The organism is Demequina muriae (assembly GCF_030418295.1).
In the GTDB taxonomy this organism is placed as follows: Bacteria; Actinomycetota; Actinomycetes; order Actinomycetales; family Demequinaceae; genus Demequina; species Demequina muriae.
The window spans coordinates 115,343-171,120 of record NZ_JAUHQA010000001.1 but is presented as its reverse complement, the minus strand read 5'-3'; the positions used below and the strand labels follow the sequence as shown (position 1 = coordinate 171,120).

At 70.3% G+C, this 55,778-nt stretch carries 54 protein-coding genes and 1 pseudogene (2 of these 55 running past the window's edge); 28 read left to right on the top strand and 27 right to left on the bottom strand.

Translation table 11 applies throughout. The features are described 5' to 3' along the window. From QQX02_RS00805 to QQX02_RS00795, 3 genes are all read right to left on the bottom strand, one after another. Positions 1–1,131, bottom strand: the 5' portion of a protein-coding gene (locus QQX02_RS00805; RefSeq protein WP_301140604.1) for a purple acid phosphatase family protein. Its footprint begins 369 nt before the window's first position; 1,131 of the gene's 1,500 nt are visible here — the first part of the coding sequence; it begins with the start codon at positions 1,129–1,131; the stop codon falls past the left edge of the window. An 85-nt stretch (positions 1,132–1,216) separates the two neighbouring features. After that, a complete protein-coding gene (locus QQX02_RS00800) occupies positions 1,217–3,100 on the bottom strand; it encodes an FtsX-like permease family protein (RefSeq protein ID WP_301140603.1) in 1,884 nt (627 codons plus the stop codon). A 5-nt stretch (positions 3,101–3,105) separates the two neighbouring features. Continuing rightward, the gene (locus tag QQX02_RS00795; RefSeq protein WP_301140601.1) at positions 3,106–3,876 is read right to left on the bottom strand and encodes an ABC transporter ATP-binding protein; all 771 of its coding nucleotides are present in this window, start codon (positions 3,874–3,876) and stop codon (positions 3,106–3,108) included. A 162-nt stretch (positions 3,877–4,038) separates the two neighbouring features. Between QQX02_RS00795 and QQX02_RS00790 the strand changes: the two genes are divergently transcribed. Next, positions 4,039–4,557, top strand: coding sequence for a hypothetical protein (locus QQX02_RS00790; protein ID WP_301140599.1), 519 nt, complete (start codon positions 4,039–4,041; stop codon positions 4,555–4,557). A 307-nt stretch (positions 4,558–4,864) separates the two neighbouring features. Beyond that, positions 4,865–5,020, top strand: coding sequence for a DUF6131 family protein (locus QQX02_RS00785; protein WP_301140598.1), 156 nt, complete (start codon positions 4,865–4,867; stop codon positions 5,018–5,020). A 114-nt stretch (positions 5,021–5,134) separates the two neighbouring features. On the opposite strand, the gene QQX02_RS00780 is transcribed toward QQX02_RS00785, so the two are convergent. Together QQX02_RS00780 and QQX02_RS00775 are read right to left on the bottom strand one after the other, a co-directional pair. Further along, positions 5,135–5,671, bottom strand: coding sequence for a gluconokinase (locus QQX02_RS00780; RefSeq protein ID WP_301140596.1), 537 nt, complete (start codon positions 5,669–5,671; stop codon positions 5,135–5,137). Next, positions 5,668–7,047, bottom strand: coding sequence for a GntP family permease (locus QQX02_RS00775; RefSeq protein ID WP_301140595.1), 1,380 nt, complete (start codon positions 7,045–7,047; stop codon positions 5,668–5,670). Before QQX02_RS00775 ends, QQX02_RS00780 begins: the two co-directional genes overlap by 4 nt. A 164-nt stretch (positions 7,048–7,211) precedes the next feature. Here QQX02_RS00775 and QQX02_RS00770 point away from each other — a divergent pair, with 164 nt between their 5' ends. The 3 genes from QQX02_RS00770 to QQX02_RS00760 all read left to right on the top strand — a co-directional run bounded on the left by QQX02_RS00770 (position 7,212) and on the right by QQX02_RS00760 (position 11,145). Further along, positions 7,212–8,822, top strand: a complete 1,611-nt coding sequence (locus QQX02_RS00770) for an HNH endonuclease (protein WP_301140592.1) — start codon at positions 7,212–7,214, stop codon at positions 8,820–8,822. A 152-nt stretch (positions 8,823–8,974) separates the two neighbouring features. Next, positions 8,975–9,433 carry an ArsR/SmtB family transcription factor gene (locus tag QQX02_RS00765; RefSeq protein WP_301143616.1) on the top strand — a complete coding sequence of 153 codons (459 nt, stop codon included), beginning with the start codon at positions 8,975–8,977 and terminating at the stop codon, positions 9,431–9,433. Further along, positions 9,430–11,145, top strand: coding sequence for a SulP family inorganic anion transporter (locus QQX02_RS00760; RefSeq protein ID WP_301140591.1), 1,716 nt, complete (start codon positions 9,430–9,432; stop codon positions 11,143–11,145). Before QQX02_RS00765 ends, QQX02_RS00760 begins: the two co-directional genes overlap by 4 nt. Before the next feature lie 162 nt (positions 11,146–11,307). Here the strand turns inward: QQX02_RS00760 and QQX02_RS00755 are convergent, their stop codons facing one another. The 7 genes and pseudogenes from QQX02_RS00755 to QQX02_RS13395 form a co-directional block, all read right to left on the bottom strand. After that, a complete protein-coding gene (locus tag QQX02_RS00755) occupies positions 11,308–12,624 on the bottom strand; it encodes a maltokinase N-terminal cap-like domain-containing protein (protein WP_301140590.1) in 1,317 nt (438 codons plus the stop codon). After that, positions 12,621–14,315, bottom strand: coding sequence for a maltose alpha-D-glucosyltransferase (treS, locus tag QQX02_RS00750; protein ID WP_301140589.1), 1,695 nt, complete (start codon positions 14,313–14,315; stop codon positions 12,621–12,623). Before treS ends, QQX02_RS00755 begins: the two co-directional genes overlap by 4 nt. 64 nt (positions 14,316–14,379) lie before the next feature. Further along, positions 14,380–15,045, bottom strand: coding sequence for a response regulator (locus QQX02_RS00745; protein ID WP_301140588.1), 666 nt, complete (start codon positions 15,043–15,045; stop codon positions 14,380–14,382). Beyond that, positions 15,042–16,394 (bottom strand): sensor histidine kinase, encoded by a 1,353-nt coding sequence (locus QQX02_RS00740; protein ID WP_301140587.1) that lies wholly within the window; start codon positions 16,392–16,394, stop codon positions 15,042–15,044. Before QQX02_RS00740 ends, QQX02_RS00745 begins: the two co-directional genes overlap by 4 nt. A gap of 136 nt (positions 16,395–16,530) precedes the next feature. Beyond that, positions 16,531–16,905, bottom strand: a complete 375-nt coding sequence (locus QQX02_RS00735; protein ID WP_301140585.1) for a cupin domain-containing protein — start codon at positions 16,903–16,905, stop codon at positions 16,531–16,533. Positions 16,906–17,102: 197 nt separating this feature from the next. Next, on the bottom strand, positions 17,103–17,999 hold the full coding sequence (locus QQX02_RS00730) for a transglutaminase domain-containing protein (protein ID WP_301140584.1): 897 nt from the start codon (positions 17,997–17,999) through the stop codon (positions 17,103–17,105). Between the two features lie 129 nt (positions 18,000–18,128). Next, positions 18,129–18,269, bottom strand: a pseudogene (locus QQX02_RS13395) (DUF2510 domain-containing protein); the annotation flags it as partial. 301 nt (positions 18,270–18,570) lie between these two features. Here QQX02_RS13395 and QQX02_RS00725 point away from each other — a divergent pair. The 3 genes from QQX02_RS00725 to QQX02_RS00715 are packed head-to-tail and all read left to right on the top strand — an operon-like array spanning position 18,571 to position 20,608. Continuing rightward, positions 18,571–20,232: a sodium-dependent transporter gene (locus QQX02_RS00725; protein WP_301143614.1), complete on the top strand. Its 1,662-nt coding sequence runs from the start codon at positions 18,571–18,573 to the stop codon at positions 20,230–20,232. Then, entirely contained in the window at positions 20,229–20,360 is a 132-nt protein-coding gene (locus QQX02_RS00720) for a MetS family NSS transporter small subunit (RefSeq protein ID WP_301140583.1), read from the top strand. Before QQX02_RS00725 ends, QQX02_RS00720 begins: the two co-directional genes overlap by 4 nt. After that, on the top strand, positions 20,357–20,608 hold the full coding sequence (locus QQX02_RS00715; RefSeq protein ID WP_301140582.1) for a DUF8108 domain-containing protein: 252 nt from the start codon (positions 20,357–20,359) through the stop codon (positions 20,606–20,608). Before QQX02_RS00720 ends, QQX02_RS00715 begins: the two co-directional genes overlap by 4 nt. A 43-nt stretch (positions 20,609–20,651) precedes the next feature. Here the strand turns inward: QQX02_RS00715 and QQX02_RS00710 are convergent, their stop codons facing one another. The 3 genes from QQX02_RS00710 to QQX02_RS00700 form a co-directional block, all read right to left on the bottom strand. Continuing rightward, positions 20,652–21,365, bottom strand: a complete 714-nt coding sequence (locus tag QQX02_RS00710; RefSeq protein WP_301140581.1) for a hypothetical protein — start codon at positions 21,363–21,365, stop codon at positions 20,652–20,654. A 182-nt stretch (positions 21,366–21,547) separates the two neighbouring features. Then, positions 21,548–22,600, bottom strand: a complete 1,053-nt coding sequence (locus QQX02_RS00705; protein WP_301140580.1) for a hemolysin family protein — start codon at positions 22,598–22,600, stop codon at positions 21,548–21,550. Beyond that, entirely contained in the window at positions 22,593–24,107 is a 1,515-nt protein-coding gene (locus QQX02_RS00700; RefSeq protein ID WP_301140579.1) for a hemolysin family protein, read from the bottom strand. The genes QQX02_RS00705 and QQX02_RS00700 overlap by 8 nt, the downstream gene beginning before the upstream one ends. A 295-nt stretch (positions 24,108–24,402) precedes the next feature. Here QQX02_RS00700 and QQX02_RS00695 point away from each other — a divergent pair, with 295 nt between their 5' ends. Continuing rightward, entirely contained in the window at positions 24,403–25,521 is a 1,119-nt protein-coding gene (locus tag QQX02_RS00695) for a hypothetical protein (RefSeq protein ID WP_301140577.1), read from the top strand. 18 nt (positions 25,522–25,539) lie between these two features. Here QQX02_RS00695 and QQX02_RS00690 read toward each other — a convergent pair whose 3' ends face one another. Further along, the gene (locus tag QQX02_RS00690) at positions 25,540–26,154 is read right to left on the bottom strand and encodes a DapH/DapD/GlmU-related protein (RefSeq protein ID WP_301140576.1); all 615 of its coding nucleotides are present in this window, start codon (positions 26,152–26,154) and stop codon (positions 25,540–25,542) included. Positions 26,155–26,280: 126 nt separating this feature from the next. On the opposite strand from QQX02_RS00690, the gene QQX02_RS00685 reads away from it, so the two are divergent. The 5 genes from QQX02_RS00685 to QQX02_RS00665 all read left to right on the top strand — a co-directional run bounded on the left by QQX02_RS00685 (position 26,281) and on the right by QQX02_RS00665 (position 32,023). Then, positions 26,281–26,709 carry an ACT domain-containing protein gene (locus tag QQX02_RS00685; protein ID WP_301140575.1) on the top strand — a complete coding sequence of 143 codons (429 nt, stop codon included), beginning with the start codon at positions 26,281–26,283 and terminating at the stop codon, positions 26,707–26,709. 200 nt (positions 26,710–26,909) lie between these two features. Continuing rightward, positions 26,910–27,338: a MerR family transcriptional regulator gene (locus tag QQX02_RS00680; protein WP_436968489.1), complete on the top strand. Its 429-nt coding sequence runs from the start codon at positions 26,910–26,912 to the stop codon at positions 27,336–27,338. Then, complete coding sequence (locus tag QQX02_RS00675) at positions 27,335–28,927, top strand: peptide chain release factor 3 (protein WP_301140572.1); 1,593 nt, start codon at positions 27,335–27,337, stop codon at positions 28,925–28,927. The genes QQX02_RS00680 and QQX02_RS00675 overlap by 4 nt, the downstream gene beginning before the upstream one ends. A gap of 4 nt (positions 28,928–28,931) precedes the next feature. Next, a complete protein-coding gene (locus QQX02_RS00670; protein WP_301140571.1) occupies positions 28,932–30,284 on the top strand; it encodes an MFS transporter in 1,353 nt (450 codons plus the stop codon). Between the two features lie 278 nt (positions 30,285–30,562). Further along, positions 30,563–32,023 (top strand): SulP family inorganic anion transporter, encoded by a 1,461-nt coding sequence (locus QQX02_RS00665; protein ID WP_301143612.1) that lies wholly within the window; start codon positions 30,563–30,565, stop codon positions 32,021–32,023. A gap of 20 nt (positions 32,024–32,043) precedes the next feature. Here the strand turns inward: QQX02_RS00665 and QQX02_RS00660 are convergent, their stop codons facing one another. Beyond that, positions 32,044–32,538 carry a GNAT family N-acetyltransferase gene (locus QQX02_RS00660; RefSeq protein ID WP_301140570.1) on the bottom strand — a complete coding sequence of 165 codons (495 nt, stop codon included), beginning with the start codon at positions 32,536–32,538 and terminating at the stop codon, positions 32,044–32,046. A gap of 50 nt (positions 32,539–32,588) precedes the next feature. Further along, entirely contained in the window at positions 32,589–34,502 is a 1,914-nt protein-coding gene (locus tag QQX02_RS00655; RefSeq protein WP_301140567.1) for a DUF4914 family protein, read from the bottom strand. Between the two features lie 334 nt (positions 34,503–34,836). Here QQX02_RS00655 and QQX02_RS00650 point away from each other — a divergent pair, with 334 nt between their 5' ends. The 11 genes from QQX02_RS00650 (at position 34,837) to QQX02_RS00600 (ending at position 44,656) form a co-directional block, all read left to right on the top strand. After that, positions 34,837–35,619 carry a hypothetical protein gene (locus QQX02_RS00650; RefSeq protein ID WP_301140566.1) on the top strand — a complete coding sequence of 261 codons (783 nt, stop codon included), beginning with the start codon at positions 34,837–34,839 and terminating at the stop codon, positions 35,617–35,619. A gap of 95 nt (positions 35,620–35,714) precedes the next feature. Beyond that, a complete protein-coding gene (locus QQX02_RS00645) occupies positions 35,715–36,845 on the top strand; it encodes an Rv2578c family radical SAM protein (protein WP_301140565.1) in 1,131 nt (376 codons plus the stop codon). A gap of 84 nt (positions 36,846–36,929) precedes the next feature. Then, positions 36,930–38,669, top strand: coding sequence for a cation:proton antiporter (locus QQX02_RS00640; RefSeq protein WP_301140564.1), 1,740 nt, complete (start codon positions 36,930–36,932; stop codon positions 38,667–38,669). Next, positions 38,666–39,559 carry a phosphodiester glycosidase family protein gene (locus tag QQX02_RS00635; protein WP_301140563.1) on the top strand — a complete coding sequence of 298 codons (894 nt, stop codon included), beginning with the start codon at positions 38,666–38,668 and terminating at the stop codon, positions 39,557–39,559. The genes QQX02_RS00640 and QQX02_RS00635 overlap by 4 nt, the downstream gene beginning before the upstream one ends. 51 nt (positions 39,560–39,610) lie before the next feature. After that, entirely contained in the window at positions 39,611–40,117 is a 507-nt protein-coding gene (locus QQX02_RS00630; protein ID WP_301140562.1) for an O-acetyl-ADP-ribose deacetylase, read from the top strand. Between the two features lie 21 nt (positions 40,118–40,138). Further along, entirely contained in the window at positions 40,139–40,468 is a 330-nt protein-coding gene (locus tag QQX02_RS00625) for a YnfA family protein (RefSeq protein ID WP_301140561.1), read from the top strand. Positions 40,469–40,596: 128 nt separating this feature from the next. Continuing rightward, on the top strand, positions 40,597–42,072 hold the full coding sequence (locus tag QQX02_RS00620; protein WP_436968488.1) for an Nramp family divalent metal transporter: 1,476 nt from the start codon (positions 40,597–40,599) through the stop codon (positions 42,070–42,072). A 40-nt stretch (positions 42,073–42,112) separates the two neighbouring features. Further along, positions 42,113–42,730, top strand: coding sequence for an ArsR/SmtB family transcription factor (locus QQX02_RS00615; RefSeq protein ID WP_301140560.1), 618 nt, complete (start codon positions 42,113–42,115; stop codon positions 42,728–42,730). Continuing rightward, positions 42,727–44,034 (top strand): MFS transporter, encoded by a 1,308-nt coding sequence (locus QQX02_RS00610; protein WP_301140559.1) that lies wholly within the window; start codon positions 42,727–42,729, stop codon positions 44,032–44,034. Before QQX02_RS00615 ends, QQX02_RS00610 begins: the two co-directional genes overlap by 4 nt. Before the next feature lie 66 nt (positions 44,035–44,100). Continuing rightward, entirely contained in the window at positions 44,101–44,238 is a 138-nt protein-coding gene (locus tag QQX02_RS00605) for a hypothetical protein (RefSeq protein ID WP_301140557.1), read from the top strand. A gap of 223 nt (positions 44,239–44,461) precedes the next feature. Further along, the gene (locus QQX02_RS00600) at positions 44,462–44,656 is read left to right on the top strand and encodes a hypothetical protein (RefSeq protein ID WP_301140556.1); all 195 of its coding nucleotides are present in this window, start codon (positions 44,462–44,464) and stop codon (positions 44,654–44,656) included. Positions 44,657–44,767: 111 nt separating this feature from the next. On the opposite strand, the gene QQX02_RS00595 is transcribed toward QQX02_RS00600, so the two are convergent. After that, positions 44,768–45,664, bottom strand: a complete 897-nt coding sequence (locus QQX02_RS00595) for a glucose 1-dehydrogenase (protein ID WP_301140554.1) — start codon at positions 45,662–45,664, stop codon at positions 44,768–44,770. A gap of 145 nt (positions 45,665–45,809) precedes the next feature. Here QQX02_RS00595 and QQX02_RS00590 point away from each other — a divergent pair, with 145 nt between their 5' ends. Next, positions 45,810–46,292: a hypothetical protein gene (locus QQX02_RS00590; protein WP_301140553.1), complete on the top strand. Its 483-nt coding sequence runs from the start codon at positions 45,810–45,812 to the stop codon at positions 46,290–46,292. 54 nt (positions 46,293–46,346) lie between these two features. On the opposite strand, the gene gnd is transcribed toward QQX02_RS00590, so the two are convergent. Together gnd and zwf are read right to left on the bottom strand one after the other, a co-directional pair. Further along, on the bottom strand, positions 46,347–47,387 hold the full coding sequence (gene gnd, locus QQX02_RS00585) for a phosphogluconate dehydrogenase (NAD(+)-dependent, decarboxylating) (RefSeq protein WP_301140552.1): 1,041 nt from the start codon (positions 47,385–47,387) through the stop codon (positions 46,347–46,349). Between the two features lie 49 nt (positions 47,388–47,436). Continuing rightward, on the bottom strand, positions 47,437–48,852 hold the full coding sequence (gene zwf, locus QQX02_RS00580) for a glucose-6-phosphate dehydrogenase (RefSeq protein WP_301140550.1): 1,416 nt from the start codon (positions 48,850–48,852) through the stop codon (positions 47,437–47,439). A 149-nt stretch (positions 48,853–49,001) separates the two neighbouring features. Between zwf and tal the strand changes: the two genes are divergently transcribed. After that, a complete protein-coding gene (tal, locus tag QQX02_RS00575) occupies positions 49,002–50,120 on the top strand; it encodes a transaldolase (RefSeq protein ID WP_301140549.1) in 1,119 nt (372 codons plus the stop codon). 66 nt (positions 50,121–50,186) lie between these two features. On the opposite strand, the gene QQX02_RS00570 is transcribed toward tal, so the two are convergent. The 6 genes from QQX02_RS00570 to QQX02_RS00545 all read right to left on the bottom strand — a co-directional run bounded on the left by QQX02_RS00570 (position 50,187) and on the right by QQX02_RS00545 (position 55,324). Further along, on the bottom strand, positions 50,187–50,849 hold the full coding sequence (locus QQX02_RS00570) for a hypothetical protein (RefSeq protein ID WP_301140548.1): 663 nt from the start codon (positions 50,847–50,849) through the stop codon (positions 50,187–50,189). Positions 50,850–50,897: 48 nt separating this feature from the next. Next, positions 50,898–51,887, bottom strand: coding sequence for a zinc-binding alcohol dehydrogenase family protein (locus QQX02_RS00565; protein ID WP_301140546.1), 990 nt, complete (start codon positions 51,885–51,887; stop codon positions 50,898–50,900). Positions 51,888–51,945: 58 nt separating this feature from the next. Further along, a complete protein-coding gene (locus QQX02_RS00560) occupies positions 51,946–52,572 on the bottom strand; it encodes a hypothetical protein (protein WP_301140545.1) in 627 nt (208 codons plus the stop codon). 104 nt (positions 52,573–52,676) lie between these two features. Further along, the gene (locus tag QQX02_RS00555; RefSeq protein WP_301140544.1) at positions 52,677–53,714 is read right to left on the bottom strand and encodes an NAD-dependent epimerase/dehydratase family protein; all 1,038 of its coding nucleotides are present in this window, start codon (positions 53,712–53,714) and stop codon (positions 52,677–52,679) included. Between the two features lie 58 nt (positions 53,715–53,772). Beyond that, entirely contained in the window at positions 53,773–54,273 is a 501-nt protein-coding gene (locus QQX02_RS00550) for a GNAT family N-acetyltransferase (protein ID WP_301140543.1), read from the bottom strand. 67 nt (positions 54,274–54,340) lie between these two features. Further along, positions 54,341–55,324, bottom strand: a complete 984-nt coding sequence (locus QQX02_RS00545; RefSeq protein WP_301140542.1) for a quinone oxidoreductase family protein — start codon at positions 55,322–55,324, stop codon at positions 54,341–54,343. Between the two features lie 70 nt (positions 55,325–55,394). Between QQX02_RS00545 and argC the strand changes: the two genes are divergently transcribed. Continuing rightward, a protein-coding gene (argC, locus tag QQX02_RS00540; RefSeq protein WP_301140541.1) for an N-acetyl-gamma-glutamyl-phosphate reductase crosses the window boundary here: on the top strand, positions 55,395–55,778 show its beginning. Its footprint extends 660 nt past the window's final position; the window shows 384 of its 1,044 coding nt (coding positions 1–384); its start codon is at positions 55,395–55,397; its stop codon lies off the right edge, out of view.

The window sequence follows — 55,778 nt, the reverse complement described above, 5'->3', positions numbered from 1 at the left end:
GGCGTCGATGAAATCCTCGGTGGCGAACGGGTAGTACTTGGAGCCGGACGAGGAGTTGACCGTCAGGTACAGCGTCTGGCCCTCCTCGGGGTGGAGGTCGCCGGGGTCTTCGGACTCGACTGGGTCACGGCCCTCCATCAACGGCGAGCGCGCGTAGGTGTGGTCGTGGCCCATCAACGCGAGGTCGATGCCGTGGGCGCTGAGGACCGGCGCGATCGTCTCGCGGAACTCCACCATCTCCTCCGTGTTGGAGTGCTCGGTGAGCCCAAAGGCCGGGTGGTGGAACGTGACGATGTGCCAGGCGGCGTCCTCGCCCTGCTCGGCCAGGACTTTCGCGATAAAGTCGTCGTGCGCCTCGACGTCGAACGAGTTCGAGTCCACCCCGATCACCAGCACCTCGCCGTGGCGGTACCAGTGGTAGCCGTCGGCCTCCTCGCCACCGGGCAGGTTGAAGTGCGTGGCGTATGCGGTGGAGTCCGCATCGTGATTGCCCCGGTTGAAGGCGAACGGCACCGACCGGAGTGCGCCGGGGGCCAGCAGTGCGCGGTACTCGTCCTCGTTGGACGGCTCCTCGACTTGGTCGCCCATGGAGTGAACCCACGCGGCGTCCGGGAACATCTCGAGCGCGGTGTCGAGAGTGGCGTTCCAGCCCTCCTGGTCTGCGGCGACGTCGCCCGAACTGCCCATCTGCGGATCGCCCACCACCAGGAACTCCAGGTCCCGCGAGTCGAAGGCGCCCGTCGAGAACTCATACGTGGGCGACCAGTCGTCGCCGCCGCCCACGCGGTAGACGTAGTCGGTCGACTCCTCGAGGCCCTCCATGGTGGCGTGGTGGTAGTAGCGGCCGTCGTGGGTCTCGCCGTTGCTGGTGGTCTCGGCCTCGTTGGCATCTGCGGCCGGGAACGAGTCGCCCTCTACGGCCGATGCGGGCGCCCACTGCACGCTTCCCGTCACCTCCTGCGGGGTGTACCAGGCGACGTTGCGCTGGGTCTCGTCGGCGCCGACGGTCAGCACAGTGTCGGTGACGGGGGAGTCTTCGTCGGCGCTCGCGGTCGCGGCCGTCGTGAGGGTGAGCGCGCCTAGCAGCGCGGCTCCGATTGCCGCGGCGGGTCGACGGACTGCGATGGCCATGCTGGGGGCAACGCACGCACACCGCTGTCGTATGCCCTCCGTGCTGAAGCCATGCAGTGTCGCGGGGTGCCGCCCTCCATGTGCCTCACGTCCGCACGCGCAGCCTCGCGCCTGCCGCCCCGGCGAACGCGATCACGACGGCGGCCGTGGCGAGGCCCGCCCAGAACACGGGATCGAGCCCCAAGCTGAAGCCCCGGACCATCGCCAGCGAGGCGGCCACCAGACCCGGAAGTGCGGTGAGCGTGCCGAGGGCGACCGCCGCGACGGCCACGAGCGCCGCCTCGATGCCGAGCATCGCGCGCATCTGCCGACCGGTCGCGCCCAGGCGGCCGAGGAGCGCGAACTCGCCCGCGCGCGATCGGGTCGCGATCACGAGAGCGTTGCCGGCTGCGATCCCGATGAATGCCAGCAGCACCATCAGCAGCACATTGGACAGCCGGCTGTCGGAACTGCCCCCCTCGGTCGCGGCATTCACGGAGTCCTCGACGGGGGTGAGCGCGAGCCCGGCCTCGTCGGCCGCGCGAAGCACGGTCGCCTGCGCGTTGGCAGCCGTCTCGACGATCACCGCCGGGGACTCGGCGGCTCCAGATGGCTCGAGACCGTCGGGCCCCACGATCAGCCCGCCCAGGCCGAGCCCGCGGTCGTAGACCGCGACGATGGTCGGCCTCGACTCCGACCCGTCCGGGTGGCGCAGGTCGATCCGGTCGCCGACGCCCTTGCCCGTCAGGGTCAGGCCATCCGAGTCCACGGCGATCGCATCGGGCCCATCAAGCGCACCCAGGTCGCCCTCGGTCACTTTCGGATCCACCAGGCCGGAGGGGTCGTCGAGCATCAGCACCGACCCCGCCTCCCACGACAGCCCGTCCTGGAAGGGCGCGTCCTCGTCGGTGGCCTCGACCTTGACCTGCACCATTGCCGTCTCCATCTCCGCGACCGCAGTGACGCCGGGCAGGCCAGCGAGAGTCGCGCGCGCATCGGCCGCCTGCTCGGGTGAGCCCTGCCACACGAAGTCGCCCGCGATCGCGTCGCCCAGCTGCTGAGCACCGGCCTCAGCGACTGTCCGGTTGACGCCCGTCTGGACCGAGCCGAGCGACACCAGCAGCGCGAGCGGCACCACTGCGGCCGTGAGGCGACGGGAGTAGCCTCGCGCGTTGGCCGTGGCCAAGACGCTGGCCGCCCGCGCGCGCAGCAACCGGCGACCCGCCAGCCACGTCGCGCCGTGCAGCACGAGCGCGGGACCGGCTAGCGCGACGGCGGTGGTGAACAGCAGCGCCGATGCGGCACCCGTGGCACCACCCATCGCTCCCGGCACGAAGATGGGCGTCGTGGTGGCCGCCAGGCCACCTGCCAAGCAGACCCACGCCGCCGTGATGCGTCCCTTGCTGAGCGTGCGCGCATCGGCCGCACTCGTGCTCACTGCGGAGGTGGGGCTGAGGCTCGACATCTCGCGAGCCGCCAAGCGGCCGGCGAGCCATGCGGCGGGGAGCAACAGAGCTGCCGTCCCGAGCATCGGCCAGACGGACACGACGGGCGCGAAGCCCTCCTCGACGATGCCGCTCGAGCGCAGCAGCGGCACCAGCGCCGTGGCGCCGAAGAACCCCGCGACGCTGCCGACCACCAGCGCGGCGAGCGAGATCGCCATGACCTCGGTGGAGATGAGCGAGCGCACCTGGCGGCCCGTGGCGCCGACCGCGCGCAGCAGCGCGAACTCGCGGCGTCGATCGCGCAGGGAGGCGGCGAAGGCCGAGGACACCACGAACACTGCGAGCATGATCGCGACGCCACCAAAGGACCCCATGACTGCGGGGAGCATCGTGGCCGTGGGGGAGAAGGGGTCGCTCTCGCGGAGTCCCGATTCGATGAGGACTCCCGAGGCGAAGATCAGCGCCGAGGCGAGCACCATCGTGAGGAAGACGCCGGCCGCGCTGGGCCAGTGGGCGCGCAGTGCGCGCAGGGAGATTTGCCGCATCTCGTTCACCGCCCCAGTTCGAGCACGCGCTGGGAGATCTGGGCGGCTGATGCGCTTACTGCGCGGTCGACGACGGCACCATCGGCGAGAAACACGACCTCGTCCGCCGCGGCGGCGACCTGGGGGTCGTGCGTCACCATGACGAGCGTCTGTTGGTAGGTGGCGACCGCGTCGCGGAGAGTGGCGAGGATGGTGGCGCCCGTGTGGGAGTCGAGGGCGCCGGTGGGCTCGTCCGCGAAGATCACGTCGGGCTGGGTGGCGAGGGCACGGGCGATCGCGACGCGCTGGGCCTGGCCGCCCGACAACTCCGTGGGGAGGCGGTGGGCCATGTCCTGCAGGCCGACTGCGTGCAGGAGCTCGGCCTCGCGGGAGGGGTCGGGCGTCTGGTTGTCGAGCCACCACGGCAGCCGCAGGTTCTCCGAGACGCTGAGGTGGGGGAGCAGGTTGTAGGACTGGAAGATGAAGCCCACGCGGCGGCGACGGAACGTGGTGAGCTTCTCGGCGCTGAGGTGGCTGATGTCGGTGTCGCCGATGACGATGCGGCCCGAGGACGGTTGGTCGAGGCCAGCGGCGACGTTGAGCAGCGTGGACTTGCCGGAGCCCGAGGGCCCCATGACGGCGGTGAACGAACCCTTGGTGACCGCGAGGCTCACGCCGCGCAGGGCGTGGACCGGTTGCGGGCCGGAGCTGTAGGTCTTGCGGACGTCGGTGAGGCTGACGGCCGTCGTGGTCGGTGCCGTGCTGGTTGGCGCCGTGGTGGGTGCTGGGGTGGGCATGGATCTCTCCCGTGGCTCTGGCGGCGCGGGGTGCGCCGGCTGTGGCCACGGTAGGAACCCGACGGGGTGCGCCTCTAGCGGCGAAAGTGCCCATTCGGGACGTTCCATCTTTGGGTGGAACGCGCATCGGCCGGGCAGGTCGCGGTATGGAACTCTTGGCCCATGACGGACGACGCACTCCAACGGTCGCGTGAGCGCTATTGCGCCTACTCATCCTTCGAGGACGCCTATGCCGTGAGGACCCAGGTTGAGCGGCTCAGAGCGGTCGATGGGCGCGATCCTTGGCAAGGTGCACGCCGCACGGCCGATGCGCCGTTCCTCGTGATCGCGCTGTGGCGCCTCCGGATGGCCGCAGAGATGTGTGAGCAGTTGCGTCCCGGCTCCGTTGCCGGGGCGCTCGAGGCATTCGACTCTGCTCTTCCGGGCCTCCGGGATCTCCGCAACGTCCTGATGCACTACGACAGCTATGTGATGGGCAACGAGCGGCGCCGCACTCGTGCAGCCGAGTCTGAGGAGTTCGTGTCGCTGCGACAACTGCGGGCCTTGTTCTCCTCGCCGGACGGCTTCGCGTGGCTTGACCATGAGTACCGCTACGAAGTCGTCGAGGCGGAGTCGACCGCCCTCTACCGGGCGATCGCCGAGGTTGTGGGGCCGCCCGGCGAAGAACTGTCTCCGACGTGAGCAGTTGAGCACCCGTGCATCGTGACCGAGAACTCGACGTTGTGATCCTCCGACCTCGCGTACGTCGCCACTTCAATCGCCGATCTCGCTCGTGAGCGCGCGGCCTCAGGGATGGAAGCCGGCGTCACCCCGCGCACCTTCTGAGGTGTCCCGCCGCACCGTACCGCAGGTGCTTCGTGGTCCTCTCTGGCGTGCTCAACAGAGGACCGACCTGGAGCACGAGGGACTTTACGTGCCCATTCGCGTGTTGACGCTCACGACCGCAACACCACGGCCCCACTCGGGGCCGCGACAGATTGGAATCACCATGATCATTCTTGGCCTCATTCTCCTCGTGATCGGCCTCGTGGCCTCGATCCCGATCCTCACGACCATCGGCGGCATCCTCTTGGTCGTCGGCCTCATCCTGGCCATCCTCGGTCGCGCTGGCCGGAGCGTCGGTGGCCGCAAGCACTTCTTCTGATCCGAGAGGCGAGTTCTTCTCGCCCGGTCAGTAGTGGCATGGAACTGAAGGCGAGCGCGATGGCAACCACTGCATCGTGCTCGCCTTCAGTGTCTCTCGGGGTGGGACGAGAGTTCAGGACTCCCGCGCATCGGCCGCTGGGCTTGCCTCGAGCCGCAAGGACTCGACGATGGTCCCCGTGATCTCCTCGAGGGTGCCATCGATCGACACCGCCATCCCGTCCTCGTCGTCGTCGAGCTGCTCGAGGGTCGCGAACTGGCTGGCGAGCAGGCTGGGCGGCATGAAGTGATCGGTGCGCTTCTCCATGCGCTCGCTGATCGTGTCCACGTCGCCCGTGAGGTGGGCGAATCTCACGGGTCCGGCCTCGCGCAGCACGTCCCGGTAGGAGCGCTTGAGCGCCGAGCACGTCACGATGGTGGAGACGCCCTCCGCTCCCTTGGCCCTGACCCAGTCGCGGATGGCCTCCAGGAAGGGTTGCCGGTCATCGTCGTCGAGCGGCTGGCCGGCGCTCATCTTGTCGATGTTGGCCTGTGGGTGGAACTCGTCGCCCTCGGCGAGGACCCAGCCCAGCTGCTCAGCGAGCAGAGTGGCGACGGACGACTTCCCGGAGCCGGCCACCCCCATCACGATGACGTGCTGTGCAGTGGTCATGCGATCACGTAGACGGTCGCGACGATGGCGAAGCCGGCGACTGACTGCAGCGCCTGCTGCACGGTCCACGTCTTGAGCGTGGTCTTCACGTCCATGCCCATGAGACGTCCCACGAGCCAGAAGCCGGAGTCGTTGACGTGGCTGCCGAACACGGATCCGGCGGCGGTCGCGAGGACCACGCACGCGACCTGAATCGCGTTGAAGTCGCCCGAGATGACCGCAGGCGCCATGAGGCCGGCGGCCGTGACGAGCGCCACGGTCGCGGAGCCCTGCGCCAAGCGGAGGATGACCGCCACCAGGTACGCCGCGAGGATCACGGGCAGGCCGATGTCAGAGAGCGAGTCGGAGAGCGCGTCGCCGATGCCGGAGGCCTGCAGCACACCGCCGAACATTCCACCGGCGCCGGTGATGAGGATCACGGAGGCGACGGGCCCGAGCGACGAGTCGAGGACCTTCTCCAGAGCGGTCCCGCGCACGCCGCGCCGCGTTCCCAGCACCAGCATCGCGACGATCACCGAGATGAGGAGCGCGACGCCCGAGGTGCCGATCAGCGTCATGGCCTGGGCCCAGGTGGCCTCCTCATCCAGAACGCCTGCGGTGCCGAGCGCGTCGACGCCCGTGTTCATGAAGATGAGCACGATCGGGAGCGCGAGGACGGCGAGCACGGTGCGCGCGCGAGGGGGGTTCTCGGGCTGGTCGTCGTCGACGTCGCCGAAGAGCGTGGGCACGGCGATCGGGAAGCGGCGGCCCACGAATGTGCCCCACAGGTAGCCGGAGAGGTACCAGACCGGGAAGGCGAGGATGAGGCCCACGATGAGCACGATGCCGAGGTTGGCCTCGTAGAGCTCGGTCGCCGCGACGGGCCCGGGGTGGGGCGGCAGGAACACGTGCATGACGGAGAAGGCGGCCGCGGCGGGCAGGCCGTAGCGCAGCACGTCCTTGCCTCCCAGGCGACGGGCGACCGCGAAGATCACCGGGAGCATGACGATCAGGCCCGCGTCGAAGAAGATCGGGAAGCCCATGATGAGCGACGCGACGCCGAGTGCGAATGGCGCGCGCTTCTCTCCGAAGACATCGACGAGCTTCTCGGCGAGCACCCGGGCTCCGCCGCTGTGCTCGACGAGTTTGCCGAGCATGGCGCCGAGTCCGATGAGCAGTGCGACGCCGCCGAGTGTGCTGCCGAAGCCGTCGACAAGGGTGTCGAAGATGCCGCCGACGGGGATGCCCGTGGCCAGCGCGGTCAACAGCGACACCACGATGAGCGTCAGGAACGCGTGAAGCTTGAACTTGATGACCAGGACGAGGATCAGTGCGATGGCACCTGCCGCGATGCCTAGTAGCGGTCCCGCTGACAGGGTCTGAGTCCAGTCGTCCATACAGAGTCTCCATTGATCTCGGGGTGCTGGTTCCTTGTCATTCCACCACGGCTGTCCCACTATCGTCGAATGCTCCCGTGATGTCCGGATGCTCCCCGGTGGGTGCATGTGCCGGGGGGAACCCTCGCGGCGTCGATGTCAGACCCTGGTGCTTGAGTGGAGTCATGGCTGATGAGGCACCTGATCTTGAGGCACCTTTCCTCGAGGCGGCGGACGTGGAGCGAGTGAACGCGGTGGTGCGTGTGCTCGCGTCTCGTGAGGTCTCGGGGCAGTCGAAGGATCAGCTGCTGGAGTTGAACGCCGCGGTCGCGACTTTGGAGCGGCTTGTGGGCGCGATGGGGGCCCGATGCGCGGGGGAGATCGCCCGGCTCTCCGCGCCCGAGCTGCCCGGTGGCGGGCTCGCGCGGCGCGAAGGGCAGGGCAACGCCGCGACGCTGCTGTCGAAGGTGCGGGGCGGCTCCGTCAACGGGGCCAAGCAGGCGATCACTGCCGGGGACGCCTTCGCTCCGCGCCCGCTCGTCGAGGGCGATGGCGAGGCGGCCGATGCGGGGGCGGGGTCTGCGGAGGGTGCTGGGTCGTCGCAAGGTGTTGGACAGGCGAGGGGCCCTAAGTATCCCGAGGTGGCGAAGGCGTCGGCGGCAGGCGAGTTGTCGGTCGACGCGGCGGCGCTGATCGTCGGCGGACTGAACAGGGTGCGGGATCGCGTGGACCCGGAGTCGCTGGCTGCGGTGGAGGAGCGCCTGGTGTCCAAGGCGGTCTCCATGGCGGCGCACGACGTGCGGAAGATGGTCGCGCGTGCCGTGGCGCGGCTCGACCGTGTGGAGCATGAGCGGCGCGAGCGCGAGAACCATGATGCCCGGTACCTGTGGTGGAAGCAGGATCACGAGGGCACCGTGGTCATCCACGGCGTGATGGACGCGGTGACGGCGGCGCCGATCATCAACGTTCTCGAGCAGATGACCACGCGCGACGTGCGGCGCCAGGGGCGTGGAACGGGTGGCAACGGCGAGCCGGAGAGCGAGGACACCCGGACCGTGGGGCAGATGCGCGTCGATGCGCTGCATGAGCTCGCGCGGCACTCGTTGGGGTGCACGCGGACCGACCGTTCCGGGGTGCGCACCACGATCGTGGTGCGGATGAGTCTGTCGGACCTGATGAGCGGCGACGGCCTCGGCAGCGTCGACGGGATCGACCAGCCCGTCTCGGTCGCTGAGCTGCGCCGGCTCTCGGGTGACGCCGGGATCATCCCCGAGGTGCTGGCCCGTGATGGCAAGGTGCTCGACTTGGGTCGCCGGACGCGGGCGTTCACGAGGCGGCAGAGGATCGCGCTGCTCGAGAGGGATGGCGGGTGCGCCAAGTGCCATGCGCCGCCCGAGCACTGCGAGGCCCACCACATCAGGTGGTGGGAGCACGGCGGTCGAACCGATCTGTCGAACGGGGTGATGTTGTGCACGCGGTGCCACCACGACATTCACCGTCAGGGCTGGGAGATCCACGCGACGGGGTCGTCGGTGAGCTTCATTCCACCGCCACACATCGATCGGGGGAGAACTCCGTCCCCGGGCGGCTCGGCGGCCCTCGATATCGACATCCCGCCACCCCCGGAGGACGCCTGGCCTCGCATCACGCCCGAGGATGAGGCGATGGTCCGCGCCTGGGCCGCCGCCGACCGTGCCCGCGAGCCGGGAGCCGAGTTCGATGCCTACGGGCCACATGCTGATGACCTGCACGCCCACGATCCGCGCGCATACGGGTCGCAGGACTTATGGGTGTAGTGCGCCCGGTGGTCGGCGGCCGTGCTCACGGCCATTTCGCGATGTGCGCAGTTGAAGAAGTCTTCAAGTCGTGAGATGATCGGATCGCTGGTCGGCCGCACCGCGGCGCGTACTCCACCGCCAGCACCTGCCGACGAAAGCGCGTGTTGACGATGGCTGTTCCGCTGCATCAGGCCAAGGCCGAGCTGTTCCGCACCTTGGGACACCCCGTGCGCATCCGCGTGCTGGAGCTCCTGCTCGAGGAGCCCAAGCAGGTCCGGGAGCTCTTGGGCGAGATCGAGGTCGAAGCCTCGAACCTCTCGCAGCAGTTGGCCGTGCTGCGCAGGTCCGGCATCGTCAGCTCGTATCGCGAGGGCGCCACCGTGATGTACCGCCTGAGCACTCCAGACGTGGCCGAGCTCATGGGCTCCGCGCGCAGAATTCTTGCCTCGATGCTCACGAGCCAGGAAGACCTCCTCGCCGAGCTTCGCACCGAGATGCCCACGGAGACTCCTGTCGCCATTCCTGACGCCATGCCCGGCGGCACCCCCGGTGGGGAGCCGGCCGAGACGCCTGGCGGAACCCTCGCAGCGACGGCTGGCCAGACGCCCACCGAGCCGAACCGCACGTGAGCGTCGCCTGGCCAGGAGCCGCCCGTCCTGCACACACCGTGTGGGGCAAGGTCGTATCTCTGCTGCCCGGCCGCGAGGACTGGCGCGAGGTGCGCCGCGACCCCCGCCGCAACCTGATCGCCGGCGTGACGGTCGCCATCGTCGCGCTGCCGCTTGCACTGGCGTTCGGTGTCGCATCGGGCCTGGGCGCGCAGGCTGGCCTGGCCACGGCTGTGGTCGCGGGCGCCGTCGCCGCCATCTTCGGAGGCTCCAATCTGCAGGTCTCTGGCCCCACCGGCGCGATGACCGTGGTGCTGGTGCCCGTGGTGGCGCAGTTCGGATCGTCAGGCGTGCTGATGGTGGGCCTGATGGCCGGCGTCGCGCTCATCGTGATGGCCGTCGCGGGCCTGGGCCGCTACGTGCGCTACCTGCCGGCCCCGGTCATCGAGGGCTTCACCGCCGGCATCGCCGTGGTGATCGCTCTTCAGCAGGTGCCCGTCGCGCTGGGAATCGAGGGTCTCGAAGGCGAGAAGGTGTGGGCACTGGCGGCCGAAGCCGTGGGGGACTTCGTGACCTACCCGAACCCCGCCCCGCTCCTGATGTCGATCGCCGTCGCCGCGATGATCCTGGTGGGCGCCCGCTGGAAGCCGGCGCTGCCGTTCTCGCTGGTGGCGGTCGTCATCGCCACGCTCGTGGCGGTGCTGACGCCCCTGGATCTCGCGCCGCTGGGCGACCTCCCGGCGGGGCTGCCCGCGCCATCACTGGCCTTCCTGGACATCGGAGCGATGGGCACCCTCGCGACCGCAGCCGTGGCGGTCGCCGCGCTCGCTGCCCTCGAGAGCCTGCTGAGCGCGACCGTGGCGGACGGCATGAGTGTCAACGAGCGCCACGATCCCGAAAAGGAGCTGTTCGGTCAGGGACTGGCGAACATCGCCGCGCCGCTGTTCGGCGGCATCCCCGCGACGGCTGCCATCGCCCGGACCGCCGTGAATGTGCGCGCCGGCGCCAGCTCCAAGCTCGCCGCGCTGACGCACGCCGTGGTGCTGCTGCTGGTCATCCTCGTGGCCTCGACGCTGGTGAGCCAGATTCCGCTCGCAGCGCTGGCCGGCGTGCTGTTCGCCACGACCGTGCGGATGGTCGAGTTCGCCTCGCTCAGGGCGCTCGCCCGAGCGACCAGGGGCGACGCCGTCATCCTGGTCCTGACCTTCGCGGCGACCGTCGCGATCGACCTGGTGACCGCGGTCATCATCGGCATCGCGGTGGCCGGACTGCTCGCGCTGCGCGCCGTGGCCCGCAGCGCCCGGGTCCAGCAGGTGCCCCTCGAGGTGGGCGACTACACCGAGGAGGAGCACGCGCTGCTCAGCGAGCACATCGTCGCCTACCGGCTGGACGGGCCACTGTTCTTCGCGGCGGCGCACCGGTTCCTGCTGGAACTGTCAGAGATCGCAGACGTCAGGGTGGTCATCCTGCGCATGTCGCGGGTGACGACTCTCGATGCGACCGGCGCCCAGGTGCTCGGGGACGCGATCACGCGGCTCGAGAAGCGGGGGATCGTGGTGATGCTCTCGGGCATCAAGCCCGGACACGATGCGGTGATGGCGAACCTGGGCGTCGCGGCCCACCTCGTGGCAGGAGACCACGTCTTCGCCGACACCCCGAGCGCCATCGAGCGCGCCCGCCGCCTGCTGCACACCGATCACTCACGCGGGGCGGGCGACGCGGTGTCGGCGTAGCCACAGGCAGAGCCAACCCGCTGAGCCACCCGCTGAGCCCGCGAGGCCGCGGGCTTCTCCCGCGCATCGGCCGTTTGAGGACCCGTGTACGTGCCGTCTGAGATGGCAGGTGAGGTGGCTCCCGAACTGCCGGCTGGACTGCTGGCTCGACTGCCGGCTGGACTACAGCAGCCGCTCCAGTGCGCGCAGCGGAATCTGCACCCAGTCCGGCCGGTAGTTCGACTCGTAGACCACCTCGTAGAGCGCCTTGTCGATCTCGTAGGCGTGGAGCAGAGCCGCCGCCGTCTCCGAGTCCTCGTAGCCGTACCCGCGCAGGAACGCGATGCGGTTGCGTCGCACCCAGTCGTCGATGTATTCAGTCTCCTCGACGCCGGTGACGATCGCGACCGAGTGCGCCGCGTAGTCCAGCGAACGCAGCTGGCCGGCCACATCACGGGCGACCGAGTCCAGGCGCACCCGGTCAGCCAGCGGCTGTGCGGGCTCGCCCTCGAAGTCGATGATCTTCCACCCGGACGTGGTGCGGAGCGTCTGTCCCAGGTGGAAGTCGCCGTGCACGCGCTGCACCTCGACGGGTTCACCCGAGGCGACTGCGGCGTAGGCCGCCCGCGCCCGGTCGGCGTAGGCGCCCACGGACTCGTGCATCGCCACCGCCTCGTCCAGGCGGGAGGTGAGGCGGCCGACGAGCGCGGCGACCTCCTCGGACCCCCACGTCGCCGTGGGAAGGGTCTGACGCATCTGCTCGTGCACAACCGCGAGAGTGCGCCCCAGCCGCTCGGACTCGCCGGCGAAGTCTCCGCCGGCCTCGCGGGCACGCACGGCATCGTCCTGAAGAGCGCGCACGCTCGTGCGGGCGGTGTCCCAGCCGTCGGTGGCGGACCGCTGGAAGACCCCGATCATCGCGAGGTCGATGTCGCCCGCGCTGATCCAGCCCTCGAGCGGCGAGATCTCCTCGGACCCGAGCTCGGTGAGCGCCGCCTGGATCTCGATGTCGGGGTTGCGCCCCGGGGCGAGCTTGCGGAAGAACTTGATGAGGCTCTCGCCCACGATGACGGAGGTGTTGCTCTGCTCCGCGGACAGCAGCACGTTGTCCTCGTGGGACTCCAGCACGAAGCCGTCGATGCGCGAGTACTCGATGTCACCAGGGCTCGGCTCGCCGTCGGCGAAGCCGCGCAGCAGGAGGCCGCGCGCCTCCGGGTCGTGGAGCGCGTCGTAGACGTAGAACACCTCGCCATCGAGCGTCGCGGCGCCGATGAACCCGTACGAGAGGTCCTCACGGGGATGCTGACGGTACGACAGCGGCACGTTGAACATCGAGCCGGCGGTGACCAGTTCGAAGCGGACGCCCAGGCCCTCGGCCGGGTCGCTCAGCCACGCGAGCTCGCGGACCTCGGTGATCGGGACCTCGACCTGGCCCTGGCCGAACCACCGTTGGCGCGCCAAGTAGGCGCTCAGTTCGGGGCGTTCTGTCCACTGACTCATGGCAAGGTTCCTTCCGAGAGAGCCGACCGGCTTATCCGGAACCAGTAGAAGCCGTATCCGGCGAGGGTCAGCAGATAGGGCAGTTCGCCGATGGCGGGGAACTCCACGCCACCGAGCATCTCCACGGGCTGCGAACCGCTGAACTGGTGCAGGTCGAGTTCGACCGGCTGCGGGAAGCGGGAGAGGTTGTTGACGCACAGCATCACGTCGTCACCGTCCTCCCGCAGGTATGAGAAGACCGACGGGTTGGACCCGCCCAGGTCGAAGAAGCTGCCGCGACCGAACGCGGAGTGCTGGCGCCGCACGTGGATCATCCGACGGGTCCACTGCAGCAGCGACGAGGTGCTCTCCTGCTGCGCCTCCACGTTGACCGACTGGTAGCCGAACACGGGGTCCATCACCGGCGGGAGCGACAGCTTGCCAGGGTTCGCCTGCGAGAAGCCGGCGTTGCGGTCGGGGGTCCACTGCATCGGCGTGCGCACGCCGTCGCGGTCGCCCAGCCAGATGTTGTCGCCCATGCCGATCTCGTCGCCGTAGTACAGCACCGGAGATCCCGGCAGGCTGAGCAGCAGCGCCGTGAACAGCTCCATCTGATTGGTGTCGTTGTCGAGCAGGGGAGCGAGCCGCCGCCGGATGCCGATGTTGGCCTTCATCCGCGGGTCGGTGGCGTACTCCTTCCACATGTAGTCGCGATCCTCGTCGGTGACCATCTCGAGAGTGAGCTCGTCGTGGTTGCGCAGGAAGATGCCCCACTGGCAGTGCTCGGGGATGGCCGGAGTCTGGTCGAGGATCTCGCTGATGGGGTAGCGCGACTCGCGTCGTACCGCCATGAAGATGCGCGGCATGACGGGGAAGTGGAAGCACATGTGGCACTCGTCGCCGCCCTTGGCGGGATCGCCGAAGTAGTCGACCACGTCCGCGGGCCACTGGTTCGCCTCGGCGAGCAGCACGCGGCCCGGGTAGTTCTCGTCTACGTACGAGCGCACCGTCTTCAGGAAGTCGTGCGTGCGGGGCAGGTTCTCGCCGTTGGTGCCCTCCTCTTCGTAGAGGTACGGGACCGCGTCCAGGCGGAACCCGTCGACGCCCCGGTCGAGCCAGAACTTCAGCACGTCGATCATGGCCTGGTGAACCGCGGGGTTCTCGAAGTTGAGGTCCGGCTGGTGGCCGTAGAAGCGGTGCCAGAAGTACTGCTGGCGCACCGGGTCCCAGGTCCAGTTCGAACTCTCGGTGTCGACGAAGATGATCCGTGCCTCGGAGTACGGCTCGTCGGAGTCGTTCCACACGTAGAAGTCGCCGTACGGGCCCTCGGGGTCGGACCGCGAGGCCTGGAACCACGGGTGCTGGTCCGAGGTGTGGTTCATGACGACGTCGATGATCACGCGGATGCCGCGCGCGTGCGCCTGATCGAGGAACTCCTGGAAGTCCTCGATGGTCCCGATGTCCTCGGCGACGGCGGTGTAGTCCGCGACGTCGTAGCCGCCGTCCTTGAGCGGAGACGGGAAGAACGGTGGCAGCCACAGGCAGTCGACGCCCAGCCACTCGAGGTAGTCGAGCTTCTCGGTGAGGCCCTTGAGATCGCCCACTCCGTCGCCGGACGAGTCCCGGAACGAACGGATGAGCACCTCGTAGAACACCGCCGACTTGAACCAGTCGAGGTCGGTGCGGTCAAGGCCCTGCTCGGCGTGATCCATGCCCCTACCGTAAGCACTGCGTCGGCAGATGGCCAGGTAGCCCCGAGCGCGAGGGGGTCTTGCGCTAGCGATCCACCTCGACCACGCGGTGCTGGTAGGCCCAGACCACCGCCTGCAGTCGGGACCGCACGCCGATCTTGGGCAGCATGCGCGAGACGTGCGATTTCACCGTCGACACCTCGAGCACCAGCTCGCGAGCGATGTCCTCGTTCGACATGCCCTGCGCGAGCAGCAGCAGGATGTCGAGTTCACGGGGCGACAGCAGGTCCGAGCCGTCCGCCACCGTGACGGGCTGCGTCTGGCGGCGGCGCGCGAACTCGCGAATCACCGACCGGGTGAGAGAGCCGTCGAGCGTGCCGTTGCCCGCCGCGACCGACCGCGCCGCCGCCACGATGTCCTCCGGCTCCGAGTCCTTGAGCATGAAGCCCGATGCGCCCGCCTCCAGCGCCGCGAAGACGTAGTCGTCGATCGCGAAGGTGGTGAGGATGAGGACGGGGATCGGGTGCTCGGCGTCGGGAGAGCACAGCTCGCGCGTGACGCTGATGCCGTCACGGCCGGGCATGCGCACGTCCACGCAGGCGACGTCCGGCTGGAGGTCCTTGGCCATCGCGACGGCCTGGTCGCCGTCCGCGGCGGCTCCGACCACCTCGATGTCCGGCGCGGCGCCCAGCAGGGCGGTGAGGCCGGCGCGCACCAGGCCCTGGTCGTCGGCGATGAGCACGCGGATCATGGCTGCGCTCCATCCGGCGGGGTCGAGGTGGTGATCGGGTCACCGTCGTGGCCGGCCTCGCGTGGCACCCAGAGGAGCACCCGCCAGCCGCCATCGTCGGTGGGGCCGTAGGTGAGGCTCGACCGGGTGAGAGCGGCGCGCTCCTCCATGCCGCGCAGACCGAATCCGCCCTGGTGGTGTGCACCGGCCGGGACCGCCGCATCGGCCGTGCCTGGACCGTTGCTGACGAGGATCTCCAGGCTGTCAGCCGCGTGGTCGCTGTCGCCTGCGTGGTCGTCACCGGAGTCTCGAAGCTCGACCGTGCATCGGCCGCCTGGCGCATGGCGCGCCGCGTTGGCGAGCGCCTCCTGCACCGTCCGGTAGGCGGCGAACTGGCCCAGCGGGCCGATGCCCCGGGACAGGTCGCGCATGGAAGCCCCGTCGGGGATGGCGAGAGTCACGTCGAGCCCACGTGCCCTGGCGGCCGGGATCAGCGTCTCGAGCCCGGCGAGCGACTGCACGTCCACGGGGGCGCCGTCGACGGACGCACCGTCGACCGAGACACCATCGTCGCTGCGCAGCAGCGCGACGAGACCGCGCAGCTCGTCGAGGAGGCTGCGGGTCTGGGCACGAACATCTGCGAGCCCGGCCTTCGCCGTCGCGGGGTCCATGTCGATCTGCTGCGAGATGGCGGAGGACATCAGCGCGATGCCGGACAGGTGGTGGGCCGCGATGTCGTGCAGCTCGCGGGCGATCGCGGTGCGCTCGGCCGCCAGCGCCGCGTCCATTCGAGCCTCGAGCTCTCCGGCTCGAGCCAGGGCCTCGCGCTCGCGGGAGGTGGCCATCGCGTGACGCGCCGACGCCGCCGCCGCGATGGCGGTCGGGACGCCGACCACCACCACTGCCTGCCCCACGGCAGCGGCCACGGGGACCATCAGACCGTCATCCAGACGGAGATTGGAGATGACGCCAGCACCTGCGGTCAGCACGGTGGCGATGATCCACGGGGTCCACGATGCGGCCGATGCGCGCTTGCGGGTGGCGACATAGGCGGCGGCGATCACGGCGACCAGTGGGATGCCCGATGCCTCCCCGAGCGGGACGAGAGAGACGAGCAGCGCGAGCGCGGGCATGGCCACGAGGACGTGGCGCGGGGCGGTCGAGATCCACGCCAGCCGGGCGCCCTGCGCCAGGACTGCCGCGGCGACGACCCACCACTGCCAGTCGGAGGGGCCCGGCATCTCGACCGTGACGTCCGGGTCCACGCTGGAGATCGCAGGAAGGAGGGCCAGCATCGCGAGGGCGATCGCCGTGACGACGACGCTGAGGATGAGGTCGCCGCGCTCGGGCGCGCGGGGGGTCGACGGCATGGCCCGAGTTTCTCACGGCGCACCACGATCGCAGGTGGGTGCGGGCGGAGCCATCGGGTGCGCGGCCGTACAGCGCCTGACCTGGTCCCGGCGTGGGTCGCGACTCACGCCGTGGATCGGTCTGACCTGGGACGACTCAGTCGGCGTCCGCCTCGGCCTTGGTGGACTGCTCGGTTCCCGCGTCGTGCTCGGGTGGGCTGTACGTGGTGAACAGCTTGAGCATCCCCGTGCCCGTGTTGCGGAAGTTGTGGAACGTGCCCGATGGCACGATGCTCACGTCGCCATCGGCCACGTCGGCCTCGACCTCGCCGATCTTCGCGACGCCGGTGCCGGCCACGAAGTAGAGCAGCTGATCGTGGCCCTCGTGCACCTCGCCACCGATCTCCCCGCCCTCGGGAATCGCCATCAGTACCAGCTGCGCGTTGTCGCCTGTCCAGATCACGTGTCGGAACTGGTCGTTCTCGCGAGCGAGCGAGACCACCGGGATCGTGAGCTTCTGCACTTCGGACACGAGAGCACCTCCACGAGGAATCGCACGGACTCTCAGCGTAGGCCCGGTGCTGCGGATCAGCGAGGGGAACGAGCGGCACGTCACCGCGCGCGGCGGTCACGGCCCACGAGGCCCCCGCGGATTCGCGCCCATCGCTCATGTCTGGCGCGTGCATCGGCCGGGAGACGCCTGCGATCGGGCCGTCAGCGGCGCGCGTGTCATGAGCCGAAGCTGTCGAGGCTCTCGGCCACGGCCCATTCGGTGTCGGCCTGACGGGTGGCGAGAAGCGGGTCGCTGGCGTCGAGGAGGAAGTAGTCGCGGAGGGGCTCGTCGGGGCCACCGATCGGATCGTCCCACGTGGCGTCGACCACGAGCCAGCGGCCCTCGATGAGCACCTTGTTCCAGGCATGCAGCTCGCCGGTGAGGCCGAGCGAGTCCGTGCCGGTGACGGTCACCGCGTCAAGGCCGGCCTCCTCGGCCATCGCGACGAACGCCTGGGCGTATCCCGTGCAGACGGCCGTGCCGGCGACGAGGATCCCATGTGCTTCTTGAGACTGGGCGACGAGTGAGAAGTCGAGGTCCCGATCGATCGCGGTGAGCGCGGACTCGTCGTAGTCTGCGTAGGTGACGATGAAGTCGTGGATGCGCGCCGCCTTCTCAGCATCGGTGGTGGCGCGCAAGACGTCGGCCGAGGCGATGCCGCGTGCGACGGCCTCCCGTGTCTCGACCCGGCGCTGCGCCGACTGCTCCTCGGCATAGACGTACGTCGGTATGACGGTTGTTCGCGAGCCGAAGGTCTGCACTCGCCAGCCTCGGGTGAAGATGTAGGGGTTCTGCGTCCCGGCCTCCTGTGCCGCGTCGAGAATCTGCTCCGGGTCCATGTCCTGTGCCCATGACGAGACCTCGATGTGCTCCTCGTGCGCCAGCATCCCGCGCTCAAGATGGGTGACCAGTTCGGTGGATCCGAACACGGGATACTCCTCGCTCAGCACCGGCTGACGGCCGAGCGAGCTGACGGACCGTTCCGAAGGGCCGAGGTCGGGCAGGTGCTCGCCTACGGGACCGAACTGGAACGCCGCCACCAGGCCCACGGCCATGAGCGCGAGCAGCGGCAAGACGCGAGACCGGCGAACGCGCGCATGGGGGCCACGCGGATGAGGGTCGCGTGGATATGAGTGGCGCGGATGAGGGTCGACGGTGACGGGAGACGGCGTCGGAACCGGTGTCGCGACGGTCGGGACGCCTGTGTGCCGAACGTGATGCGTCCATCGCGACCCATCCCAGTAGCGATCGCATCCGGGGGTGTGCGGATCCGGGTACCAGCCCGCCCCAGGCAGCTCCTGGTCGGCTGCCGGTTCTGCAGCGCCGTCGGGGTAGAAGATCACCCGAGTCCCCCTCGTGCTCGCAGCGGAGTCCCGCCGACTGGGATCACGGTAGCGGAACGCCGCTCGCGATGGGGGAAGGCGCGATTGGGGGAGGGCGTGGGCGGACTCCCTGGCCCGGAGCAAGCCTGCTGTCAGCGGGCCAGGCGCCGCCCAGGACCTCGGCTTCCACGCGTCGGCCCTGCTTGCCGTACCGTGGAGCCGTTCGCTGACCGCCGGTGGTTTCCGTGGGCAGCCGTGTCGGGTGTAGCCGTGACACGCGCCGCTGCCGCACGACCCGCCCCGTGAGACTCATGAGGTGAGCATGCCCGCAGACCCCACCCCCGCATCAGCCGCAAGCACGCCGTCGAGCGGCGAGCCCACCGCGCCGTCGACCGGCAGCAAGCGCGAGCACTGGTCCGGCCAGACCGCATTCATTCTGGCGGCGATCGGCTCTGCGGTGGGGCTGGGCAACATCTGGCGATTCCCCGGCGAGGCCTACGACAACGGCGGGGGAGCCTTCATGATCCCCTACCTGGTGGCGCTCATCACGGCCGGAATCCCCATCCTGTTCCTCGAGAACGCCATCGGGCACCGCTTCCGCGGCTCGGCGCCGCTGGCGTTCCGGCGCATCTCCCGCCGTGCCGAAGGCGTGGGGTGGTGGCACGTCGCGATCTGCTTCGTGATCGGGCTGTATTACACGGTGATCATCGCGTGGGCGCTGAGCTACTTCTTCTTCAGCTTCGACCTCGCATGGGCGGGTGACCCGGCCGGCTTCTTCAACGACGAGTTCCTGCAGCTCGGCGAGGTGGGGGTGGGGCTGGACTTCGTGCCCGGCGTGCTGATCCCGCTGGCGGCCATCTGGGCCGTCGCGATCGTGGTGCTCGCGCTGGGCGTCGCGCACGGCGTCGAGAAGCTCAACGTCATCGGCATCCCTCTGCTGGTCGCCACGTTCGGCGTCCTGGTCGTGCGGGCCTTGATGCTGGACGGCGCCGCCCAAGGGGTCGAGGCGCTGTTCACCCCCGACTTCTCCGCGCTCACGAACCCCGACGTGTGGATCGCCGCCTACGGTCAGGTGTTCTTCTCCCTGTCCCTCGCGTACGGCGTGATGCTCACGTACGCCTCGTATCGGGAGCGGCGCTCGAACCTCACCGGCCCCGCGCTGGTGGTGGCGTTCGGCAACAGCTCGTTCTCGCTTCTCGCCGGATTGGGAGTCTTCGCGACCCTGGGCTTCCTGGCGGCCCGCGAGGGCGTCGCGGTGGCGGACCTCGAGGGGATCGCCGGGGTGCAACTGTCGTTCGTGACGTTCCCGGCAGTGATCGCACAGATGCCCGGCGGCCAATGGTTCGGCGCGCTGTTCTTCGCGTCGCTGGTGATCGCGGGGCTGACGTCGCTGATCTCGGTGCTGCAGTCCGTGAGTTCGGCGCTCCAGGACAAGTTCGGGTGGACGCCGCGCCGCGGGGCGCTGACCGTGGGACTCACCTCGGCGACGCTCTCGATGCTGCTGTTCGGCACCACCACCGCGCTGTACGTCCTCGACGTCGTGGACCAGTGGGCCAACCAGGTGGGCATCGTGGTGGGTGCCGTCGCGATGATCGCCGCGACACTGTGGTTCGGACGGCGCGGGCGCGAACTCGCGCGCCACCTCACCGTGCTGTCGAGCGTCAAGGTGGGCCGCGTGTGGCTGGTCGTCGTCAACGCGGTCGCCGTGCTGCTGCTGTATATGCTCGTCGACACGACGGTGCGTCTCGCCACCGAGGGATACGACGGCTATCCCGGCTGGTTCCTGGTGGTCTTCGGGTGGGGAGCGGTCGCCGTGCTGCTGGTCGCCGCTCTCGTGATGCCGCTCGTCCGGTGGAAGCGCGGAGACGACCACGAGTTCGTCGCCTGGCCCACTCGTGCCCAGCTGGGAGTCCCCGAGAGAGTCGGCGCCGCGACAGGCGCGCCGCCTGAGCGTGATCGCGCCAAGGACGGGGGAGAGTCATGAGCGCCGATGCGTGGGCACTGCTGGTCGTCTCCGCGACCGTGATCTGGGGCGGGCTCGTGACGTCGGTAGTGTGGTTGGGACGGCATCGCGGCAATCCGATGCCCGCCGACGACGAGGAGGCATCATGACGAACCAGGCGATGGACGCCGAGGTCGCGAGCTATGTCTCACGCGGTTACGGCGTCGAGTCCCGCACCCGTTCGCAGGTGGTGCTGGTGCGCACCCGCCGCATGGGGTGGTTCTGGAACTCGATCCTGGTGCTGCTCACGGGCGGTCTGTGGCTCATCTACGTGATCTACCGCCTGGCGAACCGCAAGGTGGATCGCGTGGTGCTCACGTCCGCGGGCCGCGGGGCGTTCAAGCGCTCCAAGGGCTGACCACCACCGGGCGCCCCCCTCGACGCGCCCGGTGGCGGACGACTCAGCCGCAGGTCACCTCGAAGTCGAGCTGACCGCCGTCAGGGTTGACGTCGGGCGCCGTGGTGCTCTCGTCGGGATCGAGCCGGACCGAGCCGGAGGCGCCGTCGGTGCTCGACGTGGCACCCTCGACGGGGCCGTACGGAGTCTCGTATCCCTCGCCCTCCCCGACGGTGGCGCCGCCCTCGCCGAAGAACAGCTCCACGGACGAGGGCTGCGAGTAGTCGGGCTCCTCGAGCGGATCGAATTCGATCTTCACCCCGAGCGTGGGCGCATCCGGCCCGTTGGCGACGATGGTGAACTGGCCGAACTGTGACTGGTCCTGGCACATCACGCTGTCGTACTCGTAGGTCTCGCCGTCCCACTGCGCCGTGCCCGAGGCCACGCCGCCGCTCGACTCCTCCGCAGCATCGGCGCCGGAGTCCTCGCTCGAGTCGTCGCGTGAGTCGTCGCCAGCGCCATCAGAAGCCTCGTCTGCCCCGGATGACTCCGCCGCGATAGGGGAGGCGTCGGCGTCATCCGCGGAGGCGTCGGCGTCAGAGTCGCTCGAGCACGCCGCCAAGAGGCCAGCGCACACGGCCACAGCCGCGACGGTGCGCAGTCGGCGCGAGAATCCCGGTGCCGAGGTCACCACGGGGACCGCGCCCCGTGCGTGGCCACGCCCGATCGCGCCGCTGTCGTCGACCGCCGTGCTCTCGTCCCTCGACTGATTCACCATGCCGCCCCTCCTCGATTCCCACGCTCGTACGAACGTGGGCGAGGCTACTCAGCGGGGGAGGCAGCGCTCAATGGGCACAAGTTTGCTACGCGCTCAGCGCGGCGCCCCTTGCGGCTGCTGCACCGGTCTGCTGACGCGCGCCACGGCACCTGGCCGCTACACGGGGTCACTGCGCCAGGCCGCTACACCTCGGAGGCGACGACCTGCCCGGCGTCCACGACCTCGCCCACGAGACGCTCGATGACGTCCTCGAGCATTGCCGCTCCCACCACGTCGCCGTCGTCGTCACGCACCAGCGCGATGTGGGTGCCTCGCGCCTGCATGGCGGTGAGCGCCTCCTCGAGCGACGCATCGGCGGGGATGAAGGACAAGGGCCTCACGGCGTCGTCGGGGATCGGCTTGGTGGCGTGGCCGCGCTCGACGTTCACGAAGTCCTTGAGGTGCAGGTAGCCCACGTATTCGCCGTCGTCGTCCACCAGCGGGAAGCGTGAGAAGCCGGTCTTCACGCACTCCTTCTGGGCGCGCTGCGGCGTGACGTCGACCGGCAGAGTCACGAGCTCGGAGCGCGGCGTCAGCACGTCGCGCACGGTCTCGAACGACAACGAGATCGAACCCGTCATGACGCGGTGCGACTCCTCGTCCAGCAGCCCCTCCTGACGGGACTGCGCCACGAAGGCGGCGACCTGGTCCGCGTTGAATGCCGACGCGACCTCCTCCGTCGGATCCACCTTGAGCATCCTCAGCACCATGTTGGACACCGCGTTCAGCGTCCAGATCAGCGGCTTGAGGATGGTCACGATGAGGTACAGCGGGGGGCCCAGCAGGATGGCGGACCGCTCCGGTCCCGCGATCGCGATGTTCTTGGGCACCATCTCGCCCAGGACCATGTGCAGCGAGACCACGATGGCGAGCGCGATCGTGAACGCGATGCCGTGCAGCCACGGTCCCGTCACGCCGATCGCGGCCAGGGGCTTCTCGAGCTGGTGCGCCACGGCCGGCTCGCCGATGGCACCGAGGCCCAGCGAGCACATGGTGATGCCCAGCTGAGCGCCGGCCATCATGAGCGACACCTTCTCCATGGCTCGCACCGTGATGCGAGCAGGGTAGGAGCCCTCGGCCGCGCGCGGCTCGATCTGCGTGCGCCGCGCCGAGATCAGCGCGAACTCGGCGCCGACGAAGAACGCGTTGCCTGCCAGCAGCGCGATGGCGATGAGAATCGCGACGTAGTCAGACATGGGTGCCCTCCGAGCTGGCTCCTGGGGTGGCACGCGCTCCGTCGGCATCGGCCTCGGGGTGCCCGTCGTCGTCGTGGCGATCCTCGCCGCGGCGGCCGCGCATGCTGTCGCGCAGGCCCTCGCGTCCACGCCCGCCGCCGTTGCCGTCCTCGTCGCCGTCCTCCGGGGGGAGGGCCTCGACGATCAGGCGGTCCACGCGGTGGCCGTCGAGACGGGTGACCGTCATGCGCACCACCACCTGAGTGGGAATGTCGTCCTCGTCGCGGTGGTCCTCGTCGCGCGCCTCGACCTCGATCTCGTCGCCTACGCGCGGGAACCGCTCGAGGTGCTCCGTGATGAGGCCGCCCAGCGTGTCGGACTCACGCGCATCGGGCATGTCGAGGTGCATGATGTCGCCCGCCTCGTCGGGCCGCAGCAGCCCGGACAGCGACCAGCGACGCTCGCCGATGCGGCGGAAACGCGACACCGGCCGGTCCTGCTCGTCCTCGATCTCGCCCACGATCTCTTCGACCAGGTCCTCGAGCGTGACGACGCCGTCGGTGCCGCCGTACTCGTCGACCACGAGCGCCACCTGCGAACCCTTGCGCAGGGCGTCGAGCACCGAGCTGAGGGGCATCGTGGACGGCACCGAGTCGACCGGCAGGCAGATGTCCCGCATGGTCGTCGACTTGCGCTGTCGCACCGGCACGGCGAGGCCGGCCTTGAAGTGGGCTACGCCGATGATGTCGTCGACGTTCTCGCCGATGACGGGGAAGCGCGCGTGTCCCGTCTTGGACGCGAGCTGCAGCAGGTCGACCACGGTGTCATCGGCGTCCAGGAACTGCACGCGCGTGCGCGGCGTCATGGCGTCCGATGCGGTGGTGTCCTTCATCTCGGAGGCGCGCGCGAGGCGGCGGGCCACGCGGGGCTCGAGCGTGCCCTGCGCCGCCGAGCGCTCCGCGAGCGACTCGAGCTCCTGCGCCGACCGTGCCGAGGCGAGCTCCTCACGCGGCTCGATGCCGAGGGCGCGCACGATGCGGTTGGCGCTGCCGTTCAGCACGCGGATCAGCGGTCCCATGAACCAGGTGAACCCACGGTTGGCGCCGGCGACCGCGCGGCCGATGCGCATCGGCTCGGCGATGGCCCAGTTCTTGGGCACGAGCTCGCCGAAGATCATCTGGGTCGAGGTCGCGATGATGAACGCGATGGTGAACGACACCGCGAGTGCCGACCCCTCGGGGACGCCCAGGGTCTCGATGGGCCCCCGCAGCAGCGTCGCGATGGACGGCTCCGCGATGAATCCCACGAGAAGGCTCGTCACGGTGATGCCCAGCTGGGCGCCGGAGAGCTCGGTCGAGAGCTTCTTCAGCGCCGCCTTGAGCGACGCAGCGTGCTTGTCGCCGGAGGCGGCAGCCTTATCGACCGCGGGACGGTCCACCGTGACGAAGGCGAACTCAGCGGCGACGAACAATGCGTTGAGACCGATCAGCACGATCACGAGCAGCAGGAGCAGCCACGCTTCGATCATGACACCGGGCCGATGCGGTCGTTCCCTGCGGGGGCGACGCTCGCCAGAGCGAGGCGCACAGCGCGGGAATGGTCGGGAGTAGGCGCCGGGCCGCGAGTGCTCGCCAGGGGCGACACTGCGAGCCGGCGCTCAGGACTATGGCCGTCGGGCATGCAGGGATTGTACGTGAAATGGTGCCGCCCGTGCGGCATCGGGGCGAGCGGGAGGGGGTCGCCAGTCAGGCGTGACCTAAGTCCTGTGCTGCTCCGCTGCGAGACGCTAGCGTCGAGAGGGAGTCGCAGTCCGAGGGAGCGCCGTGACCGCCAGGAGTGACCACGACAGCGTGGGTGAGCGCGAGACCGCGCCCCCACCCCACGCCGTCCCGGTATGCCCCGTGTCGCTCCGCATGAACGAGATGGCGGCGATGCTCAACGCCGAGCTCGCCGACCATCTTCTCTACGACGGCTTCGAGATCCAACGCTTCGACGACGCCGAGCACGGCACCGGCATGATGGCGTTCCTGAGCCGCCGCGCCGATCGCACGGTCGACTGCTACGTCGAGCCTGGTCTGCGTCTCGACCGCAGGATGTACGGCATCGGTGGTGGCCTGCGCTCGTGGAACGAGACGGTCTTCGATGCCGCCAGCCTCGATGTGGCCGAGGACGGGGTCGCGGTACACGTGGCGTTCACGGACGTCGACGGTCACCCGATCGACATCGCCATCGACGACCGCGACGGCACGCCGCGCCGACGCGGTGCGCTGCTCGCGCCGGTGGGCGCAGGCATCGACCGGCCGGTGTCGCTGATGCTGGTGTGGATGCCTCAGTTCGACCTCGTGCGCGACGTCCGCGATCGCGAGCCGATGATCCGCATCGATGGTGAAGTGGCCGCTGTGGGTCGGCTGCCGGGGGCCGGAGTGCACCATCGCCACCTCATCAAGTACGCCGCGGGGCTGCGCATCGTCGAGTTCAACCGCGACCTGGACGCCCCCGCGACGGCGGGTGGCCCCGGCTCCGTCGAGCTCACGCAGGACGGCCGGGCGGTGAGCGCCGTCTCCGCCACGTCCGGGGGCTCCGTCGCCCAGGTGGCCTTCACTCCGGCCTTCCCTGACCTGCGCCGTGTCGACGCCGGTGACGAACGCGCTGGTGAGTGGCGCATCGGCGTGGACGGGCGCACGCTCACCGGCGGAACATGGACGGTCGCCGGAGCCGCCGACCGCGCCGAGGTTCACCTGATCGTCACCCGCCGGTGGCGGCCGCGGGGGCTGCCATGGCTCATGCGCGTGGTCACCACCGTGATCCCGGTGTTCCGGCGATGGCCCACCAGCTACGCCTGGCGCGCGACCATGCCCTCCGTCGACGGGGCGATGCGCTCGCGGTGGGAGCGGACCCGCACGGAGGACGGCGCCCAGTATCGGCAGGCGACCGGCAGCTGAGACCGGAACGGCCGGTGTCTACAGGTCGCGCACCACGCGGGCGGGGTTGCCGGCCACGAGGGTGCCCGGTGGCACATCCTTGGTGACCACGGCGCCCGCCGCGACGACCGCGCCGCGGCCGATGGTCACGCCCGGACACACCACCACGGACCCGCCCAGCCAGACGTCAGGCTCGAGAGTGATCGGGAACGCGCGCTCCCACCCCTCGCGGCGCAGTTCCACGTCGAAGGCGTGGTTCACGGTGTAGAAGCGGGTCTCGGGTCCGATCAGCGCGTTGTCGCCGATGGTCACGATGCCGCTGCCGAGGATCATCAGGTTCGCGTTGATGAAGACGTTGGTGCCGAACCGCACGCGCTCCTTGTACTCGAGGTAGATCGGCGGACGGAAGTCGAGCCCCGGCCCGCACTCGCCCACGAGCTCCTCGAGCATGCGCGTCGCCGCCGCCGGGTCCTCGAAGTACAGGCCCCCGAGCTCGCGCAGCCGGGCGATCGTCGCGCGCTGCATGTCGGCCAGTTCGGGGCCGGCACGGTACCGGAACCACTCGTCGTGGGCGAGCTTCTCGTACTCGGTGCGCGCGGCATCCTCGACGGGGATCTCCGCCATCTTCGCTCGCATGTCGGCTCGGTCGGTCACGGTTCCTCCAGGTGGTCGATCCCCACAACCTAGGCCCACACCTGGCGCGTCGCCTGGGACCTCAGGCGGGCATCCAGCGTTTCGGTCCGTAGGCCCCGCGGCCGGCTCAGTCGGTACGCTCGAGACATGGCAGGCGAGAGCGACCTCGACACCCTCATCGCGACCATGCGTCCCGAGCTCGATCCCGTGACGTACGTATGGGCCTCCATGCAGGGGCTGGCGGCCGCCGGAGCGCTGATCGACGCCGTCGCGACGGTGCGTGAGGCCGAGGGCTGGAGCCTGGTGCTGCCCATCGACGCCGCGTCGCGTCACGGCCTCGACTTCAGCTTCCCGAGCGCGCGCCTCACGCTGACGGTCGAGTCCGCGCTGGAGGCGGTCGGCCTCACCGCGGCGGTCGCCCGAGCGCTCGCCGACGCCGGCATCGCCGCCAACGTCGTCGCCGGCTTCCATCACGATCACGTGTTCGTCCCGCGCGAGCGGGCAGCCGATGCGATGGCCGCGCTCGCGGCCCTGACAGCCGGTTCCTGGTCGTCCGACGTCACCGAGGGGGAGTGAATGCGACGGCGAGGCCAACGCTGGCCCCGGCCCGCGCATCGGCGCTGCTGCGAGTTCTCACCCTCGCCGACTGTGCCTGCCCGCCGCCCGGCGGCGAAGCCCGCTGTGCCCCTCGCGGGGCGAGCGAGGTGCGTCGTCTCGCGTTGAGCGCGATCAGCCGGGCCGCCGGTCGCGGATAGGCTAGTGGGTCGACGACAGGGATGAGCATGGACGACCACAAGCAGATTGGCGAGGCGGCGGAGCGCACGGGGCTGTCGCTGCGCACCATCCGCTACTACGAAGAGGTGGGCCTGATCACGCCCTCCGCCCGGTCGCACGGCGGGTTCCGGCTGTACACCGACTCGGACATCGCGCGCCTGATGCTCGTCAAGCGCATGAAGCCGCTGGGCTTCAGCCTGGACGAGATGCGCGACCTGCTGAGCGTGCTCGACGAGCTGGACCGCGCGGACCTCGAGCCGGCGGCGCGCGCCAGCGCGCACGAGCGACTCGGGATGTTCGAGGCCGCGGCCGACGAGCGGTGCGCGAGCCTGCGATCGCAGCTCGAGACCGCGGAGGAGTTCGCGCACAGCCTGCGGCGCGAGTCTCGCCAGCAGGCCCGCCACCACGAGAGCGCAGGTCAGGACCAGTGACCGCGCCCGTCCTCCACGCGGGAAGCGTGGCCCAGGAGTCGGAGCGCCGGCGCAGCATCGCGGTCATCTCGCACCCCGACGCCGGAAAGTCGACCCTGACCGAGGCCCTCGCGCTGCACGCCCACGCGATCGAATCGGCGGGCGCGGTCCACGGCAAGGGCGACCGCGCGGGCACGGTGTCGGACTGGATGGAGGTCGAGCAGAAGCGCGGCATCTCGATCACGTCCGCGGCGCTGCAGTTCGCGTACGGCGACCACATCGTGAACCTGGTCGACACTCCGGGACACGCCGACTTCTCCGAGGACACGTACCGGGTGCTGACGGCCGTCGATGCTGCCGTGATGCTCCTGGACGCGGCCAAGGGTCTGGAGCCGCAGACCCTGAAGCTCTTCGACGTGTGCCGGCGCCGCGGCGTTCCCGTCATCACCTTCGTGAACAAGTGGGACCGCCCCGGCCGCGAGGTCCTAGACCTGTGCGATGAGCTCGAGCAGCGCATCGGCCTTCGCCCTGCGCCCGTGACGTGGCCCATCGGCGTCGCTGGCCAGTTCGCCGGGCTGCTGGATCCGACGGACGGCACCGTGCGCACGTACCAGCGCGCACCCGGCGGCGCCGCCGTCGCCGTCGAGACGGTCCTCGACGCCGACGAGGCCGCCCGTGAGCTCGGCGACGAGTACGTGGCCGCCCACGAGGAGGCGCAGCTGCTCGAACCCGTGGACCGCGAGGCGTTCCGCCGCGGCGAGTCGACACCGCTGATGTTCGGCGCCGCGCTCAGCAACATCGGGGTCAAGCAGCTGCTCGACGTGGTGATCGACCTCGCTCCGTCGGCCCTGCCGCGTCCCGACGAGTCCGGTGAGGACCGGCCCGTCGACACGCCCTTCAGCGGCTTCGTGTTCAAGATGCAGGCCGGGATGGACAAGCAGCACCGCGACCACGTCGCGTTCATCCGCGTGTGCTCGGGGGTCTTCGAACGCGGCATGGTCGTCACGCACGCGCGCACCAAGCGACCGTTCGCCACCAAGTACGCGCTGTCCGTGTTCGGCCGTGAGCGCTCGACGGTCGAACGCGCCTACCCCGGAGACGTGGTCGGCCTGGTCAACGCCAGCTCCCTCGCGGTGGGGGACACCATCTACGACCCCTCCGGCAAGCACGTCTCGTACCCGCCGATGCCCGCGTTCGCTCCCGAGCACTTCGCGGTGGGCCGCGCCAAGGACCCCGGCCGCTCCAAGCAGTTCCGCAAGGGAATCGGCCAGCTGCAGCAGGAGGGAGTGGTCCAGGTGCTCATCTCGGAGGCGCGCGGAGACGCGAACCCCGTGCTCGCGGCCGTGGGGCCGCTCCAGTTCGAGGTCGCGGCGTTCCGCATGGAGCACGAGTTCTCCGCGCCGATGCACCTCGACACGATGGGATTCTCGCTCGCGCGCCAGGTCGCACCCGACGACCTCCCCGTCGTGGCGCGGTATCCCGGCATCGAGATCGTGCGGCGTGCCGACGGCGTGATCCTCGCGCTCCTGCGTGACATCTGGCACGCGCGGTCCTTTGAGCGCGCGCATCCCGACGTCCCCCTGACCTCGCTCGAAGCCAGCGACGACTGACGGGATGCGGAGCACCCCACCGCACTCGTCGGCCTCTCGGGTCCGCGCGCTCTCGTCGCAGGGCTTCTACGGCTGGCACATCGTCGTCTTCGCCTCGATCGCGCTCGCCGCGACCGGGCCGGGCCAGACGGTGGGCATCTCGCTGTTCATCGATCCGCTGATCGAGGACTTGGGAGTCTCACGTTCGGCGATCGCCACCGCGTATCTGATCGGGACCCTCGGGGGAGCGGTCGCGCTGCCCTTCATCGGCCGGGCGCTTGACCGCTACGGCGTGCGCCGCACCATGGCCGTGATCGGGCTCGCGTTCGGCGCACTGCTCATCGCACTGTCGTTCGTGAGTTCGATCGTGGGCCTGACCGCGGGCTTCGTGGGCGTGCGCATGGCGGGCCAAGGGGCGTTGGGGCTCACTGCCACCACGGCGGCCGCGTTGTGGTTCGAGCGTCGGCGCGGTCTCGCGACGGGCATCGTCTCCGCCGTCGGCGCCGTGGGCATCTCCATGACGCCGCTGCTGCTCGAGGGCCTGATCTCTCAGCACGGGTGGCGTACGGCGTGGCTCATCGAGGGCCTCGTGGTGTGGGCCGTCGTCATCCCGCTCGGGCTCGTCGCCATGCGCGATCGACCGGCGGCCCTGGGGCAGCGGCCCGATGGCGACGCCGCGCCACACCCCGATGCGCCGGTCATCCCGGAGCCGGGACTCACCCGCTCGCAGGTGCTGCGTCACCAGTACTTCTGGCTCGTCGCCGCGGCCGTCGCCGTCGCCGGGCTGCTGACCACGGCCGTCGCGTTCCACCAGATCAGCCTCCTGACCGCACGCGGGCTGACCGCGACGGAGGCGGCCGCGAACTTCATCCCCCAGACGGTCGCGGGCCTCGCGGCCACGCTCGTCACGGGGTACCTCATCGACCGGTTCGCGCCGCGGTGGATGACGGTCGGCTCGATGGTGTCGCTCGCGCTCGCACTCGTGTGGGGAGCGCAGGTGGGCCCGGGGGTGTCCGCGATCATCTTCGGCATCCTGCTCGGCACGGCGAGCAACATGATCCGCGCGGTCGAGGCGGCGACCCTGCCGCGCTACTTCGGCACGCGTCACATCGGCGCGATCCGTGGGCTCGTGGCGTCCATCAGCGTGGGCGGGACCGCACTGGGGCCGCTCCTCTTCGCGGCGGTGTTCGACCGCATCGGCTCGTACTCGCCGGTGCTCGTGGCGAGCTCCGCGATTCCGCTCGTGATCGCGGTGTGGGCGCTCGTCGCCCCCGAGCCTGCGCCGATGCGGGGCGAGCCTGGGCGGGCACCCGAGCCCGATGCGGATGACGACGAGGCGGTCGCTGGCCCCTCAGGGGCAAGTCTCCCGTCACGTTAGGGTAGGGTGGTGCGCGGCCAGGCGGCCGCCACGTGCAAGCCCCCGGTCCTGCATCGATAGCCGTCGCTCGGCATCGCGAATCGTGGCGCAGCGTTGCGCACTCCAGTCCAGTCCCCACCAGGGTCCGCGTCGTCATGGCGATGTCCCTCGGGCGTGCGCGCCCGCAACACACGAAGGAATGACGCGTGTCCGATAACGCCCGCCCATACCTGTCCGATCCCGCTCCTACGCCGCAGCCCGTGAAGGGCGCGCCCGAGGCCGACGAGTCCTTCTCCGTGATGCAGGCACTCAAGTCGCCGCGCCGCCTCCGCACCGAGGTCTTCGCGGGACTGGTCGTCGCGCTCGCGCTCATCCCCGAGGCGATCGCGTTCTCGATCATCGCCGGCGTCGACCCGCGCGTGGGCCTGTTCGCCTCGTTCACCATGGCCGTCACCATCGCCTTCGTGGGCGGCCGGCCCGCGATGATCTCGGCGGCCACGGGTGCGGTCGCGCTAGTGATCGCGCCGGTGGTGCGCGAGTACGGCATGGACTACTTCATCGCCACCGTCATCCTGGCGGGCGTGCTCCAGGTGGTGCTGAGCCTGCTCGGCGTCGCCAAGATGATGCGGTTCATCCCGCGCTCCGTCATGGTGGGCTTCGTCAACGCCCTGGCGATCCTGATCTTCATGTCGCAGATCCCGCACCTCACCGACGTGCCGTGGGCCGTGTACCCCATGGTCGCCGTCGGCATCGTGATCATGGTGCTGATGCCGCGCTGGACCACGGTCGTCCCCGCGCCCCTCGTGGCCATCGTCTTCCTCACCGCCGCCGCCATCATCGCCGTCATCAACGTCCCGACCGTGGGCGACGAGGGCGAGCTGCCCGACTCGCTGCCCACGCTGTTCATCCCGGACGTCCCGCTCAACCTCGAGACGCTGCAGATCATCGCGCCCTACGCGCTCGCGATGGCGCTGGTGGGCATCATCGAGTCCCTGCTGACCGCCAAACTCGTGGACGACGTCACCGACACCCACTCGAACAAGACGCGCGAGACGTGGGGCCAGGGCACCGCGAACATCGTCACCGGCTTCTTCGGCGGCATGGGAGGCTGCGCGATGATCGGTCAGACCATGATCAACGTGAAGGCCTCCGGCGCCCGCACCCGCATCTCGACCTTCCTGGCCGGAGTGTTCCTGCTGATCCTGGTGGTGGGCCTGGGCGACACCGTCGCGACCATCCCCATGGCAGCGCTCGTGGCCGTGATGATCATGGTGGCCGTCGGCACCTTCGACTGGCACTCGGTCCACCCGGGCACGCTGAAGATGATGCCCAAGTCGGAGACCGCGGTGATGCTCGTCACCGTGATCATCACGGTGTGGACCCACAACCTCGCGATCGGCGTGGGCGTGGGCGTGCTCACCGCGATGGTGCTGTTCGCCCGCCGGATCGCGCACCTCACCACGGTGACCCGTCTGGACGCGACGGACGAGGACGACCAGCGCGTCTACGCCGTCGAGGGGGAGCTGTTCTTCGCCTCCTCCAACGACCTGATCTACCAGTTCGAGTACTCGGGGGACCCGCACAACATCGTGATCGACATCTCCGGCGCACACGTCTGGGATGCCTCGACCGTGGCCGCTCTCGACGCCGTGCGTCACAAGTACGCCAAGAAGGGCAAGTCCGTCACCATTGTGGGCGCGAACGAGGACACCCAGACCCGCCTCGATCGGCTCGCGGGCAACCTGGGCGGCGGCCACTAGGCGACGCGCCTGGGCTGGGGTCAGCCGAACTCGCGGTAGAGGTAGAAGGCGCGGTCGCCCGTCTCCGGGTCGCGGTGGACGAACGCGTGACGCTCATAGAAGCGCAGCGCGCCATCGTCGGGCTCGTCCACCCCGATCTCGACCATGGCGATGCCGCGGCGCGACACCTCCTCGAGCAGCAGGCCCATCAGCGCGGAGCCGATGCCGCGGCCACGGAGTTCGGGAACGACGTAGAAGTCCTCGAGGTAGGCGACCGGACCCGCGGTGAGCGCCGAGTCCCTCATCGCGAGCGTCACGAATCCCGCCGCGGGGTCGCCCGCGAGGAGCGCCCAGAAGCGATCGCCCGCGAGCACCCTCCGGAGCCGCGCCTCGAGCACCTCGACGGCGTCGATCGGGGCCTCGAACTCGGTGTTGAAGTCCCACAGCAGCCGCGCGAGCACTGCCGCGTCGTCGACCGACGCGACCCGCGTCGCTGCCGCCGCCTCGAGCGGTCTCTGGGCGCGCGCATCGGCCATCCCTCGAGGCTGCGACCGCGCGTGGGCGTGCGCACGGCGAGAGCGCCCGGCTAGAGATAGGTGGGCGTGAGCGCCTCGTAGTCTTCCACGGTGCCGTCGGCGAGACAGGTCTCGATGATGCGCCGGCCCAGGTCGGACAGGTCCGGCGTCACGAACTGCGCGAGCTCGGACTTGAAGAAGCCCGTGAGGATGCGGCAGCCCTCGTCGTACGCCTCGACGCCCACCTGCGACTGCATCTCGGGCCGCAGCAGCGTGCGCCGGACCGGTTGCCCGTCCAGGGTGATCTCGTGCGGGGTGTAGCCGAACAGTGCGCACCGCGCGGGCTCGAGCTGCTCGGCGCGCATGCGGCCCCCGCCCTTGCGCGCGAGCCACTCCCGGGTGAGCCACTCGGCGGAGAAGCCCACGTGATAGGCGCCGATGTGCTGGTTCGGGGTGAGCACGTAGCGGGTGTGGTCGTACGTGACGAGCTGCTCGAGGAGCAGGTTCGCGGCCGCGACCTTGGTGCCGGTCGAGAACGGCCAGTATGAGCCCACGCCTTCCGAGACCATGCCGCCGTGCTCAAGGGTCGAGAGCGCATCGGCCGCCTCGCCGATCGAGGGGTTCTTGTCGCCGCGCGGCGCCACCAGTCGCCACAGCCAGGCGATGGCAGGCGGCACGAAGTGCGCCAGCCCCATGATTCCGTAGCTGGGATGGTCGCGAGTGCACGCGGGCATGCGCACGCCGAACGTCCGCACGTCCACGGGCTGGGGCTCGTTGACGATGTCTTCGATCATGCGCCGCGGGATCACCACGCGGGGGTTGGGGCAGGGCTCTCCGGTCGAGTCGAGCGTGTGCTCCCACGGCAGCACCGTGGCATCGGCGACGCCCTGGATGTTGAAGAACACCAGCGGCGTGTCCGGGTGGATCACGGCGCGCTCGAGGTGCGGGTCCTCGCCGTAGGTGCGCAGGTTGTCGACGCGCACGAACCAGCCGTCCTCCGCGTCCGCGACCACCATGCGTCCGCTGCCGTCCTGGACCGCGGGGTGGCACAGGGTCATGTCGTCGGTCACGGGGGACAGGTCCGACGTCTCGGACAGCGTGATGTAGTACGGCTCCTCGGTGACGACGTTGGCCCCCAGCAGGATGCGACCGTCGTCCTCGCGCCGCAGCTCCTGGCACATCTCCGACTTGCCGCCGCCGGAGGCGCCCTCGTGCATCACCACGGTCTCGTTGTCGTACGGCGTGGTGACGCGCACCGACGAGGCGTGCGCCGTGATCCACCCCTCGGCCTCGCCGATGTCGAGCAGCACGGAGAAGACGCCCTTCTTGGCGCTCGGCCCGGGGTACAGGTTGTACGCGAAGATCTCGTGCAGCGTCTCGGAGCGGTCGTGGACCACCACCTGGCGGCCCTCGAAATGACTGTGGCGGAATGGGGGAGCGACGTACAGGATCGAGCGCGGGTCGAACGGCCCGAGCTCGTCGAGCGTCACCCAGCCCTGCAGGTCCACGAGGGCGAGCGCGAAGAACGCGGCGTTGACCGGCACGATCGCGAGCGACGGCGATCCGTGGATGGGCCCTCCGGCCTTGAACGGCACCACCACCAGGTCCTGGCGCGCCATCCACGCGAGGGTGTCCGCGCGCGTGTCGCCGAAGCCGTGGCCGAATCTGTCGGCGAAGCGCGTCTTGTCGGTGGGGCGCGAGTCCGCGATGACCATGCACTGCGGGTCGCGCCGGCGCATGTAGTCCTCGGGGTAGTTGACCGCAAGGCCGTTGCGGCAGCGCGTCACAGTCGCCTCGGTGATCGACTCGCCGTCGACGTCGTAGTCGACGGAGAACTCGGGGCCGCCGTCGGGGCCGAGCGCGATCGCATACAGCTCGGCCCGCGTGGCCGGGACGGTCACGGAGGGAGCGGTCGCGAGCATGCGCCTGACGTCAGGGGCGAGGGCGACATCGCTCAGGGCGGCTGCGGTGCGGGCAGTGGTCATGATGGCTCCTCGCGAGGGTGGGTCGTGCAGCGGCGCGGTGTCACGGTCTCTGCGGTGAGGGTGTGGTCAGTCACGGTCCGGAGCGCGGGGTCGCCCTGCATCGAGTATGGCGTTCGTCAAGAACGGGTCAAGGGACCTACGTCCCAGTGCACATGGTGGAGGGCCGATGCGGGGGAGGCCAGGGGGCGTCTGCGCCACTGAGGGCCCCCGGCCGATGCTGGGGCGAGGTCATGGCGACTGCCTCTTCCCTCCGCGAGGCTGGCGGCCCTATGCTCACGCCAGGCCGTGCTGCCCCATCACCGCATCGGCGACGACACGCCTGCAAGGAGGCGACATGTCCGGCACCACGGGCCACGGCATTCAGGGCGACGCGCCCACCGGTTCCGCGCGCCGGGGCGCGAGAGCGTGGCTCCTGACGGCGACGCTCGTGACGGGGGTGCTGGCGCTGGTCGCCCTGTGGCTGGTGCTGCGAGCGACCCTCGACGATGGGCCGCCGGAGGCGGAGCCCGGAGCTCAGTCCATGCCCGTGGTCGCGCCGGCCGAAGGCTCGGGGCTCACCGGTCCCGTCCAGACCGTGTGCGCTGAACCCATGACGTGGGCCGCGACGGACGTGCGTCCTGCGTTCGTGGCAGCCGTGACCGCCAGCGGCCAGGCCGAGGTGTGCATCGACGTGTATCGCCTCCCGGACGAGGATCCGGCGAAGGACTACTACCGCGCCGTCGCGAGCGGCGCGTGGACCACGCAATCCCGCGCGACGCAGTGGCCGTGGCAGGCGCGCGGCGAGCCTGCCGGTGAGGTCTGGGTCGAGCTGTCGTGGAGTCCCGCATCCTTGGACAACTCCTGGCAGACCGAGTGGGTGTCGCTGGGGGAGTGCAGTGCCGATGGGGCCGGCGAGACCCGCCACCTGCCCGGTCTGGTGCCGCCGGGCGCAGAAGGAATCTGCGCACGCGACGCCGCCGTCATCGGCCAGCCCGAGGCCGACCTGAGCCACGTGACCTGGAGCGTCATCGCTCCGCAGGCACACGATGCGACGGCGATGATGCTCGACGTCGCAGTGCCCGAGGGCGAGGTGCCGGCGTTCTCGCTCGCCGTGCGTCAGGCCGACATCGAGGGCTGACCCCGCCGCGGCCCGGCCCTTGGCGAGCACAGCGCTGGAGCGACGCGCGCGCCGTGGTGTTTGACGGCGGATCGAACGCGTGTTCGAATGGTCGCATGCGATGGGAGGGTCAGGCGGTCACGGCGGAGAGCGCCGATGCGCTGCCCGGCCTGGCGCGCATGGGCAACCTCGTGCGCTCCGTGCGCACCCCCGAGTTCGAGGGAATCGTGTTCCATGAGGTGCTCGCCAAGAGCGCCCTCAACAAGGTGGGGCAGTCCAGCGCCGTCCCGTTCACATGGACCATCAACCCGTATCGCGGGTGCTCCCATGCGTGTGTCTACTGCTTCGCGCGGCCCAGCCACAAGTACCTGGATCTCGACGAGGGCAAGGACTTCGACAGCCAGCTGATCGTCAAGATCAACATCGTCGAAGCCCTGAAGAAGGACCTTGCCAAGAAGTCCTGGACCCGCGAGCATGTGGCGCTCGGCACCAACACGGATCCGTACCAGCGGGCCGAGGGCCGGTATCAGCTCATGCCGGGGATCATCGACGCTCTCGCCCAGTCAGGCACGCCACTATCGATCCTCACCAAGGGCTCCCTGCTGCGCCGGGACCTGCCGCGCCTCGCCGCGGCAGCCACGCAGGTGCCCGTCGACCTGGCGCTGTCGATCGCGATCGCCGACGACGAGCTGCAGCAGTCCATGGAACCGGGCACCCCCACCACCCAGGCACGGCTCGCGACGGTCACGGCCGCGGCGGAGGCGGGCTTCGACGTCGCCGTCTTCATGATGCCGATCCTGCCGTTCCTGACCGACTCCGAGGAGCACCTCGACAATGCGCTCGCGCGCATCAAGGCCGCGGGCGCCACCTCTGTCACGTACACCGCTCTGCACCTGCGCCCCGGCGTGAAGGAGTGGTACGCACGATGGCTGAACACGCATCGGCCGGATCTCACCCCGCGCTACCGGGAGCTGTACGGCGAAGGCGCGTACGCCCCCAAGGAGTACCGCCGCTGGCTCGCCGCCCGCCTCAAGCCGCTGATCGAGGCCCACGGACTGGAGCGAGCGCCGGAGGACCCGAACACCGGGTCCATGGGCTCGACCTCCGCGGGTAACGAGCCGGCGCGGCGCGTCGATGCCCGCGACGACCAGGGAGAGTGGCGGCGCACCGCGAACTCTCCCCGTGGGGACGCGAAGGGCGCGCACGCCAACCTCGCTGAACTGCAGCCGGAGCCCACGCTGTTCTGACACGCGGCGTCGGTGCGGTTCTCGCTGGAGAAACGGTGAACCCCATCGCAGTTCGGGGCTTCGCGCGTTGCCTACGATGGGCGGGTGGAACTCCTGGTCGTCGGCGTCATCGCGCTCGTCGCGATCGCCTTCGCCACGGTCCTGAGCCCCCGGCTCGGCATCGCCTCACCGTTGGTGCTGGTGGCGCTGGGCGTGGGGGCGAGCCTGGTGCCTTTCGGCCCAGACCTCTCGATCGATCCGCAGTTCATTCTGGCCGGTGTGCTCCCGCCGCTCCTGTACGCAGCCGGGGTGGCCGTTCCCGCCACGGACTTCAGGCGCGACTTCCGCTCGATCGGCGCACTGTCCGTCGCGCTCACGATTGTGACCACCGTGCTCATGGGTGCGGTCTTCTACTGGATGTTCCCGGCGCTGTCGTGGCCGTGGGCCTTCGCGCTCGGCGCGATCGTCAGCCCCACCGACGCGGTCGCGACGGCGATCGTCAAGCGCCAGGGAGTCTCGCCGCGCCTGGTGGCGCTGCTCGAGGGAGAGAGCCTGTTCAACGACGCCGCGGCGCTCGTGCTGCTCCGGGCCGCCATCGCCGCCACCGCATCGGCCGTGAGCCTCTGGACCGTCGCGGCCGAGTTCGTGGTGTCGATGGTCCTCGCGGTCATCATCGGGTGGATCGTGGGCCGCATCAGCCTGTGGGTGCGCTCCCGGATGACCGACGTGGCCGCCGCCACCGCGTTCTCCTTCGCGGTGCCCTTCATCGCCTCGCTGCCGACGGATGCGCTCGGCGCGTCCGGCCTGGTGGCCGCCGTGGTCGCGGGCCTGGTGAGCGGCAACGGCGCCGCCCGTCGGCTCTCGCCTCAGGTGCGCCGCTCCCACCAGCAGAACTGGCACACCGCCGAGCTCGTGCTCGAGGGGGCGATCTACCTCATCCTCGGCCTCGAGCTGCTCCAGACCATCGAGGACGTGAGCCAGGACGACCTCGGGGTGCTCTTCGCCTTCGAGGCCGCAGCGATGGTGCTGGTCGCCGTGCTGCTGACGCGGGCCGCATTCGTCGCGCCCCTGCTCGTCATCCAGCGTCACGCGGCCCAGCGGTCACAGCAGGTGAGACCGCGGCTGCGCAAGGCCGTCAACAGGTCGGGCACCGCCACAGGTGTCGCCCGCACGGCGCGTCGCCTGGTGCGGAGAGGGCACCCGGACGCCACGCGCCGCACGCGCGTGGAGGCGGTCAAGCGCAGGCTCGCACGCATGAACGCCGACCACGGCTACCTGCTGCGTTCCAAGCTCGGCCCTCGTGAGGGCGGCGTGATGGTGTGGGCGGGCATGCGTGGCGTCGTGACCGTCGCCGCGGCCCAGACGCTCCCGAGCGACACTCCCGGCCGGTCACTGCTGGTGCTCATCGCCTACCTGGTCGCGATCGGCTCGCTCGCAATTCAGGGCGGCACGATGTCATGGGCTCTCACGCTGCTGAAGCCGGCGCGCGCGGCCACCCCCGAGGAGCTCGCGGTCGAATCCGCGGGACTCACCGAGGTGCTCGACGCCGCCGTCGAGGACGAGCGCGAGCACCTGCGCGCCGTACGCCAGAAGTCGAAGGGCCGTCGCGCCGCGGAGGCGGACGACCGTGCGGATCCTCGCACCCTCAGTCCCACCGACGACCACGGATTCCCCGTGTCCTCCGAGGCGTCCGCCGCGGACGAGGACCGCGACCACCGCATCGCGCTCATCAAGGCCGAACGCGAAGCGCTGCTGGACGTGCGCGCGCTCGGCGCCTTCAGCTCCGCGTCGCTCGCCGCCGCGCTGGCGCAGCTGGACGCCGAGCAGATTCGGCTGGAGCTGTGACCGTCGCGCGCGCGGGCTCGAGATCACGTGGCCGTGCGACGGTGCGGGTGGTGGCCGCGCTCGGCGGCATCGCGCTGGCATCGACTTCCCTCGCGGCGTGCACGACGGCCGATGCGCCCACCCCGCCCCGCGTCACGGTCACCGCTGATGAGTCGCCGACCGCGACGCCTTCGGGGGTGCCCGGCGCGACGCCTGTGCCTGACCCGACCGGCGCATCGGCCGAGTTTCCCGGGGCGGTGGACGCCGAGATCGTGGCGCACGCCGACCGCAACTACCTGGTGGTGACGCTGCCTCTCGACGAGTGGGACGTGCGCGTCGACTGGGAGCCCGGCGGCACCATGCTGGCAGACGTGATCGCGGCGGACCCGACGATCGCGGCGGCCACCAACGCGGGCATCTTCACGCCCGAGGTGGTGCCCGGTGGGCTGCTGGTGAGCGACGGCGAGGAGCTGGTGGGATTGAATCTCGCGGACGGCGCCGGCAACTTCCACCTGATGCCGAACGGCGTGTTCGCCGTGCATGAGGACGGCACCGCCTCGGTGGTGGACAGCACGGAGTATTCGGGAGATGGCGTGGCCCATGCGACCCAGTCGGGGCCCGCGCTCGTGCTCGGCGGAGAGGTGCACCCCGAGTTCCGTGAGGGATCGGACAACCTGGCCCTGCGCTCCGGCGTGGGGGTCAGTCCGGACGGGACCACGGTGACGCTCGCGATGTCGTGGGGCGTGACGAATCTGTGGGACTTCGCCACGCTGTTTCGCGACGAGCTCGGCGTGGATGACGCCCTGTACCTGGACGGTCAGATCTCCGACGTGTGGGTGACGGGCATGGGGGCCCCGGGAGCGCTGTCCGGACCGTATGCCGGGATCATCACGGCACGTCCCGCGGGGTGAGTCGGACGCCCGGGTCTGCGGCCGGGCCCGATTCGGGCGACACTAGAGGGCATGACCGAGCTCTCCGTCCTTCGTGATGACATCACCACGCTCGCCGTGGATGCGATCGTGAATGCCGCCAACGAGACCCTGCTGGGTGGGGGCGGCGTCGACGGAGCGATCCATCGGGTGGCCGGCCGAGGGCTGCACGACGAATGCCGTGAGCTCGGCGGGTGTGAGCCCGGCGAGGCGAAGATGACGGGCGGGTACAAGCTGCCCGCCACCCACGTGATCCACACCGTGGGGCCGTTCTGGCGGGGCGGCGGTCACGGTGAGGAGGAGGTGCTCGCCGCGTGCTACCGCAACTCGATCGCATTGGCTGCAGGCCACGGACTGTCGATCATCGCGTTCCCGTGCATCGCGACCGGGACGTACGGGTTCCCGCAGGACCGCGCGGCCGACGTCGCCATCGCGACGGTGCGGGAGGCGGTGCAGGAGCACCCTTCGATCGAGGCCGTGATCTTCTGCACGTACTCCGACTACGAGTACGAGCTGTACATGGACCGCCTGAGCTCCTGACTCGCTGATAGCGTCTCGCCCATGCATGTGGCGCGCGTCCTCCTCCTGTTCGTCGCCGCCGCGCTCGCGGAGATCGGCGGCGCCTGGCTCGTGTGGCAGGGGCTGCGCGAGCACCGCGGTGCGCTGTTCGTGGGGCTTGGCGTCGTGTCGCTGGCGCTGTACGGCGTGATCGCCACCTTCCAACCCGACCCGCACTTCGGGCGGATCCTCGCGGCCTACGGCGGCATCTTCGTCGCCGGGTCGCTCGCCTGGGGCATCGTGGTCGACCGCTTCAGGCCCGACGCGTGGGACTGGACCGGAGCGACGCTGTGCCTGATCGGGGCAGGCGTGATGATGCTCGCTCCCCGCTGACCTGCGACAGCGCAGCCTTCGGCACCGCATCCTCCTGCACGCGCACCCGAATCTGACGTGACTGGTCCGATGATGGGTCTGCGGGCAGAAGTTCGGTGTACCGAAATCTCGATGCTAAGTTGAGAAGCATGCCTCTCACCCCCTCCGCCTCGCCTCACGTGGAGGCCTCGGAACGCGCACCGGTGCGCCGCCCTGAGCGGCGCCTGTGGATGCTGCTCGGACCCGCGTTCGTCGCGGCCGTCGCCTACGTCGATCCCGGCAACGTCGCGGCCAACCTCACGGCGGGCGCGGAGTATGGCTATCTCCTGGTGTGGGTGCTCGTGGTCTCGAACGCGATGGCCGTGCTGATCCAGTACCTCAGCGCCAAGCTGGGTCTCGTGACCGGCCGGTCCCTTCCCGAGCTGATGGGCGCACGGCTGGGTCGCGGCACCCGGCTGTCCTACTGGGGGCAGGCCGAGGTGGTGGCCGCCGCCACCGACCTGGCCGAGGTCATCGGCGGGGCGATCGCCCTGAATCTGCTCTTCGGGCTCCCGCTCGTGTGGGGCGGCCTCATCACCGGCGCCGTGTCGATGGCGCTGCTCGCCGTCCACTCCCGGAAGGGCCAGCGACCGTTCGAGTTCGTCATCATGGGCTTCCTGGCCATCATCGCGGTGGGCTTCCTCGCGGGACTGTTCGTGTCGCCCGTGGACTGGGCGCAGACCGCGGGCGGTCTGGTGCCGCGCTTCGCGGACTCCGGCACGGTCCTGCTCGCCGCCTCGATGCTCGGTGCGACCGTGATGCCGCACGCGATCTACCTGCACTCGGCGCTGGCGCGGGATCGCCACCTGCCCGGTCAGGCGGGCGCGGACGTCGCCGCCGTCAGGGTCGAGCCCCGCGACGTCACGGCGGCGGTCGAGCGCACCGCTGTGCCGGAGGCGAGCGTCCCGAGCCGCCTTGCGGGCGAGACCGATGCCACCGCGATCGCCGCGCCCGACTCATCGGCGGCGACGGAGTCTGATCGATCAGACACGACGACCCAGACGGGCCCTGGCGGGGGAGCCACGACCGCGCGCCTGCCCGTGCTGCTGCGCGCGACCAAGGTCGACGTGCTGTGGTCCCTGGTGATCGCAGGCTCGGTGAACATCGCGATGCTGCTGCTCGCCGCCGCCTCATTGCGGGGAGTCGGCGGCACCGACACCATCGCCGGCGCTCATGCCGCGATCGAGGCGAACCTCGGCCCGATCATCGGGGTGGTGTTCGCGGTGGGTCTGCTCGCGTCCGGACTGGCCGCGACGTCCGTGGGCGCCTATGCGGGCGCCGTGATCATGGGCGGCCTCCTGCACCGGCGCATCCCGCTGCTGACGCGCCGGCTCGTCACCCTCATTCCCGCCCTGGTGGTGATCGCCCTGGGGGCCGATCCCACGTGGGCGCTGGTGCTGAGTCAGGTCGTGCTGAGCCTCGGCATCCCGTTCGCGCTGATCCCGCTGGTCCGGCTCACCAACGATCGCGCGGTGATGGGCGAGCACGTGTCCGGTCTTCCGCTGCGCATGACGGGGTGGGCCGTGGTCGCGGCGATCGTCGCGCTGAACGTCGCGCTCATCGTCATCACTGCCACCGGAGGGTGACCGGTCGCACCGGGCGCCGCGACGAGGTACGGTCTATTCCATGAATTCATGGAATAGGGAGGAGCGGGTGCGAGCCGCCACCGCCGACTCCCTCGACGCCGTCGCGCGCGTCGGCAAGTGCCTCGCCCACGGCACCCGGGTCACGATGCTCGATCGACTGGCCCAGGCCGATCGGAGCGTGGGCGAGCTCGCCGACCTCGCGGGCGTCAAGCTGACCACCGCATCGGCCCACCTCCAGATCCTCAAGGACGCCGGTCTGGTCGAGACCAGGCGCGACGGCACGACCGTCGTCTACGCTCTCGCCGGCGATCATGTGACCGCGCTGCTGCTGCGGCTCTACGACGTGGTCGCACCGTTGACCGAGCCGGGCGCGCAGTCCCCGGCCGAGACCGGCCGCGAAGTGGTGCTCGACGTGCGTCCACCGCAGGAGTTCGCTCACGATCACTACGACGGTGCGGTCAACGTTCCCCTCGATGAGCTCGAGACGCGGGTGCGCGAGCTGCCCGAGGACGTGCCGTACGTCGTGTACTGCCGCGGCAGGTTCTGCTCGCTCTCGCACGATGCCGTCGAGATCCTGCGCGCGCACGGGCGCACGGCCCGCGTCACCGACGTGGGCGTCCTGGAGTGGCGCGCGCTCGACCGGGTGTCGGCCTCGTGACGGCCCCGTCAGAGGCGGCGCCCACGGGAGGCCCCACCGAGCGCGAGATCGCCCAGCGCGCCGTGCTGCGCACGCTGATCATCGCTCAGGTGCTGTCCGGCGCTGGACTGGCGGCAGGCGTCACCGTGGGAGCGCTGCTGGCGGCCGAGATGCTCGAGTCGACGTCCGCCGCGGGGGTGCCGGCGCTGCTCTTTGCCCTCGGCGCGGGCGGGTCCGCCGTGGCGATCGGCGCGATGTCTCAGCGGCGCGGACGCCGTGTGGGGCTCGCGTGGGGCTATGCGGCGGGCGCCCTCGGCGCGGTCGGCGTGGTGATGGCCGCCGCCATCGACTCGGTGCCCGTGCTGTTCGCGTCCCTCCTCGTCTATGGAGCGGGATCCGCCGCCAACCTTCAGGCGCGCTACGCAGGCGCCGACCTCGCTCCGCCCTCCCGGCGCGCCCGCGCATCGGCCGTGGTCCTGGTCGCGACGACCGTGGGCGCCGTCCTGGGGCCGCAACTCGCGGAGGCCTCGGGCTCGCTCGTCGAGCCCTGGGGACTGAGCGCACTGACGGGCCCCTTCGCGGTCGCGGCGCTCGCCTACGGCGTGGGCGCGGCCGTCCTCGCGCTGTGGCTCCGCCCTGACCCGCTGCTGCTCGCGCTCCGCCTCGGCGCACGGCCGGCCGATGCGCCGCCCGTCGATGCAGACGAGGACGGCGACCTGGGCGAACCCCGGTGGCGGCCGCGCGTGGTGGGCGCGATCGCTGCCATGGTGGGCACGCAGGCAGTGATGGTGGGCGTCATGACGATGACGCCGGTCCACATGACGGCGCACGGCCACACGCTCTCGGCGGCCGCCACCGTGATCTCTCTCCACGTCGCGGCGATGTACCTGCCGGCGCCGCTGTCGGGGTTCGTGGTCGACCGGTGGGGAGTGGTGCCGACCGTCGTTGCCGCGAGCGTGACCCTGGCCGCTGCCGCCGCCACCCTGGCGCTCGCCCCTGGAGAGTCGCTGGTGCCCATCGCGATCGGCCTCACGCTGCTGGGACTGGGGTGGAGCCTGGGGATCGTGGCGGGCACGCAGGTGCTGTCCACGGCGCCTCCGCTGGCGAACCGTGCCCGGCTCCAGGGCAGGGCGGACTTCTTCATCGCGGCCTCGAGTGCTGCCGGCGGGGGAGCGTCTGGTGTCATTGTCGCGGGCTCGAGCTTCGCCGCGCTGGCGTGGGGAGGCGTCGCGGTGGCCGTCGCCGTTGCGCTGGTGGCGCCGTCGTTGCGCGCCAATGTCACGAATCGGCAAAATGTCCTTCCCCTCGATCGCTTCGAGGGGTAACGTCGTCCGGGTTGCACCGCGGAGCCGCTGGCTCCGGGGCCGATTCACCCCAGGAAGGAGAACGCCATGATGATGAATATCGCCATCACGCCGCGCACTGTCGCGCGCGCTCGTGTGCTGTCCTTCCACGCCCGCGGTCAGATCATGACCGCGGCGGCCGGCAGCTCGCGAGGTCGCTCGCGCCTGCAGGCTGACCTCGGCTGAGTCCGCTGCTGCGGCGCCGAGCCGCCCGCGCTGACTGCCCCCGATCCATCCTCACGGATGTGATTCCTCCACGCCTCACCGCGTGATCACGCCCGTCCCGCCGCGCCCGAGCGCAGCGCCACCGGGCGTCCCCTGACGTCCACCCGCATGCCCGCCGTCGTTCATCGACACGCGCCTGCGGGCCGGAACACCCTCGCTCATCGAGCGCGAGGGGAGGTGAATCATGTATCTCCAGGATCCCGTCTCGCTGATGGCCCTGCATCGCGCGGACCACCGCGAACTCGTCGCCGACGCGCAGTACGCGCGTCGCCGTCGGGCGCGCCGTTCCCGTCTGGTGCGCCGTGCGTACGTCCGCGCGGTGCGCCGCATGCGCGCTGCGCGCAGCGTGCTGACCCTGTCCAGCCGCGTCGCCCCGTGAGGGGCGGCGCGGCTGGGCGCCGTGCTCGACGTCACAGCGCCGTGCTCGATGTCACTGGGCCGTGCTTGACGTCACCGGGCCGTGTTCGACGTCACGGGGCCGTGCTCGATGTCACGGGACGGGCATGCCGCCGTTCACGTTGATGGTCTCGCCGACGACGTAGCTGGACTCGGGCGACGCCAGGAAGACGTATGCCGGAGCCATCTCGACCGGCTGGCCCATGCGCCCCAGCGCGGTGACCTCGCCGAAGCTCTCCAGCTTCTCCTGGGGCTGCCCCTCCGTCACCTGCAGCGGGGTCCACACGGGTCCGGGCGCCACGGTGTTGACCCGGATGCCCTGCTCCGCGAGCTGCATCGCGAGGCCCTTGGTGAAGCCCACGATCGCCGCCTTCGTCGTCGCGTAGTCGATGATCACCGGCGACGGCTTGTAGGACTGCACCGAGCTGGTGTTGATGATGGTCGACCCCGGACCCATGTGCTGGAGCGCGTCCTGCGTGATCCAGAACATCGCGTAGACGTTGGTCTTCATGGTCCGGTCCAGGTCGTCCTCGCTGATGTCGGTGAAGTCTTCGTGGAACACCTGGTGCCCCGCATTATTGACGAGGATGTCGAGGCCGCCGAGCGCGTCCACCGCCTTGGCGACGAGCTCGCGACAGAAGTCGCGGTGCCGGATGTCGCCCGCGATCAGCACGGCCTTGCCGCCCTCGTGCTCGATCAGCCCGCCGATGCGCTCGGCGTCCGTGCGCTCCGACTCGAGATAGTTGATCACCACGTCGGCGCCTTCGCGGGCGTAGGCGATGGCGACGGCCGCCCCGATCCCGGAGTCGCCGCCGGTGATGAGCGCCTTCCGGCCCTGGAGGCGTCCGGTGCCGCGGTAACTCTCCTCGCCATGGTCCGCTTGCGGGTCGAGGTCACGGTCGAGGCCGGGCAGCGGCTGCTTCTGCTTCTTCCCCTTGAGGTGCGAGTAGCGCTCGGCCGGGTTGTCGAACGTGAGCTGGTCGAAAGACATGGGTGCCTCCGGTGGTTGCGGGTGCGGTGCGGGCGCGCCGAGGTGGCGGCACGCCCCTGTCGTGGGGGACAACCGCCTCGCCACGCGAAGGATTCCTTCCCGGGGAGGAGTGGCGCCGGCCGATGCGCGTGGCAGGGTGGTCGCCATGGTCGCCTTCCGCTCGCGCGAGTATCTTCACCAGAACCCCGCCGCCCGCTGGATGCTCGGGGGCGCCGTGCTGCTCTGCGCGGTCGCGTTCGCGGCGGGTGGGATGTGGGGCGAGCAGGGGGAGTCGGCGACGGCGTGGGCGACCGGCGCGGTGGTCGTCGCCGCGATGACTTCGCTGTTCTGGGCGTCGCTCACCGTCACCGTGGATCACACCCACGTGCGCGTCTCTCTCGCGGGCCTGGTGAGGAAGGAGATCGCTCTGGATGACATCACCGCGGTGGAGCAGCGCGCATACCGGCCGATCAAGGACTTCGGCGGGTGGGGATGGAGATGGAGCCACCGGCTCCCGAACGCGGTCGCGTACACCACGCGCGGTGACTCTGCCGTCGTCCTGACGGTGCGCGGCGGCGGTGAGGTCTATCTCGGCGTCGACGACGAAGCCGCGCTGCTCGACGTGCTGAGGGCCCGCATCGGCGCCTGAGGCGCCCGCGCATCGGCGCGGTGGCGGGAGTGGGGCGGAGTCCGCCCGCCGCGGCTACTCGCCCGTGGGGCGCTCGACGTGGCCGCCGAAGCCCTTGCGCATCGCGGACAGCACCTTCTCGGCGTAGAGATCCTGGTCGCGCGACGCGAACCTCGAGTACAGCGCGGTGGTGAGGACGGGCGTGGGCACGCCCTCGTCGATCGCCGCGATCGAGGTCCACCGGCCTTCACCGGAGTCCGACACATGGCCCGTGAACTCGTCGAGGTCGGGGTCCTGGTGGAGCGCCTCGGCCGTGAGATCCAGCAGCCACGATCCGACCACGGAGCCGCGACGCCACACCTCCGCGACGGCGGCGGTGTCGATGTCGTACTGGTAGAACTCCGGATTCGCGAGGGGCGCGGACTGGCCCTCCGCCTGACGCTCGGGCGTGCCGACGTCTGCATTGCGCAGCAGGTTGAAGCCCTCGGCATACGCGGCCATCATCCCGTACTCGATGCCGTTGTGGACCATCTTGACGAAGTGCCCGGCGCCGCTGGGGCCGCAGTGCAGCCACCCGCGCTCTTCGCTGGACGGTTCGCCGTCCCGTCCGGGCGACCGTGGCGCCGCGTCGACGCCGGGAGCGATGGTGTCCCAGATGGGGCGCAGGCGATCGACCGGCTCCTTGTCTCCACCGATCATCAGGCAGAAGCCGCGGTCGAGCCCCCACACTCCGCCGGACGTGCCGCAGTCGACGAGGTGGATGCCGGACTCGGCGAGCGTCGCCGCGTGTCCGATGTCGTCGCGGTAGTAGCTGTTGCCGCCGTCGATGACGGTGTCGCCGGGCTCCAGCGCCGCCGCGAGCGCTGCGATCACGCCGTGAGTGATCTCGCCGGCCGGCACCATCACCCACACCGCGCGCGGTGCCTCGAGCGCGGTCACGAAGTCCGCGATGTCGTGGACCGGCACCGCACCGTCGGCGGCGAGCGCGTCGATCGCCGCGGGGGTCACGTCGTGGGCGGCGACGGTGTGGCCGTCCGCCATCAGGCGGCGACTGAGTCCCGCGCCCATGCGTCCGAGTCCTACCATGCCGATCTGCATCGGGGTCGTGGTGGTCATATCGTCTCCTCGTCGTGTCCGGGTCCTGCGAAGGCGGTGCGCGCGGTGGTCAGGCGGGATGGGGGTCGACGCGTGGGTTGAGCCACGGGCCGTCCTGGCCGATGAGTCGGCCAGCGGCCTCCTCGGGGCCCCAGCTGCCTGGCTCGTACGGGATCGCCGGAGTGTGGTCGGTGAGGATCGCATCGACCACCCGCCACGCGGCCTCGACGGAGTCCTCGTGGGTGAACAGGGCGCTGTCGCCCCGCAGCGCGTCGGCGAGGAGCCGCTCGTAGGGCTCGACCTCGAGGGGGCTCTCGGTGGGCAGCCGCAGCTCCTGCTCGTGGCCCACGAACTCCTCGCCGGGACGCTTGACGCGTACGCCCAGGCCGATCTCGCTGACGGGCGACAGCCGGAACCTCAGGCGGTTCGGATGCTGATCGGGGTCGAGGGCGTCCTGGAACAGGGCCTGCGGGGGACGCTTGAAGTTGACCACCACCTCGCCGGCGGAGACGGCCAGAGACTTGCCGGTGCGAATGTAGATGGGCACGCCCGCCCACCGCCACGAGTCGATGTGGATCTTGACGGCGGCGTAGGTCTCGACGTCGGAGTTCGCGGCGACGTCGGGCTCGTCGCGATAGCCGCGGAACTGGCCTCTGACGTAGTCGTGCCGGGTGAGGGGGCGCATGGCCTTGAAGACATTCACCTTGGCGGACTGCACGGCGCCGTAGCCCTGATAAGCGGGGGCGTCCATGGTGAGCAGCGCGACCACCTGGAACAGGTGGTTCTGAATGACGTCCCGCAGGGCGCCGGCCGACTCGTAGAACCCGCCGCGGCCGCTGACCCCGAAGTCCTCGGCGAGCGTCACCTGGATCGACTCGATGTATGTGCGGTTCCACAGCGGCTCGAACATGGCGTTGGCGAACCGGAAGTAGAGGAGGTTCATGATCTCCTCCTTGCCGAGGAAGTGGTCGATGCGGAAGATCGCCGGCTGATCGAACGCCTGGGTGATCACCGCGTCGAGCTCCTGCGCACTGGCCAGGTCGCGGCCGAAGGGCTTCTCGACCACGACCCGCCCGTTCTCGTGCAGTCCCACCGCCCGCAGGCCCTCGACCACCGTGCCGAACAGCACGGGAGGGATCGCCAGGTAGTGCGTGGGGGCCGCGCACTCCGCGAGCTCGTCGCGCAGGACGGCGAAGGTGGACGGGTCGTTGTAGTCGCCGTCGACGTAGCGGAGCAGGCCGAGCAGGCGGTCCATCGCCTCCTCGTCGTCGATGCCGCCCTCGGACGCGGCGACCGACTCGCGCGCGCGCTCCTTGAGGTCGTCGACGTCCCACTGCGAGAACGCGACTCCCACCACCGGCACGTCGAGGTCTCCTGACTTCACCATCCGGTACAGCGACGGGAAGATCGACTTGCGTGCGAGGTCTCCGCTCGCGCCGAAGAAGACGAGCGAATCGGACCGGGTCTCGGGGGCGGCGCCGGGCATGGGGGCTCCTTTCAGGAGCAGGGACGATTCCACTCACCACCCTACGTGCGCCTCGCCGCGCGTGCGCCCCACGCCCTCTACGGAATGCGCGGCCCCGGGCAACACGTTGACGACGGCAGACCTCACCCCGACGCGAAGGAGCCTGTGCCATGTCCGAGACCGCCCACCCCTCTTCCCTGGCCGCCCTGTCTCAGGCGGGAGTGTCGATCTGGCTCGACGACCTGAGCCGCGAGCGACTCCGCTCCGGCACCCTGGAACGCGACATCGAGGACAGTTCGATCGTCGGCGTCACCACCAACCCGTCGATCTTTGCGGCTGCGGTCGCGGGCTCCGACCAGTACGACTCCCAGATCGCCGACCTCGCGGCTCGTGGCGTGGAGGTCGACGAGGCGGTGCGAATGATCACCACCGCCGACGTGCGCGAGGCGTGCGACGTGCTGCGGCCGGTGTACGAGGCCACGGACGGCGTCGACGGACGCGTGTCGATCGAGGTGGACCCGCGGTTCGCGCGCGACACCGACGCGACGATCGCCGAGGCGAAGCAGCTGTGGTGGCTCGTGGACCGGCCCAATGTGATGATCAAGATTCCGGGCACGGTCGAGGGCCTTCCCGCCATCACGCAGGCGATCGCGCTCGGAATCTCGGTCAACGTGACCCTCATCTTCTCGCTCGAGCGCTACCGCGAGGTGGTCGACGCCTTCCTCGCCGGGCTCGAGCAGGCCCGGGACAACGGCCATGACCTGTCGCGGATCGGCTCTGTGGCCTCGTTCTTCATCAGCCGCGTCGACGCCGAGGTCGACGGACGGCTGGATGCGATCGGTCCCGACTCGCCGGCCCGCGGCACCGCCGCCCTCGCGAACGCGCGGTTGGCGTTCGAACACCACGAGCAGGTGCTGGCCTCGGACCGCTGGGCCGCGCTCGCGGAGGCCGGCGCGCACCCCCAGCGCCCGCTGTGGGCATCCACGTCCGTGAAGGACGACGCCTACGCCGACACCTTGTACGTCGACGAGCTCGTGACGGCTGGCACCGTCAACACCATGCCCCAGGCGACCATCGACGCGTTCGCCGACCACGGCGTGGCAAAGGACGGGGACTGGGACACGGTGCGCGGTTCCTACGAGCAGGCACGGGCCGACTTCGCTCGTCTGGCCGATGCGGGCGTCGATATCGACGACGTGACGGCGCAGCTGGAGGACGAGGGCATCGAGAAGTTCGTGGCCTCGTGGGAGGAGCTGCTGGCGACGGTGAAGACGCAGATGGGCGCCTGACCGTCAGCCCTGCGTGAGCAGGTGCGCGTCGGTCAGGTCGAGAGACGCGTCCGGTCGAGAGCCGGGTCAGGTCGAGGGCAGATCGCCGCAGCGCTCGAGCGTGTACTCCAGGATCGTGCCGATCGCGCCCGCACCCTCCGCGGCCGTCTGCGCCACCCCCGGTGCGCTGAGAAGCGTGATCGTGGCGTTCGTGTACTCCTCCATCGTCGCCGCGCCCGCGGCGGCCTGGGCCTCGGGGCGCGCGAACGCGTCGAGGTACTCGAAGTACGCCGTGAACGATTCTGCGGCCTCGTCGTTCGGTACCGCGGAGCTCGTGTCGTCCCATGGCGAGTCGCCCACGCGCTCCTGAGCGGCGGTCCATGCGGCCACCACCCGATCCATCGCCGCGAGCATGTCGTCTGCGGCGTCGTTCATGAGATCCACGTCGCCGCCGTTGTCCTCGACACCCGTCTGGGCGCTCTTCAGGTCGGTCGCGTCGAGCAGGTCGGTCAGGGCAAGGTAGCCCTCGTCGGCCGCATCGCAGTAGGGATCCGCACCTGGCGGTGCCGGTGCATCGGACGAGCCCTGCCCACTCTCGGTCGGCACCGGCGTGCCTGTGCCGTCCACGCCGCCGCTCGGTGTCGCGTCGACGGGCGCCGGATCGGGTGCCGCGTCTCCGGCGCACGCCGTCAGCGCGAGCGCGAGCGCAGATGTGGACGCGAGCATCGTCAGGACGTGTCTGAGCCGCATGGTGCCTGAGTATGGCCCAGATGCCACCCGCGCGGTACCCCGGCGAGGTCAGCGGTGGACCACGACCTTGCCGATCATCGCCTGAGACTCGACCAGGCGGTGCGCCTCACGCATCCCGTCTGCATTGAAGTCGTCGATGTAGTGCGTGGCGGTCGGCATCACCTCACCACGATCCACCAGGTCGGCCACCGCGCTCAGGATCCGGGACTGCTCCGCGATGTCCCACGTGCCGTAGCGCGACCGCGTGAACATGTACTCCCAGTGCATGCTCGCGGACTTGGCGAAGAGCGGCAGGAGCGACTCGTCGGTACCGTCGATCGACACCACGTGCCCGAACGGCTTGAGCACCTTCGCGAAGGCCTCGACGTTTCCGCGGGTGTACGACGAGAAGATGTAGTCGACGCCATCGGGAGCGAGGTCCGTCACTGCGGACACGAGGGAGCGATGGTCCGCCACCGCATCGGCGCCCATGCGCAGCGCCCACGCCTCGGACTCGTGGCGGGACGCGGTCGCGATCACGCGGAGCGCGGTGAGCCGCTTGGCGAGCTGGGTCAGGATCGAGCCCACTCCGCCAGCGCCGCCGACGATCACCATGGTGCCGTGGTCCTCACGGTTCAGGCGCAGGTGGTCGAACAGCGACTCCCACGCGGTGAGTGCGGTGAGCGGCAGCGACGCGGCGTCCGCGAACGTCGCCGACTCGGGCTTGCGGGCGACGATGCGGTGATCGACGGCCTGCCGCTCGGCGTTGGACCCCGGCCGGGTCGCGTCGCCCGACCACCAGACCTCGTCGCCCTCCTTGAGCCCATGGACGTCGCTTCCCGTGCCGATCACCACGCCGGCGCCGTCGTAGCCCGCGATGAGCGGACCGCGCCCTGCCTTGTGTGAGCGTCGCTTCTTGACGTCGACGGGGTTGACCGACACCGCCTCGACACGCACCAGCACGTCGAGCGGGCCGGGCTCCGGCTCGGGCACGTCCGCATCGTGCAGCGCCCGAGGGTCGTCGAGGGGGAGTCCCTCATCGCTCACGATTGCGTGCATCTGGTGGCTCCTGTCCGCGTGACCGTCCCGGCCACGCTCCTGAGATCGTGCATGGTGGTCACGAGATCCGCCTCGTCACCGCGTCAGTCACCGCTGCCGCATCGGTCCATCCCAGTCCGGCCGTCGCGAGCGCCTGGCGCATCACGAAGGTGCGGCCGTCCTCGTCCTCCATGAGACCGCGGGCGAGCGCCTCGAGGCAGTCGAGCACCGACTGCTCGATCAGCCATGCCACGGCGCGCGGGGAGACGTCGGCCCGCAGCGTGCCGTCGTGAGCGCCCCTGGCCACCGCATCGGCGAACAGTGCGCGAGCCGGCGCGAGGGTCTCTTCGACGGGGACCCGCAGGTGGGCGCGCACGCCCAAGGTGATGAAGGGGGCGACCGGCTCCTGGTCGTCCCACAGTCGCGCGACCAGCAGGGCGATCTGCTCCGCAGGAGTGCCGTCCTCGAGGACGGCGCCGCGCGCGATCCGGCGGGCGCCGCGCATGATCACGCGATCGATCACTGCCTCGCGCGTGCCGAACCTGGCCCGCATCTCACGCAGCTCGACCCTCGCGTGGCGACCGACATCCGCGAGCGACGCCTCCGGCGACGCGACGAACACCCGGACCGCCGCCTCGAGCACATCGTCGTCGGACACGACCACGGCGTTCCCGGGACGGGCGCGGTGGAAGCGGGGAAGTCTCACCTGTCCAGGGTACGACCCCGCTCGCATCGCGCGCCGGGACCAAGGCACCGGCGCGCGTCGCAAGGGCGGACGATGCGGGCGGCGCGGCCGATGCGCGAACGCGGCTAGGCGCCAGCGTCCGCCAAGGCGCGCCGGTAGATCGCGCCGAGCCTGTCGAACATCGCGTTCGCGTTCTCGTCGACGGTCTGCCGGTCCGGGTGTGCCTCGAACCACGAGATGGCCTCGGCGACGCCCTCGTCGAAGGGGATGCGAGCGCTCCAGCCGGGCACCAGGGCCGCGATGCGGGACGTGTCGTAGACCGCGGAGTGCATCTTGTCGCCGTAGATCGAACCGGCCTGCGAGGGAGCCGCCGCCACCAGCGCATCGGACGGCACGCAGACCTTCTGGGACTCGAACTGCTCGTCGCTGAGACCGGCGGCGCGGGCGATCTCGCGGTAGAGGCCGGTCCAGGTGAGCGCCTCGTCGGACGTGATGTGCACGGCGGTGCCGATCGCATCGGCGTTCCCCAGCAGCCCCAGGATGCCGGCGGCGACGTCGCGAGCGTGCGTGATGGTCCACAGGGCCGTCCCGTCGCCGGGGATCAGGATGTCGGCTCCGCGACGCATGCGATCGACGATCGTCCACGGGTGGCGGGAGTTGCCGGTGTACGCCGGGATCTTCGACGGGCCGTAGGTGTGCGCGGGGCGCACGATCGTCCACGGCAGCCCCTCGGAGGCGCGCAGGACCTGCTCGGCCTTGAGCTTGAGGCGCGCGTACTCCCAGTGGAGGTTCTCCTGACCGGTCTCCTCGGTCAGGAACTGGAAGCGCTCGGCCGTCCGGTAGGACGCGCCGGTGGCGATGAGGACGTACTGGTCCGTCAGGCGCGCGAAGGTCTCGGCGTCCTCCGCGACGTGCTCCGGGGTGAAGGCCACGCACTGCACCACGGCATCGAAACGCTCGCCGCGCAGCTGCCGCCCGCGCAGCGCCGCACGCATCGCGGCCGCGTCGGTCGCATCGGCGTGGATGACCTCGGCGCCCTCAGGCGGGGGAGCGACAGGGGAGTTGCCGCGGTTGATGAGGGTGAGGGAGTCGCCACGGTCGGCCGCGAGGGCCGCGAGCTCCGATGAGATCAGTCCCGTGCCGCCGACGATGAGGATGCGCATGCTCCCGATGGTACGGGCACGCGCATCGGCCGCCCGGACCCCAGCCAGTCAACGGTCGTCAGTCGACGGGTCGAGACAGCAGCGCGACGCGTATCGCCCCGCCCTTGGTGGTCTGCTCGCCGAGCTGGCGGAAGCCCATGCGTTCGTGGAAGTCCATCGAGCGCGGGTTGGGCGGGTCCAGATTGACCTCGGCGGTGACTTCGGTGGCGCCGCGCTCGCGCGCACGCTCGAACACCGACTCGTACAGCGCGTGACCCACGCCGGTGCCCCGCGCGGTCGCGGCGACGACGATCCGGTCGATGTACTGGTGGCGCACCCCGCGGTCCTCGAACCAGCGGTAGTTCTCCGAGGCGTAGGGGGTGCCGTGTCCGAGGCTCAGCAGGAACGCGATCACCTCGCCGGTGCGGTTGAGCGCCACGAGCGACACGTCGCACCAGTCGATGAGCTCTCGCAGCTCCTCGTCCGACAGCAGCGTGACCGCTGGGACGGCCGCGGTGTTGAGCGCGAGAACGGCGGGCAGGTCGGACTCTCTCATCACACGCATGCGCAGGTTCTGCATGTCCACATTGTGCCGTGTCGATGTCACGGGCGTGTGTCGCGGCGGGGTCTCGGGCATGTCGCCCGCGCTAAGGGTGCAGCAGCACCTTGCCGGTGGTGCCGCGTGACTCCAGAGCGCGATGAGCCGAGGGCGCATCGGACAGCGGGTACGAGGCGCCGATGCGCACGTCGAGCTCGCCGGCGGCCACGGCAGTGAACAGGTCACCGGCTCGCCAGGACCGCTCCTCGTCCGTGCGCAGGTAGTGCACCATCGAGGGGCGCGTCACGGACAGGGAGCCCCCGTGGTTGAGGCGCTGCAGGTCGAACGCGGGCACCTGGCCAGAGGCGCCGCCGAACACCACGAGTGTTCCCCTCATCGCGAGCGACGCGAGCGAGCCATCGAAGGTCGCCGCGCCCACCCCGTCGTACACGACATCAACGCCCGCGCCGTCCGTCAGCCCGCGCACCGCTCGCGGGAGGTCCTCGCTCATGTCGGCGAAGTCCTCGTAGCGGATCACCTCGGACGCGCCGGCGGCCCGGGACAGCTCCTCCTTGTCGCCGCGCGACACGGTCGTGATCACGCGCGCGCCGCGCGCCGCGGCGAGCTGGGTGAGCAGCAGGCCCACTCCGCCGGCGCCGGCATGCACCAGCGCGGTGTGCTCGGGCCCCAGCGGGAAGGCCGATGCGCTCAGGAAGTGGGCGGTGAGTCCTTGCAGCATGAGCGCTGCGGCGGTGTCGAGGCTCACGCTGGCGGGAACCCGGTAGGCATCGTGCCGGGAGAGCACCACCTGCTCGGCATACGAGCCAGCGGTGCCCGCCCACGCGAGGCGGTCGCCCGGCGCAGCCCAGTCGACGTGCTCGCCGACGGCGGTGACCACGCCTGCGCCCTCGAGGCCCGGCCGGAACGGACGTGCGACGTCGTAGACGCCCGAGCGCTGGTACGTGTCGATGAAGTTGACGCCGCTCGCGGCCACGTCGACGAGCACCTGACCCGTGCCGGGGGTGGGCGAGGGGGCGTCCACGACGCGCATCACGTCGGGACCGCCGGGGACATCTGCCTGGATCGCCTTCATGCGTCCCATCCTCGCACCGGCCACGGCGGGCGCGGCCTCGGACTATTCAGACTGATGTATAGTTATGCGCATGGCGATTTCAGTGGCAGTCTCCGGCGCGTCCGGGTACGTAGGGGGCGAGGTGCTGCGTGTCTTCAGCGAGCATCCCGAGGTGGAGTTCGGTGCCTTGACGGCCCACTCGTCGGCGGGCGATCTGCTGGGGGTGCATCAGCCGCACCTGCGCACGCTCGCGGACCGCACGATCGTCGAGACCAGCGCGGAGACCCTCGCGGGTCACGACGTCGTCGTCCTGGCCCTGCCTCACGGGGCCTCGGGAGCGATCGCGGCCCAGCTGCCGCCCGAGACCCTGGTGATCGACTGCGGCGCCGACCATCGCCTGGCCAGTGCCGAGGCGTGGGCCGAGTATTACGGCGGCGAGCACTCCGGCACCTGGCCCTATGGCATGCCCGAGCTG

Excerpts from the sequence above, each read along its gene's own strand:
- QQX02_RS00705 (WP_301140580.1), bottom strand. The coding sequence starts at position 22,600 with ATGTCTGACTACGTCGCGATTCTCATCGCCATCGCGCTGCTGGCAGGC.
- QQX02_RS00725 (WP_301143614.1), top strand. The coding sequence starts at position 18,571 with ATGCCCGCAGACCCCACCCCCGCATCAGCCGCAAGCACGCCGTCGAGC.
- QQX02_RS00660 (WP_301140570.1), bottom strand. The coding sequence starts at position 32,538 with ATGGCCGATGCGCGCGCCCAGAGACCGCTCGAGGCGGCGGCAGCGACG.
- QQX02_RS00710 (WP_301140581.1), bottom strand. The coding sequence starts at position 21,365 with ATGGTGAATCAGTCGAGGGACGAGAGCACGGCGGTCGACGACAGCGGC.
- QQX02_RS00775 (WP_301140595.1), bottom strand. The coding sequence starts at position 7,047 with ATGGACGACTGGACTCAGACCCTGTCAGCGGGACCGCTACTAGGCATC.
- QQX02_RS00780 (WP_301140596.1), bottom strand. The coding sequence starts at position 5,671 with ATGACCACTGCACAGCACGTCATCGTGATGGGGGTGGCCGGCTCCGGG.
- QQX02_RS00795 (WP_301140601.1), bottom strand. The coding sequence starts at position 3,876 with ATGCCCACCCCAGCACCCACCACGGCGCCAACCAGCACGGCACCGACC.
- QQX02_RS00555 (WP_301140544.1), bottom strand. The coding sequence starts at position 53,714 with ATGCGCATCCTCATCGTCGGCGGCACGGGACTGATCTCATCGGAGCTC.
- QQX02_RS00665 (WP_301143612.1), top strand. The coding sequence starts at position 30,563 with ATGCAGGCACTCAAGTCGCCGCGCCGCCTCCGCACCGAGGTCTTCGCG.
- QQX02_RS00595 (WP_301140554.1), bottom strand. The coding sequence starts at position 45,664 with ATGTCTTTCGACCAGCTCACGTTCGACAACCCGGCCGAGCGCTACTCG.
- QQX02_RS00765 (WP_301143616.1), top strand. The coding sequence starts at position 8,975 with ATGGCTGTTCCGCTGCATCAGGCCAAGGCCGAGCTGTTCCGCACCTTG.
- QQX02_RS00615 (WP_301140560.1), top strand. The coding sequence starts at position 42,113 with ATGAATTCATGGAATAGGGAGGAGCGGGTGCGAGCCGCCACCGCCGAC.
- QQX02_RS00630 (WP_301140562.1), top strand. The coding sequence starts at position 39,611 with ATGACCGAGCTCTCCGTCCTTCGTGATGACATCACCACGCTCGCCGTG.
- QQX02_RS00680 (WP_436968489.1), top strand. The coding sequence starts at position 26,910 with ATGAGCATGGACGACCACAAGCAGATTGGCGAGGCGGCGGAGCGCACG.
- QQX02_RS00790 (WP_301140599.1), top strand. The coding sequence starts at position 4,039 with ATGACGGACGACGCACTCCAACGGTCGCGTGAGCGCTATTGCGCCTAC.
- QQX02_RS00720 (WP_301140583.1), top strand. The coding sequence starts at position 20,229 with ATGAGCGCCGATGCGTGGGCACTGCTGGTCGTCTCCGCGACCGTGATC.
- QQX02_RS00785 (WP_301140598.1), top strand. The coding sequence starts at position 4,865 with ATGATCATTCTTGGCCTCATTCTCCTCGTGATCGGCCTCGTGGCCTCG.
- QQX02_RS00655 (WP_301140567.1), bottom strand. The coding sequence starts at position 34,502 with ATGACCACTGCCCGCACCGCAGCCGCCCTGAGCGATGTCGCCCTCGCC.
- zwf (WP_301140550.1), bottom strand. The coding sequence starts at position 48,852 with ATGCCCGGCGCCGCCCCCGAGACCCGGTCCGATTCGCTCGTCTTCTTC.
- QQX02_RS00800 (WP_301140603.1), bottom strand. The coding sequence starts at position 3,100 with ATGCGGCAAATCTCCCTGCGCGCACTGCGCGCCCACTGGCCCAGCGCG.
- QQX02_RS00590 (WP_301140553.1), top strand. The coding sequence starts at position 45,810 with ATGGTCGCCTTCCGCTCGCGCGAGTATCTTCACCAGAACCCCGCCGCC.
- QQX02_RS00545 (WP_301140542.1), bottom strand. The coding sequence starts at position 55,324 with ATGAAGGCGATCCAGGCAGATGTCCCCGGCGGTCCCGACGTGATGCGC.
- QQX02_RS00715 (WP_301140582.1), top strand. The coding sequence starts at position 20,357 with ATGACGAACCAGGCGATGGACGCCGAGGTCGCGAGCTATGTCTCACGC.
- QQX02_RS00645 (WP_301140565.1), top strand. The coding sequence starts at position 35,715 with ATGCGATGGGAGGGTCAGGCGGTCACGGCGGAGAGCGCCGATGCGCTG.
- QQX02_RS00565 (WP_301140546.1), bottom strand. The coding sequence starts at position 51,887 with ATGCACGCAATCGTGAGCGATGAGGGACTCCCCCTCGACGACCCTCGG.
- QQX02_RS00550 (WP_301140543.1), bottom strand. The coding sequence starts at position 54,273 with ATGCAGAACCTGCGCATGCGTGTGATGAGAGAGTCCGACCTGCCCGCC.
- tal (WP_301140549.1), top strand. The coding sequence starts at position 49,002 with ATGTCCGAGACCGCCCACCCCTCTTCCCTGGCCGCCCTGTCTCAGGCG.
- QQX02_RS00670 (WP_301140571.1), top strand. The coding sequence starts at position 28,932 with ATGCGGAGCACCCCACCGCACTCGTCGGCCTCTCGGGTCCGCGCGCTC.
- QQX02_RS00605 (WP_301140557.1), top strand. The coding sequence starts at position 44,101 with ATGATGATGAATATCGCCATCACGCCGCGCACTGTCGCGCGCGCTCGT.
- QQX02_RS00770 (WP_301140592.1), top strand. The coding sequence starts at position 7,212 with ATGGCTGATGAGGCACCTGATCTTGAGGCACCTTTCCTCGAGGCGGCG.
- QQX02_RS00570 (WP_301140548.1), bottom strand. The coding sequence starts at position 50,849 with ATGCGGCTCAGACACGTCCTGACGATGCTCGCGTCCACATCTGCGCTC.
- QQX02_RS00745 (WP_301140588.1), bottom strand. The coding sequence starts at position 15,045 with ATGATCCGCGTGCTCATCGCCGACGACCAGGGCCTGGTGCGCGCCGGC.
- QQX02_RS00620 (WP_436968488.1), top strand. The coding sequence starts at position 40,597 with ATGCCTCTCACCCCCTCCGCCTCGCCTCACGTGGAGGCCTCGGAACGC.
- QQX02_RS00685 (WP_301140575.1), top strand. The coding sequence starts at position 26,281 with ATGGCAGGCGAGAGCGACCTCGACACCCTCATCGCGACCATGCGTCCC.
- QQX02_RS00600 (WP_301140556.1), top strand. The coding sequence starts at position 44,462 with ATGTATCTCCAGGATCCCGTCTCGCTGATGGCCCTGCATCGCGCGGAC.
- treS (WP_301140589.1), bottom strand. The coding sequence starts at position 14,315 with ATGGATCACGCCGAGCAGGGCCTTGACCGCACCGACCTCGACTGGTTC.
- QQX02_RS00740 (WP_301140587.1), bottom strand. The coding sequence starts at position 16,394 with ATGCCGTCGACCCCCCGCGCGCCCGAGCGCGGCGACCTCATCCTCAGC.
- QQX02_RS00755 (WP_301140590.1), bottom strand. The coding sequence starts at position 12,624 with ATGAGTCAGTGGACAGAACGCCCCGAACTGAGCGCCTACTTGGCGCGC.
- QQX02_RS00650 (WP_301140566.1), top strand. The coding sequence starts at position 34,837 with ATGTCCGGCACCACGGGCCACGGCATTCAGGGCGACGCGCCCACCGGT.
- QQX02_RS00700 (WP_301140579.1), bottom strand. The coding sequence starts at position 24,107 with ATGATCGAAGCGTGGCTGCTCCTGCTGCTCGTGATCGTGCTGATCGGT.
- QQX02_RS00625 (WP_301140561.1), top strand. The coding sequence starts at position 40,139 with ATGCATGTGGCGCGCGTCCTCCTCCTGTTCGTCGCCGCCGCGCTCGCG.
- gnd (WP_301140552.1), bottom strand. The coding sequence starts at position 47,387 with ATGACCACCACGACCCCGATGCAGATCGGCATGGTAGGACTCGGACGC.